The following is a 55,622-nucleotide window of genomic DNA, read 5'->3' on the forward strand; positions in this document are numbered from 1 at the left end:
CTTAAGTCTAAGCATTAAAATAAGCAACTCAATGGATAAGCGACTTAAAGGATAAACGACTTGGGGTCGTTTGTTCGCTCTTCTTAATTCAAGGGCTCCCACATCCAATTCTTCTTAAGTTTAAGCATTAAAATAAACAGCTTTATGGATAAGAGATCTAAGGTCGTTGTTTTGCTACTCGTAATTTATCTAAGTTGACGTGTTCTTTACTTTTAGATCAATGTTTATTTAAGTAACATACGTTGCAAAAACCACCGAAGCAAAATAACAGGACAAAATAATGATAAAACCAGGTCGATATCAACACTTTAAAGGTAACTATTATCAAGTTTTACATGTCGCAAAACATAGTGAAACTGAAGAGTATCATGTCGTATATCAACCATTATATGGTGAAAAAGATATATGGATTAGACCTTTATCATTGTTTGATGAAACGATTACGCGAGATGGTAAAACAATAAAACGCTTCTGCTACATTGATCAAGGCGAATAGTATTAATTTAGCGTTAAAACGACCTTTCCTACCGATTGATTTTCAGCAAGCAGCTCGTGTGCTTGTTCAACACAGTTCCAGTCAAACGCTTTATATATAGTCGGCTTTAGAGAATTAGATGACGATAATAAATGTCCAAACTGGTCGTTTAAGCGCGCGATCAGTGATGCTTTATAATCATCGGTTCGGTTTCGTAGAGTCGATGCGTGAATTGATACTCTCTTTTGTAGCATCTTTGCTATATCAAGTTTCTGAACAAACCTACCACCGAGTATTGAAAGGATTACAATGTGGCCATCAGGGCTCATGACACTTAGGTTACGATTCACGTAATCGCCTGCAACAACATCGACTACAACATGAAAGAAGGTATTTAATTCCTTGCAAACAGAAACGAAATCTTGATTTTTATAATTAATCGCTACATCAGCACCCAATTCTATACAAGTTTTACATTTTTCTTCGGTTGAAGCTGTCACAACAACGTGGCAACCAATGGCTTTAGCTAATGAAATAGCGGCTGTCCCCACTCCACTTGCTCCGGCGTGAATAAGCACCTTTTGTCCAGTTTGAAGTCTTCCATAATCAAACAATGCCTGAAAAGCGGTAACGAAGGTTTCCATAAACCCACCGCCATCGATTATAGAGTAATCATCAGGGAGCGGCAGTACATGGCGAGCATCAACATTAACGTATTCTGCATAACCACCACCAGATAGTAATGCCATCACCGAATCACCAACCTCTACTCCCTTTACATTTTCCCCTATGCTTACAACTTCACCACAAACCTCTAGCCCCAAAATAGATGAAGAACCTTTCGGAGGTGGGTATTTGCCAGCCTTTTGTAATAAGTCGGCGCGATTAACGCCTGCAGCTTTTACTTTGATAAGGCACTCATTACTGGAAACTGATGGTGGATTTGTAGTGTCAAACACTAACGTTTGATCATCCTGAACATTAATATAACGCACGCTAAACTATAGAAAAGTGATTAAAGTCTTGCCATTCTACCTCTTTAACTTCAACATTTTCTACTTGTGAGTATTCAGATCCTGTTTCAAGCCAAGCAGTTAGCTTATCAACATTATCTCTATCACCACACGCAAGTACTTCAACAGAGCCATCAGACAGGTTTTTTACATAACCGCTAATGGCAAGATCAATCGCCTGCTCTTGGGTTGATGCTCTAAAGTATACTCCTTGCACCTTCCCGGTGACCTTCGCTAAACAGCATACTCTCATACAAATATCTCCTATTTGTTTTCAATCATTGCGCCACAGCTACGCAATACATTAAAATTGGTTTTATTGTAATTTTTATTAAGTATAGGCTGATGTCAGCAAAAATTTATTTAAATATTGGCAGAGAAAAATCATTAAAAAGAAAGCACCCATGGGTATTTTCCAAAGCAATCAGTAAAATAAAGGGAAAACCTTTATCGGGTGAAACGGTTGATATCCTTGACGCAAAAGGTAATTGGTTGGCGTGTGGAGCTTACTCAGAGCAATCACAAATACGTGTTCGTGTCTGGAGTTTTGATCAAAATCAGACCATAGATCGTAATTTTTTCTTACAAAAACTTAGCAATGCGCAATCAAGACGAGATTACTTTATTGCTGAAGGTGAATTAACAGGCTACCGACTAATCGCTGGTGAATCTGATGGCATGCCAGGTGTAACAATCGATGTGTATGACAATATTATCGTTTGTCAGTTATTAAGTGCAGGTGCTGATTATCAGCGCCATATTATTGTTGACTGTTTAAAAGAGCTATATCCAGACTACTATATTTATGAAAGAAGCGATGTAGACGTCAGAAAAAAAGAGGGATTAGAACTCGTTACCGGTTGGTTAACAGAGCCTGCCCCCTCACCAGAAGTCATTATTAATGAACATGGTATAAAAATACTCGTTAACGTAGAAACAGGACATAAGACTGGCTTTTACCTAGATCAACGAATCGCTCGTTTAACGGCAGGAAGCTATGCTAAAGATAAAGCCGTGCTTAATTGTTTCTCTTACACGGGTACATTTGCACTGCATTGTGCCGCAAATGGCGCTAAATCAGTAACTAACGTAGACGTATCAGAGACCGCACTTAACCTTGCTCAGCGTAACTTAGAGATTAATGATTTAGGAAATGCCCCAGTCGAGCATGTAAAACAAGATGTGTTCAAATTATTAAGGTAGTACAAAGAAGAAGGCAAACGATTTGACATGATCATCCTAGATCCACCAAAGTTTGTTGATTCAAAGGCTGCACTTACTCGGGCCTGTCGTGGGTATAAAGATATCAATATGATCGCAATGCAGTTACTTAACCCAGGTGGGATGTTGCTAACCTTTTCTTGCTCAGGGTTACTCGATGCCGGCTTATTTCAAAAAGTCGTGGCAGATGCAGCATTAGATGCAAATAAAGAAGTGCATATTGTTGAACGAACACAACAAGCTCATGATCACCCTATTTCTTCAAATTACCCTGAAGGATTCTACTTAAAAGGTCTTGTTTGCCAAGTTTCTTAGTCGCATAAGAATCTACTTGGGTCTTAGTACAAGCCGTTTTCTCATTGAACATAGAAAACGGCTTGTATGTTTTGGTAACGAAAGTATTAATATCAAACAAAACACTGTTTTGATGAGTAACAGAGAAGCGGGCAAAGTCAAACGCTTCAATTGCCTTCGAGTCGGTGTTTCTCCAAAAATCAGTTAAGTTATGTAGAGTACTCGATTGAAAAATATCGACTTCACGATACATCTCACATGCAGACAACGCTTTATTGTCATAATCGAATAGCATGACAAGCGCTTTCGCCCCAAGAGATACATGGCCGCCATAAGAAACATCGATGCTATTTAGCGCTAATGCCCGATCCCAATTGATTCCGCCAATGGTTACTTCATGCTCAAGATTTCCTTCATCGATAGCTTTTTTTGCGCCTAATGCCATTGGGTCATTGGACGCCCAAACTAAATCAATCCTGTGGCGCTTTATTAGCCCTTTAACCTTCAAGTACGCCTCTTCCTCCGACCAATTTCCAACAGGGTTATCAACTAATAAAACGCCTTCGTTTTCATGTAAAAAGGTGCTTAGTCCATTAAACCTATCTGTTGCCGCGCTTGATTGATAGTCCCCCCGCAACGCTAATAAGGTATAGCTACCTTTTTTGACTTTTGCTTTGTGGATAGTGACTATCTCTTGGGCTAGCTTTTTGCCAACGGTAAAGTTATTTGGGATGGCATGTCCTATGATCAGGCTTTTCATTAGAGGTGTAAATGAATTGAGTTCTTGTTGACTAAAGCCATTTAACAGAGTGAATATGGGCAAATTATAAGGCGCAATAGCTTTAACAAGCTCTTTGCCTACGCCTTTTTCATTAACAATAATGACGTAATTAGGAGAATGAGAGTTCACCGTGTGTGCAAGTTGCTTCATTAAGATATGATCTCTTTCAGCATATAAAGAAACCAATTCAATATCCAAATCATTAGCCGCAGCTTGCATAAATCGGTTAACACTTGACCAAAAAGTGCCGGTAGAGTCTTCTACAGGGTGGCCAGGGTTGATAAACACAACTTTGAAATTGCCCGCAAACACATGTTCGTTCGCAAGCACTGAATACACGAATAAAAGACAAGCTAGAAACTTCTTCATACCTTTAGCCTAGTTCATATCAACGAAAAGCAGAAGTTAGAAGATGAGTATTTCTCGTCTGAAACTGACTAAGATTGGTATCTGGCAAGGAATAATTCGACGGTCTGTTCGACGAGATATGCAGTTTGCGCTGTGTCTGGAACGTCAAAACCATATAATCGAGGGTAAAAAATATGTGATTTCAGCTGAAAAACAAATTGAGACACCGCTAATTCCATATCATCTATTTTAAGTTTATTCGCACGACATGCCGTTTGCAGAAAGTTCTCTAAATATATTTGGCACCCGACTTTACTGGCACTTAATTGCTTGGCCAAATCAGGTTGTTGAAGCATTTGTAAAAACGCTATTTTTGCGCCGCGAATAAAAGGAGCCGATGACATCAGCTCACATTCTTTTTCTGCAATATGAATCAATTGAGCTTTTATTGGTAGGCTATCGTCATAATCAATGACGTCTGTGGTTTCTAGGGAGGTTTTCATTCGCGTAATGATCGCAAAAAACAATAACTCTTTGGTTTCAAAATGATTATAGACGGTACGCTTTGACACTGACGCAGCTTTGGCGACATTGTCCATACTCGTGTGCTCAACACCGTGCGTATAAAATAACTGCTCTGCGGCATCTAGGATGTCTAGCCGTTTTTGTTCCGATAACTTCATGAAAACCTCACTATATTCCCGTCCATTATATGACATAAAAATTTAAAAGTGCACTACCTAGTTTACTTTTTAAATAATAAATGAGAAACTACACCGTGTAGTTTACTTTTAAAGAACGAACAATGAACAAATTCCATTGGCTTAGTATTTTAGTTATCACTTTATTTATAGGAGCTTGCACAGTGAACAATCAACTAGCGAGTAAAAGCAATGTACAACAACCATCTAACAGTATTTTTCACGAAGGTAAGTTTTACAACAATGATCCAATGGAGCCAAATACGTTAGGTAAACTTGGCAATATCATCATTCGATACTTCACAGATAAAAGTGCTGATGCTACCCCTAAACAAACTATTCCAGTTGAGCAAATTACTGAAAAAACTTTAGATGCACTTAGTGATGACCAAATCCATGTCGTTAAATTAGGTCATTCATCAATATTATTAAAAGTGTATGGTGAATACTGGTTATTGGATCCGGTATTTAGTAAACGGGCTTCCCCCTTCTCTTTCATGGGCCCTAAACGATTCCATCAGGCGCCAATTTCAATAAACGAGTTGCCTGCTATAGATAAAGTATTGATTTCGCATAATCATTACGATCACTTAGATAAAGCCAGCGTCAAAACACTCGCAGCAAAAACTAAAGCCTTCTTAGTTCCTTTGGGCGTGGGCGAAGATTTAAAGTCTTGGGGAATAAAATCTGAGCAAATTAAAGAGTTTGATTGGTGGCAAGAAGAAGAAATAAACCAAGGTTTTGTAGCATTTACGCCTACTCAGCATTTCTCTGGACGTTCACTGACAGATGGCAACAAAACGCTTTGGGGTTCATGGGTTATAAAATCTCATGGTGACAGTGTTTATTTCAGCGGTGATTCAGGCTATTTCCCTGGTTTCAAAGATATCGGGAAGAAATATGGTCCATTTGACTTAACCATGATTGAAACCGGTGCTTACGACAAAGATTGGTCTGATATCCATATGACACCAGAACAAAGTGTTCAAGCCCATATTGATGTTAAAGGAAAAGTGATGATGCCAATTCATAATGGCACTTTCGACCTTGCATTCCATGCTTGGTATGAACCACTTGAGCGAGTTAATAATGCCGCTATCGATCACAATGTGACATTATTTACACCGATCGTCGGTAAGGTGCATCAAATAGATGGGGACATGTCGTCAACACTTTGGTGGCGGGAGTTATTAAAATTAAACGAATCAACACTAGCCTATGCGTTAAACAATTTAAAATAGAAACCGAAATCACCTAGAAATTAGAGCCAATATTGACATAATGCGCGATATTGGCTTTTAGCTTTTACAAGTAAATGACGTTGTTGTAACTGACTTTACGTTGCCTTCACCACACTGCTCTACCGCCAATTTTGCATTCGCTTCAACTTGGTGGGAATCAGAAAAGTTATCTAAAACTGCAAAGATAACAAATGCAAAAAAGATGATGCCAACAATTAGATGATAATTATCGGTGCCTAAAATAGATTTCTCTGACAAAATTAACGTCCCTATTAATTCATTAAATATGATCGCTCGCAGGCTTTAACCGTTACCAAAACACATGGACTCGTGTTCTCGTCAAGACCTAGTGTCTATAGTATGTGTAAAAGGAAAAAATATAGTGACTGTCGCTAGTCCATTTCGGTTATTTCAATGCCGATAAGATAGCAATCAGGTCCTTCTTCCGTAATTCTAACGACTTTACCTTTCGCATCAAACGCATGAACGCCATTTGAAGAAGAATCCACACCAACTTTAACCCGTGTACCAATTTCCATTGGACTAGATAATTCTATTGCCATTCCTGTTGCGCTCAGATCACGACAGGCAGCCAATACTACTTGGTTTACTTCGTCATCAACTACCGTGACATTAACCATGCTATTTACCATCATGCGATAAAAACCACGCTTATCATCAAAATTGATCATTGCTACTCCATAAAAGATGATTCAAATTTGTCCATTCTTTTATAGCGATTTGCTTATTAACTGTCAATTAAACAAATTTTACTCAAAGAATAAGCAGCCTAATTAAATTCTTTTAAATGATTCAAAATTCGCTTAACCGAAATTGGATATGCTGTTCTTAAATTCTGTGCAAACAAAGACACACGCAGCTCCTCAATCATCCATCGAGTTTCTAATAAGTCTTTTGGTTTAGGTAAATCGCTACGCTGTTTAGATAGTAATTGCTGATAAGCATTCTCTGTTTTTTCAACTTCAAGCATTTTTAATCTATCTTGGTTAGGATCAATCGGTAATTTTTCCAACCGGCGTAAAATCGCATTTAAATAGCGAATCATGTCGTCCAATCGTTGAATTCCAGAAGCCGTAACGAAACCTTTAAACACCATCTTTGAAACTTGTTCTTTAATATCACCATGGGCTTGAATCATACTTAAACCCATATTGCCTTTTAGCTTTTTACGAATATCATGACTCAACGCAAGGACTTGCTCGACTTTAATCGCTGCGCTTAATACATTATCGGCTATCTCGGTCCTGACAAAGTCCTTGGCACGATTAAAACTAGCCTCGTCTTGAGGAAGCTCAGGAAGTGATAATAACAATGACTGACAAGCCGCTAAAATACAGTCATCGAGTAACTGACCGATAGAACCAAAAGGATTAAAATACATCCCTAACTTGGTTTTATTTGGCAACTTTTCTTGCAAATACTTAACTGGAGACGGTGTATTTAACAAGATCAATCGGCTCATACCTTTAATCATTTCTTGTTGAGCCAATGATTCTTGTTCCATCAGTTCAATTGCAACAGATGTTTTATGGTCAACCAAAACAGGGAATGCCTTAATCGACATGTTTGCAATCTTTTTCTCATAAGAAGTAGGTAACGTCGAAAAGTCCCAAGTTGTAATGTCTTTTCTTTCAATACCTTTGTCGGCGACCTTCTTTATAGACGCTTTTACTTTGCCTTGTAATTTTGCTTGTAAATGAACTAAATCCCGCCCCTGATCAAGGAGCTTACCTTTTTCGTTGAGCACCTTAAAATTCATCTTAAAATGGATAGGCAGTTCAACATGTTCAAAGCAATCTTCTGGTAACCGTATGCCACTCATGCGTAACAAATGTTTTGCTACCGCTGCGTTGATTGATAGTTCACCAGGTGAAATGGCATCAAAACATGCTTGTGCATAATTTGGCGCGGGCACAAAGTTTTTCCTCAAAGTCTTAGGTAGCCCTTTTATCATAGCTGTTATCAGCTCTAGGCGTAATGCAGGAATTAACCAATCAAACCCGTCTGCTTGAACCTGATTTAGTATCCCCACTGGAATATTGACACTAATACCGTCATCTGGATCACCAGGACTAAAGTGATAGGTTAACGGTAACGTGAGTCGGTCTTGCTTCCACGTATTAGGGTATTTATCTTTTGTGACTGCACTTTCGTCTTCATTCAATAGAAAAGATTTCGTAAAATGCAGTAGCTTCGAATTATTGTTGGATTCTTTTTTCCACCATGATAAAAAGCTCCGCTGACAGATAACGTGCTCAGGGATGCGTTCTGCAAAAAATTGGGCGAGCTGATACTCTTCGATTAAAAAGTTCTTTCGACGCGCTTTTTGCTCGAGCGTTTCGATTTCTGCAACGAGTGTTTTGTTATGTTTGACAAAATCGGCTTGAATCGTTGAATCACCATTAACTAATGCTTCATTAATAAAGATTTCTCGACAAGTTTCAGGCTCTATTTGATTAAATACAACCTTGCGCTTTGGCACGATTACTAAGCCGTATAAGCTTACTTGCTCGTATGCCATAACACAGCCACGCTTCTTTTCCCAATGCGGTTCGCTGTAGCTTTTTTTCAATAAATGTTTTGCAAGTGGTTCAATCCAAAGCGGATCAATTTTACTCACCATTCTGGCGAATAACCTACTCGTTTCGACAAGTTCCGCTGCCATGATCCATTTAGGTGGTTTCTTCGCAAGCGCTGAGCCAGGAAAAACAAAGAACTTCGAGCCTCGAGCTCCTTTAAATTCTTTGTGCTCATCTAGCTGACCAATATGACTCAGCAAGCCAGATAATAACGACTGATGGATTAACGCCAATTTGCTGTCATCTTCATAATCTACAAAGGTATATGATTGATGGATTTCTTTTAAGCTGATCTTTAACTGAGCAACAATATCCTGCCATTCGCGTATACGTATATATGAAAGGTACTCTTTTTGACAAAGCTTTCGGAACTGATTATTAGATAACGCTTTTTGTTGCTCACCGATGTAGCGCCACAAGTTTAATAAACTCACAAAATCCGATTGCTTATCTTTAAATCGACTGTGTTTCTCATCTGCTGCTTGTTGTTTTTCATGCGGACGTTCACGTGGATCTTGAATACTTAACGCACTAACAACAGTTACTACATCACCACTACAACCTAGCTCAGTTGATGTTAGTATCATTTTTGCCAATCGAGGATCAATTGGGAATTTCGATAATAAACGCCCTACTTGCGTTAATTTTATTTGACCTTTTTGGCTTGAGACTGCAGCCAACTCTTCTAACAGTCGCATACCATCGTTTATGTTGCGATTATCAGGTGCTTGGACAAACGGAAAGTCACTAATATTACCGAGATCTAACGCTAACATTTGCAGGATTACGGTTGCTAAATTAGTTCTTAATATTTCGGGATCAGTAAACTCAGGACGGCCTAAAAAGTCCTCTTCACTGTATAATCGAATACAGACACCTTCTGATACACGACCACAACGACCTGCACGTTGATTAGCACTAGCTTGTGAAATAGCCTCTATCGGTAAACGCTGCACTTTCGTTCGATAGCTATATCGAGAAATACGCGCCGTACCGGGATCAATTACATACTTTATGCCGGGTACCGTTAAGCTGGTCTCGGCGACATTAGTTGCGAGTACAATATTTCTGCCAGTATGAGGCGCAAAAATTCTATTTTGCTCTTGAACAGTCAATCGAGAATATAAAGGTAAAATGTAGGTATCACGGAGGTTTTCTTTTTCCAACGCTGCTGCCGTATCACGGATTTCACGTTCACCATTTAAAAAGACAAGAATGTCCCCTTGCCCAAGATCAGACAACTCATCAACCGCATTGATGATCCCAGAAATCACATCACTTTCATCATTATCAGATAACGGGCGATAATGAATATCTACAGGGAACGTACGTCCAGAAACCTCAATGATTGGCGCGTTGTTAAAATGTTTTGAGAACCGTTCGGGATCAATCGTTGCTGATGTAATAATTACTTTCAAATCAGGACGCTTTGGCAATATTTGACGCAAATATCCCAAGATGAAATCAATATTCAAACTACGTTCATGCGCTTCATCAATAATGATGGTATCGTACTGACGCAATAGTCGATCTTTTTGCATTTCTGCAAGCAAAATACCGTCGGTCATCAGCTTGATAAAAGAGTTATCACTGACTTGATCGTTAAAGCGAACTTTGTAACCAACTTTATCACCAAGTGTGGTGCCAATTTCTTCAGCAATTCGGTTAGCGACAGTCCGGGCTGCGATTCGACGTGGCTGGGTATGACCAATTAAACCGTCAACACCTCGGCCTAGTTCTAAACAAATCTTTGGGATTTGAGTCGTCTTACCCGAGCCCGTTTCACCGGCTATGATAACGACTTGATTCTGCTCTATCGCCTGGCTAATTTTATCAACAGATTGAGATACGGGTAGGCCTTCTGGATAGCTAACATCAGGCTTGTTGGCAAGTTTTGATGCTTTATTTTTGGTAGACCGTGTGATGTCGTCAGCTATTTTCGCTAACGTCTTAATCTGTTTGTCTTCATTCTTTATTTTCTTTACACCATTAAGCCTACTTTTAAGTAAGCCATAGTCTGATTTTTTAGCGTCTTTTAAAGTTTGAAGAAGTTCTTTAATAATTTCTGAAGGCGATGACATGAAAATGCATAGGAGTTCTAACTAAGTGATTGAATATTAGCACTTCACTTAATCGAATGCAGTAAAAAAGGGGCTCAATTGGCCCCTTTCGTCTGTCTAATCATGTTCAAATGCAATTATGCACCTACTTTAAAGCTTTCTCGCATGTGTAAGTCAATCGCTCTTAACACGTCATTTCGCGAGATAGTGCCTTGTAAATTGCCATCATCATCTACGACTGGGTAAACTTTTGGTTTATTACCTAACATATTCTGACCGAGCTCAACAATTGAATCGTACGTTTTAACCGCTAACACATCAGTGCGCATAATATCACTCACGTTTGCAATGTGAGAATTGTGATAAATCGACTTAAGCATTTTCTCAAGCACATCACTCTCAGACAAAAAGCCAATCAGTCGGTATTTATCATCGATTACTGGTCCACCTATTTGCTTAGTTTTCAAAAATCTAAGCGATGCTTCTTCTACACTCATGTCTGCAGTAAAGGTTACGGGGTATTGATTGACGTAGTCACGAACTTGAACAGATTCCATATTCTATCTCTTCTTATGCTTAAAAATTACTCATCACACTTTTACTGTAGACACAAACCATTCATATTTCACGACATTTTTTACAAATTCGTAAAAAAAATTTAAACCGAAAAATACGAGTGTAAAGATTTGACTACCCTAACGCTCAATTTAGTCTTTTTTATCTTTGAAAATAGCCACATAGGGCTTTTCACCAGCAACACGACTTGCGCGGTACATACCCGTTGAGTTAAATGGCATACTAATATTGCCTTTAGCATCAACAGCAATCACACCACCATTACCGCCAGCTTCAACCAAAACATCATTGATCACCGTATTAGCTGCCATATCTAATGGTATACCTTGATATTGCATTCGCGCACAGATATCTGCCGCTACATGATACCGAATAAAATATTCACCATGACCCGTCGCTGAAACTGCACAGCTTGCGTTATTAGCATAAGTGCCTGCGCCAATAATCGGTGCATCGCCTACGCGGCCCCAACGTTTTGCGGTCATTCCTCCCGTCGAAGTCCCACTGGTAAGGTTGCCGTATTTGTCTAATGCTACAGCTCCCACCGTGCCGTATTTAAAGTGATTTGGTAGTGTCTCATGCGCTGCTTGAAAGTCTTTAAGCTCACGCTCTTTTTCGGCTAATTTTTTCTTTGCACGTTGCAACGCTTTGTATCGATGCTTGGTATCAAAATAGCTGTTATCAACAAGCGTTAAACCTTGCTCCTTTGCAAAGCGTTCTGCACCATCACCACTGAGCATGACATGGACAGATTCTTCCATCACTTTTTCAGCTAAAGCAATAGGACTTTTAACGATTTTCACACCTGATACTGCACCTGCATTTAACGTTTTACCATCCATAATTGATGCATCAAGTTCATGATGCCCTTCATAGGTATAAACCGCCCCTTTACCTGCATTAAATAGCGGAGAGTCTTCTAGAATCTGGATTGCAGCAATAACCGCTTCTTGGCTCGTTTTACCACTTTCTAGTAACGCGTAACCTTTATTAACCGCTTTTAGTAGTGTTTTCTCATATTTTCTTTGTTTTTCAGGCGTCATGTTCTTTTTCAAAATCGTGCCTGCACCACCATGAATTGCAATAGCAAAATCATGCTTTGCTATTGATGGAAAACTAACCGTAATAGCACTAACAAAAGCTGACATAAAAAGTAATTTTTTACTCATAATATTTACCCTGCAACAAAACAAAATGCGTTGAATTTATGGCCTTCTGGTGTTCGAAAATAGCCGGCATAGAAGTTATCTGGTCGGATTCCTGGCTCACCTTCATCCGTCGCACCAAGTGCAATTGCTTTACGATAAAAAGCATCAACCTGTTCAGGATTTTCAACAGCGATAGCGACCATCGTTCCATTACCAACTGACATAGGCTGCCCGTCAAATGGTTTTATCAAGCAAACACCCGGCGCTTCTGGTGACGTAGCCCAAGCAATAAAGCTGTCCTCTTCCATAAATCGATTTGCACCTATGGTAGAAAATAACTCATCGTAAAATGGTGCGCTGACTGATAAATCATCAGTTCCTAGCGTAATATAACCAATCATAACCGTCTCCTTCCTACTATTTAAAAATTAGAGAGCACTTTTTTATCAAAACTTGTCTGTGCTAACGTCATTTGAAATTCTTGTGCTTTATCTTTAATAATCTGGTGATTTTTAACAAGTTCATTCATCGTTAACGTATTGTTATCCAACGTATAAACCTGCGCTAAGCTGCGATAATAAAAATCCATAGTTTGTAGTGCATCAATATTACCTTCCATTGCTTGAGGTTTAATCTTAGCGACTTTCCGATAAATTGCATTTTGTAATTGCTTTAACTGCCATACGTAATATATTTCTTTAAAGTACGCGTGATTTCTAAATCGACTAAGCGTAAAGCTTGATATGGCAAGACCAATTACAACGCCCATTAAATTAAACCGAAAATGACTCTCCCCCTCAAAACCTGATGAGAATGCACTGATAAGTACTTGGCCAAAAAGTAGAGATAAGATGGCAAAGCCAAATACGAAGGAAATGATTACCACATTAAGGTGTTTGCGGTAAGTATCTTTATCTATGTCGATAAGTGTCATGGTAAACCTATAAATTTAATTGAGAATGTCGAATTACTTGAGCTTCAACACCTTGTTTCCAGACGGCGTATTCACCAATGACGGAAAGTTGCTGTTTTGCTCGTGTAATGCCCGTGTATAACAATTCACGGGTTAATAATTTGTTCTGACTATTGTCCGGCAATGCCATAAGTACATGATTAAACTCACTGCCTTGTGTCTTATGAATCGTCATCGCGTATACCAATTCAAAACTTGGTAATCTTGATGGGATTAATGACTTGTAACCGTCGACTTGTTCAAAAACGGCAACAAGTTGATCATTTTCTTGCCAGATTAATCCAATATCACCATTATACAGACCCAACTTATGATGATTTTCTGTAATCATGATTGGCATTCCATGATACAAAGGCATTTTTTTATAGCCTTGATTAGTATCAATAAGTTGTTGTTCTATAAAACGCTGAACAACAATGTGATTTAGGTTTTCAACACCTAACTCCCCTTTTCGCATTGCTACCAGTACTCTGAATTTAGCTAGCTGTACAAACGCTTGAGATAAGTCGGTCATCGCAAGTAATGGCTTATAATAGGTATCGATATACTTTGATAATACAGTCATATTCTCGCCACTTTCTAAGCTTACTTGCTGCGAAGCATCAGCTTCTAGTCTTTGCCAACTCGCATTAGCATTCCCTGCTATCACGTGCTTAGCAACAACGCCTATGCCACCTTGACCATCAAATCGCCTTGAATGCTGCAAAATGGTTAGGTGATCGGTCACATTATTTTGGTCAACCGCTAATAACTGGCCTGTATCATGGCGAAGCACTTTAGATAAGAACACTGAATTTTTTTCGCTGTATCCTCGATGGGGTCTTGGCGCGATATCCGATAGCACACTACCACTGGCGACTGACGGTAATTGATCAGGATCACCAAGAAGAATAACTTTGGCATGTTCTGGCAATGCGCGAAATATCCTCGTCATTAACGCCAAGTCAATCATTGATGCTTCATCTATTAATAACACATCAACCGGTAAGAGATTGTTTTGATCGTGCTTAAAGTTAACTTGGTTCGCTCTAACCCCCAAAAGTCGATGAATTGTTTGTGCTTTCGATGGAAGTTTTTCAAGGACATCATCATCAATCATCCCTTTAAAACCGGCTATGGCCGCAAGAATAGATTCAGATAAACGCTGAGCGGCCTTACCCGTAGGCGCTGTCAACGCGATATTTAGCCTAGTATCATCCTGATGTTGATTTAACATCACAAGCGCTGCGAGTAGTTTAGTTACGGTATACGTTTTACCCGTACCTGGTCCACCAGCAATCACGGTAAAATTTTTGTTTAACGCGTTAGCAACAGCGATTTTTTGCCAATCGATTTCCTGATGCCCATCATCAGGGAATAACTCAGTAACAACCGCTGCTGAGGCTTCAACATTTGTCTGGCTTGTTTCAGACAATTTGACTTTAATCGCTTTTTCGAGCTGACGTTCGAATAAATAATATCGACGTAAGTACAAGTGCTCATTTTCTAGCACGATCATCGCGTTGTGGTTATTTAACGCTTCATATTTATTAAGCTCAGCCAACAAGGTTGGTTTATCAGAAAAGCTAAATCCTGGCTTTTCCTCATCACTGTAATCTTCGTCACTTTGCCACAAGCGTTTACCCGCAACCAGATCGAGTGGCAAACAACTATGGCCATTTTGTAAGGCTTGGTGACAAGCTATTGCTAAATGAAAGATGTCACTGTTTGACGTATTTAGCGTTTGGCATACATTCAACGCAAAGTAGAAATCTATAGCCTGTATTTCAGCTAGCGCAGAAAATGCTGCCCGATAATTTACATAGGGAATGCTAGTTTGCTCTTGTAAGTCATGTTGAGTTGTATCTATCACCATCATGTTTGCTCCGATATAACAGACGACGCCATAAGCTTCCCAGAGAAAACATCATCTAAAGCTTGCAACTCACTCGATAAAATTTCACGAAAGTAAACCCCTGTCGACTCCTGCGTGGTAGGTGTCATGCCACGTAGGTAGAGATAATAGATTCCACCAAAATGTTTTTCTGGCTGATAGTCAGGTAACTGATGTTGTAAATATCGATGAAGCGCAAGACTATAGATTAGATACTGTAAATCATAGTGATGATCTTCCATGTGTTCTGCGAGATTAACGTGCTTGTAATCATTTAGTTGATGGCCCAAATGGCTCGATTTGTAATCACAAACATAGTACTTTCCTTCATGTTCAAATACTAAATCAATAAAACCATGCATCATCCCTTTCAACTGCTTTACAAAGGGCAAATACACTCTCTTGTTGTATGTTGTTCTACGATTTGGATTAGATTTTCGGTGGTTTGTTAACAGTTCAATCAATTGTGGTAATTTTGTCTCTTCCATAGGAAAGTAGAACTCACATTCTCTGAGTGTTCTTTCATGTTGAATGTCAGACAAGGTAAACAGATTTGGATTATCCGTCGCATTTACTAGCGGTGTATCAACGATTTCTCCTAACCAAGAGACAAGGTCTGATATTTGATCTTTAGACAAAATATCCTGATACCTGTGCTGATTTTTTTCTATCGTTTCTTGCCAATTTGGTGAGTCAAAACTATTGTATTCCAACATCTCGTGCAGCAAGTTACCTGCTTGAGCGCCTTTAGTTAAGGTGAAGCGTAAACTAAGATCGGTTGTGCTCGAATCTTCAGCATCGTCTGTTTCATCACGATCTGGTGCTGATATCCCTTGGTGACGCATGTTACGGCTTAACGCGGTAAAAGAGCTGAGCCACCAGTCTCTCTCTATTTTACCGTTAAACACAGCAACACTCGCTTGTGATTCACTAACGTCAATAGGATCTTCCGCGAATTCTTCTACCCGTATCTGGTCAAATTCAACCCCATGATAGCCAATGTCATCAGTTGTACTTGATAAATCCAGTAGTTGCTGTGATAGATTCTCATCAGCTGATAGAGCCATGGTCAAACCAAGTGGCGATAATTGAGACTTTTCAAAATTTGCAGTGAGTAAATAACATCGTTGCTCTGCACGCGTGATTGCAACATACAGGAGTCTAACAGCCTCTGCATGTGCTTCATTTACCATGGCGAATTTTTGCTCATCATCACCGCCTAAGCTCGTTGCTTTATTTCCATCAGCCAAGTGATATTCAATTAAACTCACATTTCGTGAGCCAACACGAAGTGGATTTTTATATCGTGTAGCAAAAGGAACAAATACGACCGGGTATTCAAGGCCTTTCGAACCATGCTGCGTCACAATCTTAATCAAATTAGCATCAGATTCTAAACGCAATTCTGCTTCTGTATTCACCGCATCATTCGTTAACTGTTGCTCAAACCAAAACAGGAGCTCTTGTGGTAATCGATGCGTGTTACTTGCCTCTTGTAGTAGTTCAAATAAATGGAGAATATTCGTTAGAACACGATCTTTCTGGCTACTGTCGATTTGAAAATGATCATGTAAGAAGCTTAATGCCATTGGCATAAAACCTTGACCTTGCCAAACGTCACGTAAGTATTCAAACACCTGTTTTTGCTCTTGCCATCCAATTTCATTTTGTTGTAATGCTAGGAAAGCTTCATGTGTATATCCCAAAAACATGGTCGTTAGTGCACAGCTATATAATTGTTCATTCTCTAATTCGATAACACCACGTAATAAATTAAAGAGTTGTTTAGCTTCCATCGAACTAAACAAATTATCTCGATTACTTAGAAACACTGAAGCTAGGCCACGCTCGTCTAGCGCTTTTTTAATCTGCTGTGCTTCACCCGAGTCACGGATAAGTACGGCAAAATCTTTTGCCGATAAGTGCTGTTCTTCTGACAATAAACGATGTATCTCACTGGCACACCAATGGGCCATATCAACACGTGCGCTTTGCTTAACCGTATCTTCACTAACAAAGTCGATAATTTGCAGTGGTTTAAAGTTTTGCTGGCATATTAATTCAGTTTTTGCTTTCACCGATGGCTTAACTGGCAGATATTCTATGTTGTACTTGAATACATCAACGGGCGCTTCGTCGAGCGAGTTTCCGTAAAACAGTCGATTATACGCATTGATCATTCCTTTACTCGACCGCCAGTTTGTATCCATTACCCATTGATAATGACATTGACTTCGCGCAGATAAATAAGCGAAAACATCGCCTCCCCTGAAGCCATAAATGGCTTGTTTAGGATCACCTATCATAAATACACAGGCGTCATCTTTCGCGCCATAGATTTGATTGATTATCGTATATTGAGCACTGTCTGTATCTTGAAACTCATCAACGAGTGCAACGGGATAATCACTAAACAGTTGTAATGCTAGCGCTGAATCATTGGCAACGCATTGCGCGAGCTTTTCTACTAAATCGTCAAAGCCTAGAATATTTTGCTGATCTTTTTCATCTACAATTAATGCTTTGACTTGTGCAATCCCGTCTTTGGCGATGATATAGGCGTCTGCTTTCGCAAATGTCTTAGCTAAATTGCCCTGTTCCTTTTTCACTTCATTTAGCTGAGTAAATGCCTCAACAATTGCTGTTTTATGTTTCGAGCGGGCATAACGTCGCCCATCAGCAAAAGCGAATGTTGGTGTTGTAAAACTGTGTTCAAAGTTTTCAATACTTGCGGACAACCACCCTTTTAGCTCCTTTAACTCACTGATTCTGGTTTCTCGATCTTTACCCTTCTTTGTCTCTATCAGTGCTTCAGTCAGCATAGCTTCAGCGTTTTCGATGTCTTCAAGCGCACGTCTCAACTTTGCATGGAACTTTAACTTTAATTCGTCTTTTTCGATTACCTTGATTGGAATGTCTTGTAATATCGCTTTAGCAAAACTATCAATAAAGGTTTCTGGGGTATTCCAAAATTCTGCCAATTGAAGAAATCGAAGTTCGTCGGTTTTTGCTAATTTACGATACCAATCCTGAACGGCCTGCAACATGGGTGTGTGCATATCAGGACTTAGGCTTGCGTCCAATGAAATCTGTGCATTGAATGCATATTGGTTTAACACCCGCTGACAAAACCCATGGATCGTAAAAATTGCAGCCTCATCAATAAACAGCAATGCTCGCTTTAAAATGAGTTTGGCTTCTTGCGCATCAATATTTTGTGCAAGTGATTGATAAAATGGATCTTGCGATACTAGCTCGCTCCAATTTTGAAGCGCGTCGCGTAACGTATCATCAATTCGCCCTTTTAACTCCTGTGTTGCATCTTTGGTAAAAGTCATCACCAGAATTTGTTCTACCGTTAATTTCTTTTCGAGTAATAAACGCAAGTATAAGCGAGTGATATTGTATGTTTTCCCCGTTCCGGCACTTGCTTCAATCAAGTGCATTCCTGTTAGCGGGATTGAATGTGCTTCAAGTAATTCAGGGCGAGGATTAAGTTGATTTGCCATTATGCCTTACCTCGGGGCTTACGTTGCTTGTTAACTAACCCTAAACATTGAACAAGATAATTTATTTCTTCAGGGATTTCTTCAACCATAGGAGGTTGAGGCCAAAAATACTGCATGTACTCATCAACACTGAATGGCTTAAACATATTGGTGTCTGACCAAAACTCCTCGAATACTTGCTGATTAAACTCCTTCGATTTTTTTATCTTTTCTGCAAGTAGCAAATTAATCAAAAGTGCACGCTGTTGACCTTCAACATACAATGATATTAACGTGTCTAGGAGTGCTTTTGCCGATTCAATAGGGGGGCAATCAAAGCGCTCAACGCCTTGAGATTTAGTGTCAAAATAAACACCATGGGTTTGCACGCCCCCCATTTCCCTGTGTTGTCCATTAATCGATGCATCTGCGAGCTGAATAAGTAACTGAGATAATACAATAAGCATCATATCTTTTGGCTTTGGTTCACTCTGTCGATAAACCAGCAACATTTGTTCTACAACCTCAACAGTGGCGTGCAGCGATACGGTAACTTTTAATCCACTCTTTAATTCAATATCGGTGGTATACGACAAATCTACTTCATCAACTGCATTCAAACCCAGCGATTGTAGTACCTGATAAAAGGTATCAACATCTTGTTGCCATTGAGTAACTTCAATAGCTGTCGTTGGCAAATCTGGCAAACGACCACTCAGCTTTTGGCTTTGGTATAATTCCTGCGCGATTATCTCAGGATCCTTTTCTGGATTGTTACGCTGAAAATCAAACAAGGCTTCGCGGTATTGATAAGCATCTAAACGGCTCACTGCAAAAGGCTCAATATCCTCTGGCGCATCTGAGCGCTTCGACAAAAATAGATTCAAATGTTCTCGAGCAAATTGTTTCGATGGGTGATCAAAAAACGCTACAAGCTCCTTAATATCCAGAGACAATGAATCAACAGCTAATGCTAACGCTTGATCACTCGTTTCCTTCTCACGGCTCGATGATAAGCCTAGACTGAGCCAGTTTTTATCAAAACTTTTGAACTCTCCATGATAATTATCAACAGAAAATGGTTGCATCGGCAGGCTGCGTAACGCTTGTTCGGTTTTAAATAGATCCCAGCCATAGCCTTTATCTAGATAATCCATCAACTCTTTCAATACCAGTGAAGGCTGCTGAACAGCGTTATTCTTCAGGCTATTTCCTTGATAACTGAGGTATAGCGCTTTCCGCGCGGAGACGATTGCTTCCAAAAACATATATCGATCATCTCCACGACGAGAGCGATCGCCAACATTAAATGGTGTTTTTGACATCAAATCATAACTTAGTGGCTGTTTTTGGCGAGGAAACTCACCATCGTTAAGCCCAAGTACAGCAATAATTTTAAAAGGAATGCTACGCATCGGTACCATTGAGCAGAATGTGACTTGGCCTATCATAAATTGCCTGCCCGGATCCGGCACACTGAAATGATTCAATAAAAAGCTTTGAACTACACCTAAGCTAATTGAGTCGCTAAATTCAGCTAGTTGTGTGTATTCACCAAAAAGGTTTATTGCATCCTTTATAATTGCAAGTTTATGTTCCTTTTGTTCTTGAAAGAAATCATCAACAAATTGATGCAGGTAATTAAGCCATCGTTCTGATGATTTTACTTTCGATAACGAGATTGCATGCTCATGTAGTAAAGAAACAATATGCATTAAGGTTCCGAGTAACTGGGCGTCATTTCCTTCGACAGTACTCAACAATAACTGATCATTCCAAACAACGTCATCGTCTTGATAGGCAAATCCACGTATTAATCGCTCTAAGGCTTGTTGCCAAGTAAAGTTATCGGTTACGTTTTCTATCTGCAATACTTTTGCTTTATGTGATTTATCTAGCCCCCAGTGGACACATGCTAATGACAACCATTGCGAAACTTTTTCGATATCATCGTCATCAATACCAAATTTGTTTTTAACCTGTTCTACTCGCATGAAACCTAAGATCTGACTAACATGGAATCTGCTATCAGGTAAGCGAAGCAAATCGATGAATGCCGCTACAACAGGTTCAGCATTTTTCGATACCCTATCGGCAATAGAACATGGCAATGGCGGCACATCGTCAGCAATCTCCTGCCAACCGCGGGTAAAGACTGCATTAACATAAGGTGCATAATGTTCCACCTCTGGGCACATCACTAACACATCTTTAGGCGTTAAGCTCGGATCTTGATTAAACTGATGCAACAACCAGTCATGGAGTCCTTGAATTTCACGCATGGCACTGTGTGCCTTGGTAATGGTTATCGAGTCATCCTGGGCAATTTTCGGATTATGTCTTGCATCAGTTAGTGTTAATATGTCTTTTTGGACTTGTTCTAACACTGACAACTCTTGGGCTTCATGCAATACATTAATATCGTCAAACGCATCAATATTAATCGTAGAATAATGTTGTAGTAACGCTAAGAACTCTTTTCCTTGTTGACCCAAATTTGCCAACAATGGATTTGCCACTAATTCATCAATCTCACTTTGCGATACCCACTGTTCAATTTGTTTAAACGCTTGTTTTTCAGTTTGAATATCTCCCCAGTAATCAGCACATGGGTTTAAGTGAAAAAAGTGTACCTGGGTGTGTTCACTAATCGCATTAATAAAGTCTAACCAAAGTGGTGCCATCGAATCAATACCAAAAAATGCAATCCGTTTAGGTAGCTTATCCTTATTTGCTTCGAGGTTATCTATCGCATGTTTAATAATAATTTGCGGGTCGTAGTTTTCTTCGGCCGTTAACATGCGCCACAGTTTTGCTTGCCACAACATTAACGGTTCTACATGAGATGCTATGCCATCATTAAGCTCTGTCTTACTACAGGTTAAATCGCCTTGGTTCCAGCTTGCGATCCATGTGGGTCGATAGATTAAATATTGTTCATATAAATCGGCTAACTGGCACGCAAGTTGATAGCATCTTTGCTGCTGAATTTTCGGTGAGTTTTCACCACGCCAAAACTGAGTTACTTGGCCAAAATCAGCATCATCTACGACCTTTTCACTCATTAACAGCGCAAGTATTCGCCAGCTTAGCACCTCACGAGAGAACAAGGTCTCATCAGGCACATTTTCCTCTCCAGCTACCGTTCTAGCAAGCTTCCATAGAAACTGAGCAGGTAACGCGTAACCGAAATTAAAGCTAATTTTTCGTGATTGAGCCAATTGCATGCTCAACCAATGTTGCATGCCTGCATTCTGTACTACGATGGCTTCTTTTTCAAAAATGGGTAATGGATTGATGTGTTGAATTTTGAGATAAAGCTGCAACAAATGCTCCATTTTGTTTGCAGGATACAGATAAATCACACAGTCACCTTCGGTTTATTTTTATTTAATATTTGGTGGCTACAAATTATTGCGAAGTGAAATAATTTAATAGGTTTTAAAGGGATTTAACCATACAGGTATATTATTGACTAGCGCTTTTTCACGAAATATGCGCTAGTCAATTTAGTTTGAAGATTTATTAGTCGATGAAGTCAAAATAACGTTGGAATCGATCACCGACATAGGGCAAAGGCGCTTTACTTTGGTTGTAAGCTTGCCATACAGCGATGCACCATAAACCCAAAACGGCAATGGTAGCTAACCAACCAATTAATGGAACAAAACTAAAAACCGCGAACAAGAGTATTAACCCTAAGGACTGGCGCAAATGAAAGCGCAATAATGGGCAACGGTTTTTACCATAACAAAATAAGCTGATGAGCCAGCCTATCACGGTAAAGTAGCTTAAAACCGCTAGTAATTTTGCCGTATCTTCGGCAATATCATCTGTTGAAGACTCGTAATGCGCCATATTACACTCCTTGATAATAACCACGCTTTAAGTATAGCAAAGGGCCCGATACTCACTAAATTCAGTTTAGTGATAATGAATGAAGTATTTATGACAAGAGCAATCAAAATTTACGCGAACTCAACACGGCACAGTTTGTTTATTACCATTGTAGGTGTGACTATGTTGTTGATTTGTTTAATGTTAATAAATAGTTATTGGCATGAGGCAAAATTGGTTTTGATCTTCTTAACATTGGCTTCCGGTGTGGTCTTGATCACAGGGATTACCAAACAAATTGAGCCTAAATGTAGTTTCGACATTAGTCCTCAACAACTTGTTTATTTACATCGCTGTGGGCACTGGCAACTTCCGTGGTCAGAGATTAAGTATATTGCACCACTGCATTCAACTCGTGGTGTTGAACAACAAGCATTACCCTACGTTGGCATTGTCATTAATGATTTAGTAAGACTTGCTGATTTAATAACGCCGAGGCTTGCAAATAAGTTATTGCACGAACAAAGACCACTATTAATTTTGGCTGTGCAGCATGAACTGCTCAAGGTTGAAGATATTACGCTTCGCTTTTCCCCATACAAAACAAAAGCGGGAATCATTACCGGCCCAAAAGGTGAGTTTTTACATCAATGTGAGAACTTAAAAGCGGCCTTCGGATTTCACTTGTATATCCCGTCATCAGCACTAGATAGGAGCGTTGAAGAGTTTAGTGTATTATTAAACGAATGCCGCGTTGCATCTGCTAGTTATGAAGATGAGTAATATTTAAACAGATGACCTGTTATTGAGCTAAATCAGCTAAGGTTGCCCCTGTTAACTTAACCAAGTCTTTAGGTGAAAGCTCAATCTCTAATCCTCGACGACCTGCACTGATATATATTGTTTGAAAATGCTCCGCTGAAGTATCTATAAAGGTTTTCAGCCGCTTTTTTTGCCCTAAAGGGCTAACACCGCCCAAGATGTAACCACTAGAACGTTCAACAGCCGCTTTGTCCGCCATCTTTGCTTTCTTAGCACCCGCGGCTTTCGCTATTTGTTTCATACTTAACATGGTCGATACAGGTATCACACCCACAACTAACGTGTGTTCATCTACACAAGCAACTAACGTTTTAAATACTCGGGTCTCACTAACATCTAATTTTTTTGCAGCCTCTAACCCATATGAATCACTCGAGGCATCATGATTATATTCATGGATTGTGTAGGAAATTTTAGCCTGCTTTGCAATGTTTATTGCTGGAGTCATGATTTAGCCTCATTTTTTAAAATCTTAACAATTCTTTTGATAAAGATTTCAGACAAGTTCCAATGATAACCGGTGAAGTCTGTTGTGTTGAAAAACTGAACCACAACAGTATCTATATCTCTATGATACTCAGCCAAGCTTTGATAACCCGGCACTAAACCACCATGCTCATATACATATAAAACATCGTATATCTCCTGCTCGCCCTCGCTAAACACCGAACCATCGTTCAATGCTCTTAAGAATGTCCCCACATCTTGAGCAGAGGCCAGCATACCGTTATCATTTTCTTTAAAGTCCTCCAAAATACCAACGTAATACCCACTCATTACATCATCTAAATTGACTTCATGAATTGAGCTATATGTATTAGTTAGATTCAATGGGAGTAAAATCTGCTCTTTGATGTATTGGTGATGGCTGTATCCCGTGACCTTTTTAATGATTTGACGCAGCAACAAATAATTTGTGTTTGAATATTCATAGCCTTTATCTGGTTTAAAACTCACAGGTAACTCAAGCGCAAAATCTAATGCTCTAGCACCATTTTCCTGCTCGTTTTCCCAGTACGCTGGGTTATTGGTAAAGTTAGGAATACCGCTGCGATGTTGCACCAGCATCCGAATAGAAATTTCATCAGCATATTCTAAACGACCAACTAGCTCAGGAAAGTAATCTGCCACCTTATCGTCTATCGACAATTGTTTGTTGTTAGCCAGCTTTGCAATAGAAACAGCAACATACAACTTGCTAATACTGGCTATTTTAAAAAGTGAATGGGGGTTAACAGGTGTATTCGTATCACGATTATCGACTCCTGCAGTATAAAAAGCGGGCGCCTGACCTGCTTGGTCTACGTAAACGATTACTCCCTCAAAACCGTAGTCAATAGTGTCATCAACTTGAGCTTGAACACTATCAGGTAATGGTAGGATCCATGCCTTCACGAGGACCCAAGGGACAAAGAACAAAGAGATCGCTGTCGCTGAAAACAGAAATACCCTAAAGACTAATTTTACGTTGTTATTGCTCATATTTGATGCTTATGGCTACTAATTTGTTATATTCGAGTCGACGCTAGCCATCATCACCCTCATTAGCTAACAACGTAAATATTCGAGTTACAAATTTACGTTGTTTAAGCTTGTTTGATGTACCAGCGCTTTATTTAGTTGAGCTAGCCGCGAGTACATCAACAGCAAGTTTCTGCGTGTGTAAAAGTAGACTTGTATCACCTACTCTACCATGACCTGGCACGACAACCTTGATGTCAGGAAATCGCTCCATTACATTTTGCACAGATTGCGGCCAGTCTTCGATAACAGCGTCACCAGTATAGCCAAGGCTTCTATTACTTAAGCTCTTAACAAAACAACCACCAAACAGTATACCCGCCTCAGGTAACCACACGACGATATTGTCTTTAGAGTGCCCTGGGCCTGGATAAAATACTTGAATTTTATCATCGACTAAATTGACGTTATCGCCGATGATTTCTTGGGTTGCACTTTGCTTTTTATTCGCACCTAATAGTTGGTTTGTCAGCGTTGTAGCATAAGTCATAATCTGTAATTCATTGAACAAGGCAATATCATTGCTGGCATCATCATGAAAATGCGTAAATACTGCGCTTTTAGCAGTAAAGCCATTGGTTTCAATCCACTTAATTAACGATTTTGAGCTCTCCGTAGTCCAAGCTGAATCAATAATGTGCGCATCAGTCCCATCAATAACAATTAAACCAGAAGCTCCAATATACCCCCAGGGTTTCACATGCTTGTATGAGACATGTTGATAAACATTATCGGCCAATTTTGTTACAGTGAACTGTTTTTTATTGTCGTTACCCGCCAATCCAATCACAGGAAATAAAACAAAAAGCAACCAAACATATTTCACCGTTGAAACCTCAAATATTCTTCTGAAAACCAATAACGCTTATCGTAAATTTCTGACTGGAATGCCAGTTTCTGTGCGTGCAACAGGACTGCCACGATACGACTTTTCCCACTCTGGCTTGATAATCAGAAAGTAATAAACAAAGAAGCCAAGCCAAGAAAGGCAAAACGCCATCAAAAACCAAATAAGTTTCTGTGCACCAGATGCTTTGTTGGACACTAAGACAAGCCCCCATGGGAGCACATTGAATAAAAAGCCAAAAAGTACAATAAGCATAAAGCTAAAAATATCCATATTATTTACCTATTAACTGCTTCAAAATTAAGTGTAAGAATGTGAGGAAGAGTTAACAGTAAAGTGCTGGATATCCTTTCCTAAAGCCACATGTCATGTTTCAATTTTAAACGTTTTAAAACTGAAACATTACTTTAAACCAATCAAATTTAAGCTACAAGAATAATCACTTGTTTTCATTGTGATCTATTTCAGTAACCACAAACGATACTGACGTAATCTTCCAATTATCATCAACTTTGACCATACTCCACGACTCCGTTCCGAATCTTTTCTTCTTGCTCTCCAGTGTCAGGAATCACCTTGTCAGGTGGACCAAATTTCCCAAAATCTACAACTGACGGCTAATCCGCTTTTACTGAACGTGTACCAGCAAGGAAAGAAATACCTTGTTGGCGCTATACCTCAGACAATGTCTGATAAAACCAGTAAGTTATTGTGCTTTGGTGTAAACGATAAAAGCTAATGTCACCACAGCAAGTACATAAAACAATCGAGTTTTTATCCGTGTATCTTTTCTTGGTGATAGTAATTTGTGTACTTGAATGTCATCTGGCACATGTTGATGAGCTTTAACTTGAGCTCCTTTTTGACCATGTTCAGTTTTGACAATACTGATAATAATAGTCGCTCCCGGTTTATGGAGCTTTTTGTCGTAGTGCTCAAAATCAGTCAGCGGTAGAAAACCATAACGATCGGCCCCAAAGTTAACAAATATTGCCTGAAGCGACGGCTCAACTCGCACAATTTCTGAATTAAAATAATTACCCTGTATAAACAGGTGACTATCTTTCATTTGCTTACTATCCCTACAAAGTATGTTAATTCCCTTCACCTGCGGCAAACGCAATTGTCTGAAAATGCGGATTATCAATATTTACTCGTAACTCTGCGACGCTTGCAAGATCGATAAGTTGACTATTTCCTTGATCTTCAATTTTTATACATTCAGCGCGTTCATGGTTTAAGCACGTATCAAGTGCAACACCAACGATTTCCTTACCATCGTGTAAAATTAATGTGATCGGGTATTTAAATGTACAAACTATCTCTATGTAATCATATTGCGAGCACGTTAACATAAAGATCTCCTCGATTTAGTGCAATTTGAGCAAAGCCAGACCGTAAGGCAATGGCCACATTTATCAAGCTATTTGTTGAATGGAAAACTTCCTCACAACACTTTGGTGGTTTATGGTACCGTTATAAAGCTTATTTGTTTTTTCGACTAAACTTTACTTAATTGATAAACGTTCATTGTCATCATGGAATGATTAAAAGGGGTTTCCATGTTTCGCTTTCTAGGGCCAGCGCTAATTTTTGTCAGCGGCAACGCTCTGTCTGAGACAAATAATACCATTCACTGGTTACAATCTGAAATGCCGCCTGCACACATTCTGGAAGGCAAACATAAGGGCACAGGCTATGCTGATCTAACGATGCAACTGCTGATTGATTCATTGCCTGAATATCAACATATCAAAGTACTTGCGAATTACAAAAGAAGTGAAAAAGAATTGGCGACCTTTGACAATCGCTGTCATGCCGCACTATTAAAGTCCCCCGATCGAGAAAACTTTATCGAATACAGCAACGCCACATACTTAATCTCGTCGAATAAACTGTTTGTTTTGCCTAATAAAAGTGCAATGGTAGAGAAGTACTTAACGACAGATAAAAAAGTTAAATTAGCAGATCTTTTGGACAATGAGCCATTTATCCTTGGTGTCAGCAGCGGTGCTAAATATGGAGCAGCGATTGATAAAGCACTACAATTACCTTCAAGCAAAGACAACCTAGCGTTTCGCTCCGCGATAGATCACTATTCAGGATTATCTGGCATGTTGCAAAAGTACCAAAGACTTGATGGTTTTTTAGGGTTAGCAATTGAGAATCGTTACTTCCAACCGCCTGGTGAAACACTTAGCGAGGATCTTGTTAGTTATTCAATTGATGGTGTTGACGATTATTTATTGGGTTATATCGGCTGTTCTAAGTCAGTATTTGGTAAAACGTTAATCAACAAAATAAATAAAGTCATTGATGCGGAACGTAATAGCAAGATCAAAAATTATTATCAGTCGTGGCTGCTTAATAAGGGCAAAGAAGCGCACAATATCCTGATTGAAAAGCTTAACTAAATATTTTGTTATCGTTCACAGGGCTTTGTATTACTTATCTTTGCCGAAAATGCTTTGATCTCTTCAACGCTATATTTGGTTGTCACCCTACTTGTTGATGCTGGTTGATGAGCGAGGCTCACGCCCTCTCGTCTAGCTACTTTTGGCCGAATAGGCCTTTGACATAACCCACCGCCACAATTGGGGCAAACATTGTTGAGTACAGTTTCTACACAGGGTCTACAAAACGTGCACTCATACGTGCAAATCATCGCTTCCGTTGAATCTGGAGGTAAGTCCTTATCACAGCATTCACAATTTGGTTTTAATTCAAGCATATTCGCTAAATCCTCTTCATACTAGCCTAAGAAAAAGACGCTAATCGTTATTGCTCATCTTCTTTTTGATACCTTGCTATCGTACGTTTAATTTGTTTTTGTTCCCATTTTTCTCCAAAAGGTTGGAAAACGACGACTGCGTGTGCAGCAATAATAAACAAATAACAAACTGCCAAGTAAATAAGTACCTCAAGGTTTTCACCTTGGTTGTAATTGGGTAATAAAAACAGTACGTAGGTGAGTATCAAAAATGAAGAGAGGAAATAGAATTGCTTTTTTCCACGGACCTCAGCTTCAGCAGCTTCTTTATGCTCGTTAAGTGCTTGCTGGTTATCAAGCTCAGCTTCCTTGCGCTTAACTCGAAGCTCATCCACATCCACTTCAAAAACTGCGGCTAAAGACTTCATCGTCTCAAGTCCGACACTCTCGCCTTTTTCAACACGTTGAATCGTTCTAATATTCAAACCACTCATCTGGGCGAGTTGTTGCTGCGACCAATTGTGTTTTTGCCTTAACGATCTTATCGGCATAATCTAAATCCTTAACTACCTTATATGTTTGCTCGTCACTATAACTAAAACAACGATAATGCTGTAGCGACAGTCGCATGACAAATGTACGACAATTCGTTAATTCAAGCAAAATTTGCGAGTTTCTCTACGCTTACTGTCCGAAGTGTTTACAAATTAATCAGGCACATAAAAATTTAAATTAAACACCAGCAAACCGTAGCAAGCGCCGGTGAATACCGCTACAATACCCGACCTAATTACTAGGGTATTTGATAGGCTTTAAATTGAAATTTACCAATAAAGATGTACTGCTTTTTGATTTAGACGGAACCTTAATTGATAGCGTCCCAGATTTAGCGTTAAGTGTTAACCAAATGCTGACAAGCCTTGGTATGAATACCTACCCGATCAATGAAATTCGTAGTTGGGTTGGAAACGGCGCTGCTGTACTCACAAGAAGAGCGTTATCAGGTAGTATCAATATCAAAGCTGACCTAAAAGCTGACCTCGTAGAAAAAGCACTAGCTACGTTCCTCGACTATTACCAACAAAATGTTTGCGTTGATACCACTGTATACCCGAACGTCGCTAGTACGTTGGCAGCACTTCACAACAGTGGCTACCAAATGGTTATTGTGACCAACAAGCCAGAACAATTTGTTCGCCCTATCCTCGAAAAACTTAGTCTTAACACCTACTTCAGCATGATTGTAGGCGGTGATAGCTTATCGAAAAGGAAGCCAGATCCAATGCAATTACATTATGTTTGTGAGCAACTGAAAGTAAGTGAGTCTCAATGCATAATGATTGGTGATTCTAAAAATGATATTCATGCAGCAGTGGCAGCCAACATGGATAGCATTGCGTTAACTTATGGCTACAACCATGGCGAAGATATTCACAGCCATGGTGCTAACGTGGTCTTAGATGACTTTGCAGAGTTGCTCGATGTACTGGACACTATCGATGAACCAGTAAGTTAACTGACCAATATTTCTTTTTTCTAGCAGTAATTTTTCAATCAACACAATGCAGAATCATAATTCTCAACAATTGCGCATCGGTATTATCGGTGGTGGCATAGGTGGTGCCACTATTGCGTTACGCCTCATTGAGCAAAGTGCACAAGTTGTGCTTTTCGAAAAGGAACCCCATTTAGTCAATGGGCCTCCTATGTGCCACCTACATGCAGGGGGCAATTTATATCGAGAAATTTCTGACGAACAGTGTATAGATTTGCTTAAACAGTCAATTGATACGGCAAAGTTCTATCGAGAAGCAATCGACTGTCGACCTACTATTGTTGCAGTTCCAACGCTTGATGACGGTCATCCTGAAGACGTTATTTCAAGGCTGAACATACTTCAGCAAGAGTATGCAAAATTAATCGATGTTGATCCGACTAACGAAGTACTGGGCCCTGCATCACAATATTACACGCTATTTAATCGTAGTGACCTTGAGCAAATAGCTAATTTGCCCATCCCTAATGAGCCTGCTAACCCCGAACAATGGATGATCAACTTTGCTCAACATGTAGATCTTGATCAGCTTAAATATCCAATCATTTTAGTGCAAGAATATGGCATAAGCGCTTTTCGATTAGCAGCAATCACTAATTTAGCGTTAGAACGAAGTGAACATTGCCAATTATTAACAAATACGCGCGTTAAGTCGGTTTCCCAGGATAACGCCAATGGTACATGGCAAATTGAAACTGAATCAGCAGATAGCAACCAAGCAGTCGAAGTAGATTACCTAATAAATGCATGTGGTTTTAGAACAGGTACTATTGACGACATGATCGGCCTACTACCTAAACGTATGGTTGAATTTAAAGCCGCTTATGTTAGTCAATGGACACACTGCCAAAACACGTGGCCAGAAATCATATTTTACGGTACCCGTGGCACCAAAAATGGCATGACACAGCTTACACCGTATCCTAATGGTTATTTTCAAATACACGCCATGACACCGGATGTTACGCTGTTTGAAGATGGACTTGTAGCCAGTAAGGAAGAAAGTGCGCAGCCTCAACTACCTCAAAAGTTTATCACTAAGGTAGACCGTCATTGGGATCCTGCCATAGTGAATAGCAGAACAGAAAAAGCCATCGATAAAGTGGCAAAATTCATCCCTCATTTTGAAAGTGCGATTGTTGGTGGGCCACCAATGTATGGCGCGCAACAAATACCGGGGGTTGACTCAACTTTACGTGTTGCAGATGTTGCTTTCCAACATGATCGCTATGCGAGATGTGAAATTGTCAAAGCGTCTTCAGCGTTGCCAGCTGCCAATACGATTATCAACAAGCTCGTTGAATCAGGTTTGTTAAATGCCGTTACGGCCGAATCACATCCTGCAACATCGAAACTTTCAGAGATCGATATCAAGGATCATGCAGAATTGCTTGCGACGAAGCGTAAATATCCAAAAGACTTAGCTGGACGCGTCCGAGCAGACGGTTAACGAGAGTAAAATAAGATTAACAATTGCCCTGCCATATTTATTCGGTTTCAGAGCGCTTGCTACTCAACGCTGAAAATATGGCACCAGCGAGCAAACCAATTACTGGCATAAACACCACGGCTAAACCTGGTTCACCAAACACGTTGATTTGATACATATCTAATATCAAGCCAATCACTAGCCCTATAACTAAACCATAAGCAATAAGGTTTGAGTATCTTGTTTCATTCATCGTGTCATCCTGTTGACATCTGTCTGTACAATGTTTCGTAAATTATAGTGTAGCCCACAACTCTCGCTTTATTTAATTCATCGAAAAAGCTAAAGCAACAACTGTATTAAGCACATTAGTCCCTATTGTTTAAGCCCTTTGTGCATTATGTAGCTATCCACTAAACCTAATGTACCATGGTAATAAGCGTTTGGAATTGTACCAATGATACTAAAACCTAACTTTTGCCATAGTTTCACTGCAACTTCATTAGTAGATACCACACTATTAAATTGCATGGCCTCGAATCCTAGTTGTAATGCAACGTCCTGCGAATGTTCACACATCAACCGTGCAAGCCCTTTTCCTCTTGCAGCGCTGGACACCATATACCCACAATTGCAAATATGGCCACTTGGTCCCATGGCATTGGCTTTAAGATAGTATGTTGCCAGTACGATGCTATTTTCTTCGTAGATAAACGACTTTAACGTCGATTCACACCACAGACCATAGGCTTGTTCAATCGTCATATCTGGCTCAAAAGCATAAGTTTCTTGTGCCTGAATAACAGAGGAAAAAGTTGGCCAAAATGCTTCGAAGTCGGCTTTAGTCATTTCTCTAATCATAATGTTCTTTTATGTTATAGTGTCTTGCTATGTTTTTGCGGTTTATCACAACTGTCCTGTTCTAAAAACTTATCAACCAAACCTTTGTGTTAATCCTTTAACGAAAACTAAGTGATAACGGTACTGACAAACTTAGCCGCTACGATAAACATAACACCACACAAAGCCCCTTTAAGTGCTGCTTTGGCGAAAGATTTCCGCTTGTTGTCCTGACTTTCCACGGGTAATTCGTCTTGTGTTTCAGTTTTTTTATTCTTCATTATTTTGTCCACAATTAGCGCAAGATTTAATTAAAGCAAAGCATAAAGTACCGCTATAACCATAGACAATGCAAATACAATTCGAATCGCTCTCGCTTGTACTGGTTTTGAAAAGACAGGACGCAAGATACCGCCAAATAAAAGCCAGATTAAATCAACAATAGCGGCAACAACCAAGCATGTTATTCCGGTGCTGACGTAACCCACAACCGTATTAGAAAATGGTAATAAAAATTGTGAAAAAATCGCTAAGAATGCCGCATAAGCCTTAGGATTCAACAAATTTAAGATAAAACCATCCTTAAAGCTTGGTGCTGTATCCGACGCTTGTGAATTAGCAACAGGCGCAGTAGCAATTTTATAAGCAATAAATAAGATATAACCACCACCAACAAGCTGGCAAACCATACGTACATCAGGAAACTGAGCAAATAACGTAGCTAGCCCTGCTGTAGCACCAATGATAGCAACACTAAGGCCAAGTAGGATTCCAGCTAAAAAAGGAAGCCCCCTTTTAAAGCCAAATGTTGCGCCAGTTGCTGCTAATGCTAACGGTGCTGGGCCTGGAGAGCCAAGCAGTAATGCGGTGGTGGTAATTAATACGATAAACGATTCAAACAAATTTGAGGTTCCTGTGATGTTCAGCCAATTAACATGACGGATGTGTATGTTATTTAATGACTTTAAGGCTTATTGCGGTTATGCAATTGAACAATAAATACTTAATCAACGGCGATGCTCATGTAGTAAAAGCGATCATCTTCTTTATCGGTTTGAAAGCCCATATTTCTATAGAGTTTATATGCAGGGCTGCGCTTAAACACCTTAAGTTCGGTGTGTTGAAGCTTCCGCTCTTTAGTAATTGCAATAACCATTAAAATCACTTGTCTGCCATAGCCTTTACTTTGGTGTTCCGAGGCAATTTGAATATCTCGAAGCTGGCACCGCTGATTATCAAAAGACAGTCGAAGAACGCCTATACGCTCCCCTTGACGAAGAATGTCAAAATTAGAGAGCTCTGCGGTAGCCCTATAAACATCTGATAGCCCCCAATCAACTTCGTACATCTCATAATATGGTTTCATATTATCGAGTGTAAACTCAGCAGACGACATTAAGTCTTTAGTACTTATTATTTCTAACATGACGACTTATCAACGTAGTTAGTTTCATTAAATTTCATTGGTTTTGCTTAAGTTAAACTGAATGATCAACAGATCGATATTTGCATCTGAATCATTTGTTAGGCCATGCGCACCATACGGTTTGTTTTTAATCATGTCGCCCTTTGTAACTTTTACTTCTTGGCCATCAATAACCATGGTGCCATTACCTTCAAGGATGATATACATTTCTTCATTGTTGCCATGTTTATGGTAACCAACCGTTGAATTGGGTGGAATAACTTGTCTATCAATAAAGTCACAATCACTTAAAAAGTCTGACTTGCTCCATATTTCATACAGTTCAACCGCACCGATACCATCATGTGCATTTTCTTGGATTTGTTTATCTGTTTCTAAAAAATTTCGAATCATTGCAATATCTAAAAATAAGCTCAAGTAAGTTTCTAGGTTTCTATAGGATAGTTACTGCTGCCCCATTCAGACCAAGACCCGTCATACAAAACCAAATCAGTAAAACCTGTGATATGCGCAGCCGCCAACACAATACATGCGGTAATGCCCGAACCACAGGTAAAGACTAACTGGTTTGTTGTGTCTGGAAGGCGATCGTTAAAAAGTGTGGTTAATGCTTCAGGGGTTTTAAAGGTAAAACCATCTAATACTTGGCCAAATGGAATATTAATAGCATTGGGGATATGGCCAGACCTGACGCCTACCCTTGGCTCTTTCTCAATGCCTGAAAATCGTGAGGGTGAACGCACATCAACAACGGTTACATGTTCATCAGCAATGGTGCCTAAAACATAATCAGCATGACAAACATTGTTAGCTTGATACGTAGCGGTAAAAACATTGCTGTTATCGTTAGCATAAACTTTATGCTTGGTATCAACCTCTCTATGCTCTTTTAGCCACTGTGGCAGCCCGCCATCAAGAATACATACATTGTCAAATCCCATGGATTTAAAAATCCACCATGCACGAGGTGATGAGTAAACGCCTTGGTTGTCGTACACAACAACCGTGTTGTGTTTTGTGATACCAAACTTTGCCAGCGCAGTTTCAAACTGCTGCTTTGTCGGGAAAGCATTAACGCTTTCGGACTGTAAATCACATAAGTCTTTTTCGAGATCGCATCGTAAACTCGTTGGTATCACTTGTAACGTCGGGTATTCCAATGGTGTCTTACCAACAACCTTCGCCATACTTGCGTCTAAAATCACAATGTTGTCATCATGTAAATGCTCTTCAAGCCATTGACAACTAACAGTTACATTTTCCATCTATACATCTCTAACATGGCAATACACACTACAAAAAAATTTATTGCTTATGCAAACTCAAGATACTTGTTTGGTTATTCGCTAACTGTTTTTTAGACAGCACTTTGTAATACCCCTAATAAACATCATCTACCGAAATGGAGAACCTAGGCGTATCGGGTTTGTATGGAAACGCCTGATTAACATCATGATTATTAAGCTCGAGTTTGATTAACTCTTGATATGAACGTGCAGAAACGGGGGTTATTAATTGACCATCTATTCGGATACTTTCCATGTTAACTCCAATCTGTCCTTACAGGACTGCAATCAGGCAAATAAACATAGCTAACTTACTATTTATTGGTCACTTTTTCTAGTTTTGAAGGTAATTATTCTAATAATACTAATTGCCTTATAGATTGAGCTTGTAACGCTCTTTTTTAAAAACATTTTAAGGATTCTTTTCTATTTCGACCTGCAACTTGTCAATTTCATCTAATACTTTCAAGAACTTTTCGCCAAAATCAGTCACCTGATACTCAACCCTAGGTGGTATTTCGTTATATGAAATCTTGTCTAAAATACCAAATTGAGTATTTTTACGTAAACATTGATTGAGTACTTTTGTCGTTAACCCGTCGACACTGCGGACCATTTCGCCAGGTCTGTTGATGCCATCTGCCAACAATTGATAAACCGTCAATGACCATTTGCAGCCATAAATCGTCTCAACCATGGTCGCACTTTCGTTAGGCGCTGTTTTTCTTAAATATTTTTTTTCGTTATCTTTCATAAATATGTACCAATAAGTACCTACCTTACCAATTTGTACTTACTTTTTTTCACGTTCTTAACGCTATAAATTTACTTCGAACTTTAACATAATTCGGAGAAAATCAATGACAACTTCATACACTGCATTAATCATTGGTGGCTCAAGTGGGATGGGATTAGCGACCGCAAAACAACTTATTGCCCAAAATATTAACGTTATCATCGTTGGAAGCAACACGGATAAGTTAGCCAGCGCCAAACACGCACTTGAAGCTATGATTGAAAACAGCGCGCTTGTAGAAACGATCCAAGCGGATCTTTATCAACAACAAGACGTAGACCGCCTTATTGAACAAGTAAAAGCTAATGATGCGCATATTAAGTTTCTTGTTAATGCGGCAGGATATTTCAATCCAAAACCATATTTAGAACACCATGCTGACGATTATGATATCTACGCTAAACTTAATCGTGCCATCTTTTTCATCAGTCAGGCGGTCTCTCAAAATATGAAGGAGCATGGTAGTGGCTCAATTGTAAATATCGGATCAATGTGGGCAAAACAAGCGATTAAGGCAACGCCATCATCGGCTTATTCAATGGCCAAAGCAGGATTGCATGCACTGACACAACACATGGCAATGGAGCTTGCTGAATATAACATTAGGGTAAACGCCGTCTCGCCTGCAGTCGTCAAAACCCCAATATATGAGACATTTATCGATCCAGCTGAGGTAGATGAAGCCCTATCAGGTTTTGATAGCTTTCATCCTATCGGGCGAATCGGCACACCTGATGATATTGCTAATAGCATCGTGTTCTTATTACAAGATAACGCAAGTTGGGTAACAGGTGCTATTTGGGACGTTGATGGTGGCGTTATCTCAGGCAGAAATTAGTCAGCATCTATAAATAAAATAAAGGCACGAACAAATGAGTTCCTGCCTTTATTTGCTACTTACTCTTACATAGCAATCAAACGGGTTACACAAATATCGCTAATAATATTGCCGTTACGCCTGCAAAAACAGATGTAACCAGACCGATATTCTTACTTCTCAACCAACCAGATAAACCAATACATGCAATCAGTGAAAACAGGCCTAACGCCATAGACAAAGAACTTGTGCGTGTTCCAAAGGTTAATGTATCTATTGCAACATTCAGCTGAAGAGCATTAGCGACGGCTATTGATGAAGCCGCACAAATGATAAAACAACAAGCGGCAAACGATGAACAGATAATCATCCAGTTAACAATTTTACTTGATGGCGCAGTCGTTAAAATAGCAGCCAGAAATGTAGCAGAAAAACCACCAAGAAACGCTGAAAGCAACGTAAGTTGTTCGGTAATGCCTATTAACTGTTCTACATTCATCATCGTTATCCTTATTATTGTTGTTATATTGTTCTTACTGATTACCTTCTATTTAACCATATAAATACAGTTATCCAAGCCAATAGGCTCGGGATATATCGCTTCGCAAAAGCCAAATTTTTTATAGGCTTTCATCGCACTTGCGTTGTGCGCTAAAACAAACAATGAACATTGATTTAGCTTCAGTTCACGCATACCCAAATTACATAAGCTTGTAATTAGGTTGGATGCATAGCCTTGGCCACGGCAGGATGGATTGACCACTAAGCGACCTAAATGACATTTCCCTATTCGTTGATAGAACTGTCCAAAACCTAGCAACTCATCGTTTGGTGAAACTAAGGCATAAGAATTCAGGTCCTTCAGTTTTAAGTCTTCACAAAACGTCATTTGATCAAAAGGAAACCTAAAATTAGGCCCTGCCCAATCCGTTAACAACTGTTCTGTAGTGAACCACGTCATCATTTCTAATAAATGATTTTCCGTAGGTGGTACCAATCTCATATTTACCAAACACCTAAACCTGTTTAACTAAATTGCTTAACTAACTAATCCGTTTTTCAACGCGCCATGGTGGATTAAGCCTATTTTCGCCTGCCCAGTATAATTTGATTTTATTGCCCGAAGGATCTTTAAGAATTGCTTCCTTCCACAGATAGCTTTCTTCTTTAGGCTGCTGAATAAAACGAATCCCTTTGGCTTCTATTGCTTGCACCCACTCTTCCAAGTTTTCGTGCTCAAAATAAATGACAGCACCATTACTAAAATCCTCGGTTTCCAGCGATAGTGAAAATGTCGAGCCTTCATCAGGGCATTCAAATCTCGCGTAATGCGGTGCATCAACGATTTGAGTAAAGCCCAACGTCAGATAAAACGCGGTAGCCTCACTCATATTTTTTACTGGCAAAGTAACTTGATTAAGTTTCATTACGCTCTCCATGGCAAATGTTAAGTGCTCCGATTAAACCCTGTCTATCATAGACATTGTATTAAGTAGGCAATGTGCAAAAATTAACGGCCATAAATTCCTGCCAAAAGCGACATAACCAATGCCCATTGCAAGGCCAATTAATGCAACGGTAATTGAACGTTCGGAAATATCATAAGAATGCCTAAAGCCAAAAATTAACGCCTGTAATAAAACAGCGATGATCGTTGCAAACCAAGTGCTAGCGAGCACCTTTTCAATCCAGTTAATTAGAAAACCTCTATCTAATATTTCCTCTAACGCAGACTGCAACCAAACAAATGGAATTATCGTCAAAAATAGTAGCCAATTGCCCGTAAGGTCACCAAATTTTGACGCTGCATTATCTTCTGACATATCAGGCGCAACGTCCAAACCTAGCTGGCTTTTCAACAGTTGAAAACTAACGATAGAGAGTACGGAAAATACGAGAATGAAAATAGTGGCGAATATGGCCTTTTTATAACTTGTTGGTTTGAATAAACCAATTTCTCGCCAGGAGGATTGTCTCAACCTAACTAAAATAGCAGCCGTAAAAAGAGTGGTAAAGGACCAAAACAGACCATTAGTAATGAAGTTAAATTGCGAGAAGTATACTTCACGAATAAGGAACATGACCGATATATAGATAACCAGATCAATGAAAAAAACAAAAGCACTTGGCTTTTTTGTGTTTAGTATTGATGCAACTCCATTTGACTTAATATCCACCTGTATTTTCCTTAAACAGTTAATGCTAGATACTGACTGGGCAATATTGAGCATAAATTTTTTAGCACAATCGACGTGCTACTTAATTCGACTAGTAAACTATTGGTGTCGCAGCCAATAAGTAACAACTAGTATGCCTGCATAAAACACATTAATCTACATGCTATCATCGCGCATAACCGATTGCTTTAACCCACTTAATAACTAAAATTCAAGCAATGGCAATACCATTTAATTGGTTATTAAAATCATACAAGCATGATGACGAGTACACGTTATCCATTTGTATCGCTCAGCCTTACAAATGGTCAAAAATCAATCGAAAAGTGATCTCATAGCAATTTGTGCCGTATTAATACACATACTCACTATGAGGATATTATGATGATTCGTTACTACTTTTTATCAAAAAATATAGACGTAACCGAGGCATTTGATCACAAATTACGTGATATGGGGCTAAACAAAAGCCATGTTCACGTGTACGGTGTTAATGATGAAGACGCTCGAACACATGATCTAACGCCAGTGTTCTCGCTAATGAGGCTGGACATACTTCACTATCTATTCAGAGGGCTGTTATTAGGCCTTTTAGTATCGGGCTTAATTATTAGCGCGCTCTACTTTCTCAATATTAATCATTTCGCAACAATATCAATTGCTGTCGCTACGTTTGTAACAGGCTTTATTACTTGGGAGTCAGGTCTAATTGGTATGCATAAAACCAACTACAAGCTTCAGCCCTTTCAGCGCTACATCAACTCGAATCAACACATTCTTTTTGTTGATGCGCAGGAAAGTGAATTGCCGATAGTGGATCAGGTTGCAAATAAATTTTCGAACGTCAAACGCCTAGCCGTAGGTAGTTCAACAATTAACCCATTCGAATAGTGTTGGACAGTTCACAACTAAGATTTTAACAACAGCATTGAGTGTGCAAGCACACAGGAGATACGCATGGCTAAGACAGACGTAAGCAAAAACCTAAATAAACCGTTTGCCAGAGTAATAGAAAGTAACGTGGTTGACTCGTCTTCACCGCTTCATTGGCTCGCGTTAGCATTAAAAGACTTTGCAAGAGCACCTGCAATTGCACTCGCTTACGGGGCACTGTTTAGTATCATCCCGATAGCCATTTGTTTATTCGTGATCAGTTCAAGTAATCACTTAGTGATACTTCCTGCCACTATCGCGTTTGCGCTAATTGGCCCCGCATTTGCCACAGGGTTGTACGATGTCGCCTGGGAATTAGAAAAAGGACATACCCCAACCTTTCGCCATAGCTTAAAATCCATGTTCAGAAACCCCGTTGGTGAATGGGGATTTGCGATCGTACTCTTTATACTGATGGTGGCTTGGACTCGCGTCGCGGCGCTTATTCACGTGTTGTACCCTAGCGCAACAAACCCAACATTCGAAGAGCTACTGGCCTTTTTGACACTGGGTAGTATCGCAGGTGCGTGTTTTCTTGTTGTTGTGTTCGGTATTTCTGCATTTACGCCGCAAATTGTTGTTGAACGCCGTGTTGATATTATGACCGCAGTAGTGAGCTCATTAAAAGCGGTACATAAAAACCCTAAAGCAATGTTTAGCTGGGGTTTGATGATCATATGCTTAGTTGGGTTTAGCATCCTAACCCTCGGGTTTGGTTTCATTGTTACGATGCCCATTTTGGCTTTTGCTAGTTGGCACGCATATATTGCCGTTATCAAAACCAAACGACCTCGTTCATACGAATAAACTGTTTTGAAAATTAAACGCTCAGCGCATACCCGTTATTTTAAAGTAAACTCTGCAACGGTATCTGAGCGTTTTGGTATCTTTGTTATAGATCGCTTTATTGACTATTCAACCACGTCAAGAGCCAACTTTCTCCTGAGACGGCTCAGAAACCGATGGAGCGACGTTGTCAGACTTATTCGATGATGAATTTTTGAGACTAACGATATTGCCAATTAGCATGAAAAAGCCTCCAATTATTAAAGAAAGTTCGAATTTCTCTGAATAAAGTAAAACACCGACAAGCGCGATGAGTGGCAACCTAAGAAAATCTAACGTGACTACGGTTGTTACTTCGGCGTATTGCATAGCTCTTACCATACAATAATGAGCTGACAACGCCGTCAAACCGATTACAAGTAACCAGAGCCACTGCAATCCAACTGGCCAAACCCAATTAGATAAAGAAAGAAAAAAACCAATTGGGAGTTGAACCAAGCACATGTAAAGCAGAATAGACGTTGCGGAATCCGATGTACTCAGCGACTTAGTTGCTACATGCGACACAGCAAAGCATATAGCGGCGGCTAAAACGATTAGAGAAGCCGTATCAATAATCTCAATACCAGGCTGAAGGATAAAACCAACGCCCACACTTCCTAAAATAATTGCAATGACTTTTCTAGCTGTAACAGTTTCACCTAGCACCAATGATGCAACAATAAGCGTCCATATAGGCACGGTAAACTCCAACGCAAAGACTTCTGCCAAAGGCAGCAACCCTATACCTACAAACCAGCCGTATTGCCCGACAAAGTGGAATACATTTCTGATAGTATGAAGGCCTAGCCTATTGGTGCTAAGTTTAATCCGTTCACTTGAAGCTCGGAAGATAAGAAAGATAACAACCAGACCGAGAGCACTTCTAAAAAACAATGTTTGATGAATGGCAATTTCACCACTTAACTCTCGAGCACAGATAGCCATTAGGCTAAATGACATTAGTGCGCCAATCATCCAAATTACAGTTTGCATTAGTGAATTTTACTCATAGAAAATAGCGTCGATTGAAAAGCTGATTAATACTTGTTGTACATTAGTGACGTAAGCAAACAAGCCAACTGGTTTGGTCCTTGTACGTATTTGATTTCGTCTTATAGTTTGATAGTCACAATGCCAGACATGTAGTCGACAGCACTGCCCGACAGGATAACCCTATCCTCTATTACTTCACATTGCACTAATCCAGTCCTTTGCGATAACTGCTTACCAACAAGCTTATTACGGTTTAACTTCTTGGCCCAATATGGTGCAAGTTCGCAATGCGCAGAGCCTGTTACAGGGTCTTCATTAACTCTTAGTTTAGGAAAGAAGCAACGGCTTACAAAATCTGTATCTTTACCCGCAGCAGTAACGACTACGCCCCTTAAATCCAAGGCTTGAAGCTTAACAAAATCAGGAGATAGCGATTGAACCTGAAGTTCACTTTCTAGCTCAACAATATAGTCAAAGGCCGCCGACGTCTTAACCGGCACAATACCTAGGGCTTCTGCTAGTATTGCAGGTGGTTCAATGGCATTAAGTTCACTCGCAGGAAAGCTCATACTGTAGCCCGCGCTCGACCTAGTCACTTCCAGCTCGCCACTTTTGGTATAAAATGAAATCGACGCTTTGTTATAGCCTAAATGCTTAAACAAAACATGTGCAGTTGCTAAGGTCGCATGACCACAAAGATCAACTTCATCTTCGGGCGTGAACCAGCGCAACGCATAACCTTCCCCCTCTTCGACGAAAAATGCAGTTTCTGACAGGTTATTTTCTTCGGCTATTTTTTGAAGTAAATCATCACTAAGCCATTCTTTCAGCGGGCAAACGGCTGCAGGATTTCCTTCGAAGGTTTTACTAGCAAAGGCATCAACTTGAAAAATATTAATTTCCATTAAACAAAACTACTCCATCGTTATTTTAAACACCTTAGCTACATAGAATGGCTATTTACAGGTGACTTTATTAATTAGATTTGCCAAAAGCCACTTTGAATTGAGCCATACATAACGACCGCACAGGTGCCGTGACCGGGAATTTCCATCGGTGGTACGGCAACCTGCGCACCTGACTCTTCAGCTTTTCGCACGGCATCGTGAATATCATCAACTAAGTAATATGGTCGAGTTGTTGGCTCTTCAGCAGCGTGCATTGGCGCACGAATTCCTAACATTTCACCATGAGATAATATCGCCGTTCTCGCGTTACCGAGTGCTGGGATCGCGTCACTAAATGTTACCCCTAATGCATTCGCATATGAATCGCAGATCTCGTCTACCTCTTTTGCAACCACTTCTAAATAATGAACACTGGTATTTTCTGCCATAACTATCTCCCGTATCTATCTCCAGACCCAATTTACGCTGACACAACGCATTAACATGGTATGAACTATTATCGTATCGTTATTCGTTAGATTTCGAAGCCACCGACTGATAAAGATATATTGCCAATAAGCCAAACACAATCTCCGCCACGAAATACAAATACATGAGCGTATTAGGTTGACCGTCAATCAAAATACCAACAAGACGGCCTAACGCCATAGATAACAGCGTAATCGCAACAATAATTAACGCTAAATCTACGTTTTTCTTATAGTGCAGTACGAATATTAATATAAAACCTATAGCAAACTGAGCACCACCATAGGTTGCCCTAAAATCAATTGTAGCTGAGTTAGGATCTGGGTTAGCACCTGTCACCCAGTTTGCCATTTCAATAGGGAATACAAGAAATAGTGCTCCATACACCAAAAAGAATAACGCAGTTAAATAAACGAACAATTTCGACACACCTTCTCCCCTTGCTTGCTAGAGTAACCTAACACCTACATATGGCACATTTCAGTTTACTAATGAGATGCAAAGGCTCATATACCAAGTGCTATGTGCCTTACTAAACCATTTATTACCTGCCAGCAAACTCTGTGATTTGCCAAAACTCACCTGAAGGTCCCCAAAGAAAAATAACTTTACCCCAACGTTCTTGTTGAATCGGATTATATTTAAAATCAAAACCTTCCAAGCTTGCTATACGTTCATATGCTTCATTAATATCCAGCACTGACAATTGCAGCACCAAGTTATTTGCCAAGTCATGGTTATAAAATCGTTGTAAAAAGAAGAAACAATCGCCATTTTCAAATAACGAGAGGTCTTCAGAGACATAATCCATTTTAAAACCCAGTGCTTGGTAAAACGATTGACTCGTTTCGTAGTCTTTACTTGGAATAAAAACCCTAATATCGTCTACTTGCACATAATTCTCCTTGGTAACCAATATCTTGAACAGCGACTAAAACAGGTTTGTTCATATTTAAAGCGAAGAGAAGCTGAGCCAAGCTACAGTGGCCCCTCGCTTAATTAACTCGTTATGTGCCTATTTTTACAGAACACGCTTTAATTAAGTTTCCCATGAATACCTTAGACTGTTGAAAAGACTTAGGTGTAAATATGTCATCAGTTTCATCTGTCTCGGTGCCATCAATCGTTAACTTATAGTAAGTAATTTTTCCCGCTTCTTTTTCAACGTCTACAGAAAGTAGGTAATTGGTTGAAGCTTGATACTTTTCAAACTCTTTATTGAAACAACTTTCATCAACGGCGTCATCAAGCTTTTTGCCATAGCCTACAATGTTAACTGGTTGCACACCGCAAGCAGTAATTAAGCTCAAGAGTGAAATTGCAATTAGAGTCTTCATATCATCCTAGCATCCTCATGACACACCATTTCTATATTATGACCATCAGGATCGATTACATAGGCTGCGTAGTATTGACCACTGTAGTTTGGTCGTATCCCTGGAGCACCATTATCCAGAGCACCTATTTCTAACGCGATCCGGTGAAAATTTTTAACTTGCTCTCGATTTGAAGCTACAAAAGCAAGGTGAAGATGCGCTGGATTTTCTTCAGGTACACGGCGAATACACAGAGATGATTTACCATCTGAGCTCATCTCAATACCAAGTTCATTCTCTGAAACTACTGCAATGTCGATCGGCTGCAAGACCCTGAGATAAAACTCCTTGGACTTTTCATAATCACGAACGCCAAAAACTACGTGATCAAACATGCTCTCTCCCCTTCTAAAAGCTTCATAAGCGCTCTAACGCCCCAAAAAGAATCAGGAATAAGTTTGGTTAAACTTGTGTCGCATAGCGAAACATTGCCAAGTATTAAAAGCTATGCGCTTATTTAGTTTGTTATTGTTCGTTTCGGTTAACAGTTTTGGATAATTCTTCGATCTTTTTATCTGTAATCGCTAACCTAGTATGAATGTAGTAAAAGATACTAAGCCCCAAGATTATGTTCAACGTAGAACTTTCTATAGTTTGTGAAGATATAAAAATGATAACAATAAAAGCTTCAAGAAAAGTATTTCTCGGTTTTGTACCATGTAAAGCTTCTTCATGACGGTTACTAGTGTCTTCTAACAGACTCATATTACTTCCTTATAAATAGCCTAATCCCTAAAAAGCGGCTAATAATAGCTTGGCAAAATTTGTGAATAAGAGCGGAACCGAGCCAAGCCAAGCTTTAGCAGTTCCGCGCGTAAATGGCTTGTTAGCCATATTTTTACAGACTTTCAATTTTAACGATATGATTTTGAGAGTTTTCAGAGATATAGTACACATTAACGCATTGATTATTTTTAATAAAGTTATCCCCGTACTTTCTATTGGCAAAAAAGTGCTTTGCCGTAGCGAAGTTGTTGTAATTGAATCTCACACCTTTAATTTCAAAAGACTCCCCTCTGCTATTACCAAGCGTAGATTGGTAGTTTTCAATGCAGCCTTCAATGAAAAGCAGTTCATTTCGCTTAATCATATTCTCGTAATGAGAAAGCTTAACAAAATTTACAATCCCGACGAGTAGTTCAAAAATAAAAAGTAACAAAAGCGCTACAAGTAGCTTTTGCTTTTTAACGTTTAAGGTGTCGCTAATAGCGTTAAACAAAGGAGAAAACTTATAAAATGCGATAATAAAAATAAGGAAGCCGACATGAGGGATAAACATATCAACATTCGCTTCAATTAGACTTTCAAAATATACGTTCAATTTAAAATACACGCTAAATATAAACTGTGGCTAACGGCTAGCTCACGGGAATGTTCACGATAAGATTTTAGCTATTTTTGTTTGAAGTAACGGAACAAGCTCTTTCCCGAACCAAGGGTTCTTACTAAGCCAAATGTTATTTCGCGGACTGGGATGCGGCAAAGGTACCATAGTCGGCCAATATTGCTCCCATGCACCGACCAACTCTGTTAATGAACCGTTAAAGTGTCCAAAATGATAGTCTTGGGCATATTTTCCAACCACCAGCGTTATCTCTACGTTGGAGAGTTGCGCCAACAACTGCTCTCTCCACTTTTGTTTACACTCTGGCCTCGGTGGTAGCTCCCCTGATTTGCCTGTTCCGGGGTAACAAAAACCCATCGGTAATATCGCTACTTGTTTTTCATCGTAGAAAGTATCTTTCGAAATGCCCATCCATTCGCGCAACCGGTCCCCGCTAGCATCATCAAATGGAATGCCAGTACGGTGCACTTTCTTTCCTGGTGCTTGTCCTGCAATCAAAATCCTTGCACTTGGGTGCAGTTGTAAAACTGGACGTGGCCCAAGTGGTAAATGTGCACTGCAACTAGTGCACGACTCTACTTCTGTTAATAATTCGGTATATGCTTTCATCATGCGGCTAATGCCATACTAAGAGGCTAATAATGCTTGGCTAAATGTGAACCAAACCGGAACTGAGCACACTACAAATAATCCAATGCTTAGCCCCCTGTTAGGTAAAACTTACACCAAAAGTAACAAAGCCGTACTTAAAAATATACTTGTTTCAGCTAACCTTTGCGCAAGACCAATAAAGCCTTTAGGGAATCCAATGAGAAACATGAGTAGGAACGCACAAAGCAATGTAAAAGTTAATTCAATAAACCATATTGCTTCGCTGTCCATCAACTCATTTAATTGATAGGCCATCGCAACATAACAAGTACCCCCAATAATATTATGTATGGAGTTTTTCCAAGTTCCTAATAAAGGTGTGCCTGGATCGCACGGGAAAAACGCACTGAGGAGATAACTAAAACCAATAGCACCAGATAAAAAGGCCGCAGGATAATTACTGGTATAGGTAAGAAAAGAAACAATTAAACAACCCAGTCCTACAGGTAAAAACACGAAATATGAAACCTGCTTTTCATATTCAGAGCCTAATTCGCCCAATTCACTTATTGAATACCTGCAATGGCTATATGCTTTACGTTTTTTCTCGTAAAACACTACACCACAAACCAAAAGGATATAAATGAAAAGTAGAAGAAACGCCATACTTTCGTTTTACCTCACACCTTTAATACGCGAAGAATTGAGTTTGGCTAAAATTAGCGAAGAATGAACGCCAGCCAAACTTTGGGCGTCCCACCCATAATTGACTTGGTATACTTTGCTTTGCTCTGAGTTTGAATTTAAAGCTAGGTAAAGCAGCGGCCCTATAGATACAAACACCAATGTCAATAACACAAAAGGTAAGACATAAAGCGATGATTTACCTTTGTTTTTAGCGTCTTGGCACATCCAAACTATGGCTAAGAACGCCATGATATACAAATCAAACACAACTTGAGCGGTATCAGGACTGGAAACCAATTGATAACCAAAACTTCACAGTGATTGTTGGGCAATAGACATCGTATATGCCGTATAGCCGGAAAAGATAATTAGTAGAATTACCGATGTTATTCGAAGACTCATACCAAATTCCTTGTAGTAACCTTTATGAAAAATATAACGCCTCAATATGGGGCGTATTATGCTTGGCTAAAACTAGCAAGGAATGAGCGACAGCAAACCGTTAAGACGTCCATTCCATAAAAAGCTTATTTACTACTGTTTAATTAAACTTAGGTCGAAGAAGCTCGATAAATTTTGCATCAACCCAATAAATATCATGGTGCCTATTAAACAAAAGATACTTACCATCGGGAGTTATGTACCCACCTGCCTCCCATGATTCTGTATTAACTTTGTCTCCTAAGTTGATAGCTGTTCCCCATGACCCATCTTTTTGTTTAAAACTTATATAGAGGTCGGATTCGCCATATCCTCCTTCTTTTTCAGCGTCCCAGATTAGATAAGTTTCATCCGGCGATATAAATGGATGTGCACTATATTTACCAACATTGATCACAGGCGGCATCTTTCGAGGTGGTTGGCGTTTACCATTTTCAAAAGTAGATATACGTATTACATCACCATTTTTATAATCATCTAAAACATAAGTTCCATTTTTAGAAGCAGAAAGCCGCATTATTCCCCAATCATCTCTATCAAACATTGGCCCAAGGCTTTTTATATCAGACCAACCTTTTTCAGTACGCTCCATGTAGTGCTTCCCCAAAAGCATCGTATTACCATCAGGAGAGAGGATTGGCCTGCCAACTCGTGGTCCGACAGTAGATTCGCGCCATTGATTATTTTCGTTTTTATAAACAATCAATGTCCACTCTTCAGTCTCATTATCCATCCTTGTGAAATAGAACTCTTGCATATCTGGCGAAAAAAAACCGTTAAAGTCTCGATGTTCTGTCGCAACAATACCTGGAGCAAAAATTTCAGCGTTTTCACCTGGAGGCTTCTGTCCTAAATAAGCTCCTTTAATAACTAAGCTATCATTTTGACTAAAGCTTTTGTTACTCAAAATAGATAACGAAAGTAAAGTAATTAAAGTCCATATTTTATTCACAACTATTCCTTAAAGAAAACGATTAACAAAGTCTATTTGACCAGAGCTAGCTACTAAAAAAGAAGCTTTATCCCTACTACACTTGCACATTCCATTGTGCTAGACACAAATACTGATTGAACAAAGTTATTAGATTTGGGCAACTATAAATTTTACTTTTGAGCGACAAGTTATATAAACATCTTAACGAGTCCATAAACAGGGCCGATACAAGTTACCGTGAATAGTACAAGACAAATCCAACTCACCCACTTGAAAAGTTGCTGGTCTATAACCCGTCTTGTATGCCCAATACCCTTCCCTATTAAAGTATCAATGTCATTTTCGGTAAGGTCGCCACTAGATTGAAGAAATAATTGCTCAAGATGAAGGAAATTATGCCTTCTAGCTTGTTGATGTACTTTAAACTTTGTAAAAAATCGCTCATCTGGTGGACTATTGTGCTCAACCTTCAACAATTCTTTATGCCACCAGTTTATGTCGTTTCCTCGTGCTGTAACGACACCAGAAAACTTAGATGTGCTGTACCTTTGGAGTACCAAAATTGTTAAGTGAATAACAACGCATATTCCAGACACTAAAGTAAAAGATGGAAACTCATTTAGACTAAGAGCAGTTACCGCTAGGGCTACACTAATCGCCAGTAAGATCGATTGTATGGTTATATGCAATGAACGATAAGATTGCAGCAGTGTATCCTGCCAAGCGACGGCGTTCATAATGTAGCTTTTATTTTCTTGATGACTCATCCAAAATCTCTTATTTAAAATCGCTCCAACAATGGGCTGAATATAGCTTGGCTAAATTGTCTAGTGAAGCGAAACTGAACCAAGCTTTATCAGGTCCGCTTAAATCGATTGTTGCCTTAGTTCTTGCCTGACCATGCAGCTTTTCTTGCTTGCTTCTGTATTTCTGATAAATCATCGTCAAATGAAAAAGAATATATTCTCCATCCACTTTTAACTTTGAAAAATTGAAATTCATAACGCACAGGTTGTCTGTCGTATGTCGCTAGATATGTAACATGAACAAAAGAATCTCCAACAACGTATGTATCTAACTTGCCGAGATGGTTAAGCTCCCCTACTAAACCTTTTAGAGCTTTCAGTTGTGTTTTTACATTTTTAATTTGATCCGGAATTGAGGTTACGTATTCATTTGAGCCATAAATTGAATCGACAGCTTCTTCAATTTTATCTTTTTTATACAAATCGAAAAAATTATTAATCTCTTGCTGGTAATCAGCAGAAAAAGAATTAAACGAAATTAGAACTGATAAAAGTACAGCAAATTTTTTCATATTAAATAAAACTCCATGTAATGCTATGGCCCGCATAAGGGGACGATAATGTTTGGCTAAAATTGTGTAGCGAAGCGAAACCGAGCCAAACCATAGTAGTCCCTTCACTTTATGCGCTTGTTAGCTTTACTTTGCTCTACTCTAAAAATAAGCGCAAATATAATTAAAAAGCTACTACACGCCCAAGCGAATAAATATACTATTTCAGACATTTGCCGCTCTGTATTTTTTATGATTTCTTTTGCTTTAGTCGCCGTTAAAAACCTTTGGCTATAATCTTCTTTATCTTCTATTGAAGGGCTATAAACAACCAACTTGCCAGCGCTATCTTTAAACATAATTGGCTGTCCAAATTCTTTATATATCGCCTGAGCTATAACACTTCTAACTTCTGGATCTTCATTGTTTATTGCTTCCAAGGAAATGTTTTCAGGGATTACTTCAGATTGCACGGACAATAATTGGTTTGTGGTACTCAGTAAATTCAAACCAACACCAGTTAAAAAAATATTTATTAAGAAAATAAACAAAAATGTCGGTGCAAATTTACGTTCAGATTCACGCAAAATACTTTTAACAAAACCGAAAGGCAATAAAATACTTAAGAGTGCAAATGACGTCCATTGGATATACCAAACGGAAAAAATATCAGGAAAATGTTGCTTTCCAAAATATGGGACTAACCAAAGCAGAAAACAAAAACTAGATAATGACTTCATACTATCCTTGTATAGCTAACGCCCGCATAAGGGGCTAAAAAGAAGTTGGCTATAATTTAGCGAGGAACGAGCGACAAGCCAACTGTTTTGTGTCCCGTTGCTTTATGCGCTTGTTATAAGCGCGTTTACTCTTGTTTCATATAATCGTCAAAATTTTCAATATACTCATTAAGATTTTCTTCGAGCATTTTTCTGTATTCATTCATAAAGTATTCGATGGTTTCTTCTTTCGCCGTTCGTAATTCATCAGCACTATCCCAGCCTGATGCACTCAACCAAGCATTAAAACGAGCCGTCGAATACATCATAGACGCACTGACTTTCCCAGTACCTATGTTTTCGGATATTTGCTCGTTCGATAAGTTTATATGTGCATCTGCACGGTCGAAGAATTGATCGTCTAGTTGAGACATGCGCAAAGTTCCCTAGTGCTTATAACGCCCCAATAAGAGGCTGGTAATGCTTGGCTAAACTTGTGAAGCGAAGCGGAACTGAGCCAAGCTTTAGCAGTCCCACACTTAATTGGCACGTTATATGCTGCGGAGTTCATACTTCAAAGAATCTCTTTCTTCACTATCCACAACTACTTCAGCAAACCTCTGAGCGCATGCACCATATTTTAAAAAATTCTCTCGAGCTTCCCGCAATGTTAAATCATTATTTACATCTGATTTTTGATCTAAATTTGGAAGAGAATAATCTTCACAGTCATCCTCCCAAAAACAAACGGGACAGACTAAACTGTATCCTCTTTCTGCCAGAGCGAAATAGTCGCAACATGGACATTGTTTCATTTCATCGCTTTTGGGAAATTCGTTTAATCTCATTGTTCTCAAAATTTTCGAGGCATATAACGCCTCAATATGGGGCGTATTATGCTTGGCTAAAGTAGCAAGTAACGAGCGCAAGTCTACTGTTTCGCATCCGCCCTAGACGGGTCTGTTAGCTGCCTATGCCTATGCCCCTGTTAACCATGTACTGATAAAGTAATTGGCTTTCTAGGCTTTCCGTTTTTGATAAAGCTAAGGTAACTCCAAGTTGATCTTCTGTTGAACGATGTTGCCCTAGCTTTTCTTTGCCTTGAAGCGATTCTATGTTGATTTTAAAACCAACAATACCTTTACTAAGTTTTGATTTAAAGTCCTCTGAAATAGTTAAATTAGGTTCATATTTTTTCACTGTTTCATCAAGTATTGTCAGAGTTGTTTCCTGATCGGTTAGCTGAATTATTCCTTTAGCATGGACTGTACTGTAGTTCCAAGTTGGCACCGCTTGAGAAGCCTGATACCAAGTTGGTGAAATATATGAATGTGGACCAGAAAAAATTACTAAAACCTTGGCTCCGACAGCAGCTTTCCAGTGGTGGTTTGTTCTGGCAAAGTGACCATAAAGTGTACCATTTTCACCTTCATTTTCCTTAAGCAATAAAGGGAGGTGCGACGCCTCTAAATCATTAGATATAACAGCAGCAAAACCATACTCTTTAATAAAGTTGTGTATTTCTGCGTTGGAATTTATTTTCCATTTGTCGGGAATGTGCATTGTAGTCCTTTGGCATATAACGCCCGCATAAGGGGCTGATAACAGCTTGCTAAAATGTGCAGCGAAGCGGAACCGAGCAAGCTGTTAGCAGTCCCTTCACTTAATGCGCTTGTTATGTGTATTTACTATATACGCGATCAATTTGCTCAAACAATTGCTGGTATAAAGGTTTATTAATTGTATCTAAAGTAAATCCCTCAGCCTCGACTACGGCCTTTGTGAATTTTTCAGGCGTTTTAGGGGGGAATTTAATTAGCCGAGACTTTACAGAATGTGTGAGACAAAAGCCTAAATCAACGCATACCTTATCCAGTAATTCTTCAATTTCTTTTTCAGTCTTACTCATATGTCCCTATACCCATAACGCCCCAATAGGGGGCTGATAAATGCTTGGCTAAACTGTGTAGCGGAGCGAAACTGAGCCAAGCTTTAGCAGTCCCTTCACTTTATGCGCTTGTTAGGGTTAGTCTGAACCACCACTATCACTATACGAGCCTCCGGCCGAATCATCCGAAAAGCTACCAGATTCGATAGAAGAAATATTACCCCCAAAGAAGTTATCAGATATTTCTTCTCTCATTTCGTCAAAGTCGCAATTTTCACCACGCTCACTATGCCACTTATCGAATTGTTCTTTACTAGTATGGAGAGCATGAGCATAGCAGATATGTCTCCAATTATAGCCTTCGTCGTGAATGGTTGTTTCTACTTGTCCAGAAGTGTACTTTTTACTTTTCCCATATCGTCTAGCCAAATCTCTACCTAATGTAGAAATATAACTCTTAATAGCTTTTTTCTTGCGATAGTTAGATAGAAACACGGGATCCTCCATTAACCCTAACGCCACATTAAGCGGTAGATAATAGTTGGTTAAAATTATGAGCGAAGCGAACAAAGCCAACTGTTATTTGTCCACTTAAATGCCTTGTTAGAGAGCGCCAAACCACTGCTTCATAATATCGATATCATAATCTAAGAGCCAACTGTTAAATTGTTTGTATATTCTAGAAAGCATAAATTTATTGTCACCAACTAGATCCATACCTCTATCGTCGTATGGATGTGCTAATACACCAAGCTCAATATCAAAAATATAAATATCAAACCAATAAGATGGACTGATACCCAATTCGTTTGCCATTTTTCCAAAGATAAATTTATGTAATTCAGATTTTTTGATATTGAAGAATAAGTAGTTTCGATGCCATTCATCATCTTCATCCCATTCACGATAAATTTGGCGCGTTTTGGGGTATTTAACCTCTAAATTTCTAAGTTCACGAAATTGAGACAAACTAGACAAAAACGAGTCACCAGCGAACGCGATACAAATAGATATTTCATCATTTTTCTCGAATACTGTTTCAATTAATTTTGTAGAACGTTCAATAGAAGCCTGAAACATCGAAACATAAGTTTTGTATTCTGAACCAGCAGATAACTCGAATCTTAGACAATTTTCGTTGCTATAGAAAATTGCATGCTTAAAAGAATTTTTGCCGAATTTTTCGAATGCTTGCTGAATCATCCTGAGCTCTCTAACGCCTCAATATGGGGCGCATTAAGCTTGGCTAAAATTAGCGAAGTATGAGCGCCAGCCAAGCTTTAGGCGTCCCATCCATAATTGATTTGTTATATTTCGTTTACTTCACAATAAGCAGCAATTTCTTGTAGAAGGTCTTCTGCTTGCTTATTTTTAGCAACGAAAATCAGTCCTGACCAAACATCCCATTCAATACCAATTCGTTTAGTACCTTTAAGAAATGTTTGAAAAGCCTCGTCAGCTCCATTAATAGTTAACCCAAATGGAATTAACCCAAACTCTTTTGATATCTTCTTCTTCGCAGGTTTGTATTGCTCATACCTGCGTTCATTAATTTCATAGGTTAATTGACCAGAAAAGTTTCTTAAGAGAACTCCTTTTTCCAATTTTTCAATCAACTCTGATTTATCTTCTCTATCCATGACTAAGAAATATAACGCCTCAATATGGGGCGTAAAAAGCTTGGCTATAATTAGCGAAGAATGAGCGTCAGCCAAGCATTAGACGTCCATTCATTAATGCGCTTTGTTAGCTAGCTTCCATACTTAACAAACAACTGATTAAATGATACTTCATAAGTTTTTATGTTAATCCTATATATGGAATAGGAATTATCTTTGAAACTAAAGCATGAAAGTTGCATTGCATTATCGCCTTCAATAGGATCAATGTTCCCTCCAACATTAACAATTTTTTCTGAGCTTTCAATAATTTCCGTAAGTCCACTGCTCCAAACTCCTGGGAAACTACCTGTCCTTTTTATATATGCTTTAGTCGCGTCGGCGAGAACTATCAAAGCAGAGTTGATTTCATCTTTGCTTTGAACACATTCCCGAGGTACTGATGCTGACGCACCCAAAGAATAAAAAAGTAATATCAAGGCTAAATATTTCATATGCTTGCTAACGCCGCTAGCAACGGCGGACTTGGAGGCGCGAAGCGCCGGAAAGGCCGTCCAGCCGCGAAGCGGCGATGTTGGCTAGCCTTGTTATGAGTTTTAGCTCGCATCCCATGTGGTGTATTTTTTACCCATTAACGTAAAAAGGTAAACTGATACATTAAAGTTACCTTCTCGGTGATTTTTGATTTTTTTATCCGGCATTGCTTCCCATAGCCAATCTAAATCCGAACCCTCACGATCTAATGGCATGACAGAATCCATGAATTCCTGCTTACTTTGAAAATCTGCCTTAGATGCCATTCGTTCAAATATACAGTACTGACCGCTTACAGTAGGCCATAATCTACTTTGCCAAACGGGTAATGCAGGAGTTTTATATATAACTTCTTCTTTATCTTCTTCACTTCCATCAATTGCTTCATTCGTTTCTATTTCAAGTTCCTTGAGCTTTCCTTCCAACAGGCACTCATCGCAAATGCATTCGATCTCATTAAGCCCATAAAATCCGCCTGCGTCATACCACAGACCAACATTGCCACAAACGGAACACTCTGCTGGATCATCTATTTTAAATGAAAAATTTTCGGGATCTCGAAAATATTTGAATTTCATATTACTCATAACGCCCCAATAAGGGGCTGATAATGCTTGGCTAAACTTGTGTAGCGAAGCGGAACTGAGCCAAGCTTTAGCAGTCCCGCGCTTAATTGGCTTGTTATGTGCCAATTACTTTTAAACCTTTAATATGTGCGACGATTTTGGAAACTAGCCAGTAAACTACAAATATTGATGTTTGTGAAACCAAACACATTATAGGGATTGAGAAAAACATACCTACAATTACAAAGCCACTTTCTCCTTGGGGGATATCCATAACGTAACTAGCAATTAAACCAACCCAAGAGCAAGATACCAATATTTGAAAACACATTAATAATTTGTTTTTTGCTACCACAACTGCATGATAAGGCATAAGGGCAAAACAAATTAGATAAAAGATAAGAATTAATAAAACGGAAAGTATATTCGAAATCAAAACTCATCCTTGGCACATAACGCCCCAATAAGAGGCTGATAATGCTTGGCTAAACTTGTGAAGCGGAGCGGAACTGAGCCAAGCTTTAGCAGTCCCGCGCTTAATTGGCTTGTTATATACCGACTACTCGTCCAGTATTTTATCCTGCAACTCTTTTGGAAGCTTATCCCAGAGCACTTTGTAATAATACTTGCGAATTACTGG

General features: G+C 39.3%; 70 protein-coding genes and 1 pseudogene (1 of these 71 running past the window's edge). 10 read left to right on the forward strand and 61 right to left on the reverse strand.

The window, feature by feature from the left end:
* Positions 1-280 precede the first annotated feature (280 nt).
* Positions 281-496, forward strand: a complete 216-nt coding sequence (locus tag QQK05_RS07550) for a DUF1653 domain-containing protein (protein WP_284297216.1) — start codon at positions 281-283, stop codon at positions 494-496.
* Between the two features lie 2 nt (positions 497-498).
* Here the strand turns inward: QQK05_RS07550 and QQK05_RS07555 are convergent, their stop codons facing one another.
* A complete protein-coding gene (locus QQK05_RS07555) occupies positions 499-1,470 on the reverse strand; it encodes an NAD(P)H-quinone oxidoreductase (RefSeq protein WP_284297218.1) in 972 nt (323 codons plus the stop codon).
* 1 nt (position 1,471) lies between these two features.
* Positions 1,472-1,741, reverse strand: coding sequence for an acylphosphatase (locus tag QQK05_RS07560; protein ID WP_284297219.1), 270 nt, complete (start codon positions 1,739-1,741; stop codon positions 1,472-1,474).
* A 92-nt stretch (positions 1,742-1,833) separates the two neighbouring features.
* On the opposite strand from QQK05_RS07560, the pseudogene QQK05_RS07565 reads away from it, so the two are divergent.
* Positions 1,834-3,024 (forward strand): annotated as a pseudogene (locus QQK05_RS07565) (class I SAM-dependent methyltransferase).
* On the opposite strand, the gene QQK05_RS07570 reads toward QQK05_RS07565, so the two are convergent.
* Both QQK05_RS07570 and QQK05_RS07575 read right to left on the reverse strand, forming a co-directional pair.
* Positions 2,963-4,153: an ABC transporter substrate-binding protein gene (locus QQK05_RS07570; RefSeq protein ID WP_284297221.1), complete on the reverse strand. Its 1,191-nt coding sequence runs from the start codon at positions 4,151-4,153 to the stop codon at positions 2,963-2,965. The pseudogene QQK05_RS07565 and the gene QQK05_RS07570 sit on opposite strands and share 62 nt — an antisense overlap.
* Positions 4,154-4,221: 68 nt before the next feature.
* Positions 4,222-4,815: a TetR/AcrR family transcriptional regulator gene (locus QQK05_RS07575; protein ID WP_284297223.1), complete on the reverse strand. Its 594-nt coding sequence runs from the start codon at positions 4,813-4,815 to the stop codon at positions 4,222-4,224.
* 122 nt (positions 4,816-4,937) lie between these two features.
* On the opposite strand from QQK05_RS07575, the gene QQK05_RS07580 reads away from it, so the two are divergent.
* Positions 4,938-6,074: an MBL fold metallo-hydrolase gene (locus QQK05_RS07580; RefSeq protein WP_284297225.1), complete on the forward strand. Its 1,137-nt coding sequence runs from the start codon at positions 4,938-4,940 to the stop codon at positions 6,072-6,074.
* Positions 6,075-6,131: 57 nt separating this feature from the next.
* On the opposite strand, the gene QQK05_RS07585 is transcribed toward QQK05_RS07580, so the two are convergent.
* The 11 genes from QQK05_RS07585 to QQK05_RS07635 form a co-directional block, all read right to left on the reverse strand.
* Positions 6,132-6,332, reverse strand: coding sequence for a hypothetical protein (locus tag QQK05_RS07585; RefSeq protein ID WP_284297227.1), 201 nt, complete (start codon positions 6,330-6,332; stop codon positions 6,132-6,134).
* A gap of 134 nt (positions 6,333-6,466) precedes the next feature.
* Positions 6,467-6,766, reverse strand: a complete 300-nt coding sequence (locus tag QQK05_RS07590) for a PilZ domain-containing protein (protein WP_284297229.1) — start codon at positions 6,764-6,766, stop codon at positions 6,467-6,469.
* A 98-nt stretch (positions 6,767-6,864) separates the two neighbouring features.
* The gene (hrpA, locus tag QQK05_RS07595) at positions 6,865-10,755 is read right to left on the reverse strand and encodes an ATP-dependent RNA helicase HrpA (protein WP_284297231.1); all 3,891 of its coding nucleotides are present in this window, start codon (positions 10,753-10,755) and stop codon (positions 6,865-6,867) included.
* 116 nt (positions 10,756-10,871) lie between these two features.
* Positions 10,872-11,291: a CBS domain-containing protein gene (locus QQK05_RS07600; protein WP_284297232.1), complete on the reverse strand. Its 420-nt coding sequence runs from the start codon at positions 11,289-11,291 to the stop codon at positions 10,872-10,874.
* 150 nt (positions 11,292-11,441) lie between these two features.
* Positions 11,442-12,479, reverse strand: coding sequence for an isoaspartyl peptidase/L-asparaginase family protein (locus QQK05_RS07605; RefSeq protein WP_284297234.1), 1,038 nt, complete (start codon positions 12,477-12,479; stop codon positions 11,442-11,444).
* A gap of 5 nt (positions 12,480-12,484) precedes the next feature.
* Positions 12,485-12,859 (reverse strand): VOC family protein, encoded by a 375-nt coding sequence (locus tag QQK05_RS07610; RefSeq protein WP_284297236.1) that lies wholly within the window; start codon positions 12,857-12,859, stop codon positions 12,485-12,487.
* Positions 12,860-12,879: 20 nt separating this feature from the next.
* Positions 12,880-13,392, reverse strand: coding sequence for a DUF3087 family protein (locus tag QQK05_RS07615; protein ID WP_284297238.1), 513 nt, complete (start codon positions 13,390-13,392; stop codon positions 12,880-12,882).
* Between the two features lie 7 nt (positions 13,393-13,399).
* Positions 13,400-15,289 (reverse strand): exodeoxyribonuclease V subunit alpha, encoded by a 1,890-nt coding sequence (recD, locus tag QQK05_RS07620; RefSeq protein ID WP_284297241.1) that lies wholly within the window; start codon positions 15,287-15,289, stop codon positions 13,400-13,402.
* On the reverse strand, positions 15,286-18,813 hold the full coding sequence (gene recB, locus QQK05_RS07625; protein WP_284297242.1) for an exodeoxyribonuclease V subunit beta: 3,528 nt from the start codon (positions 18,811-18,813) through the stop codon (positions 15,286-15,288). Before recB ends, recD begins: the two co-directional genes overlap by 4 nt.
* Positions 18,813-22,157: an exodeoxyribonuclease V subunit gamma gene (gene recC / locus QQK05_RS07630; protein ID WP_284297244.1), complete on the reverse strand. Its 3,345-nt coding sequence runs from the start codon at positions 22,155-22,157 to the stop codon at positions 18,813-18,815. Before recC ends, recB begins: the two co-directional genes overlap by 1 nt.
* 160 nt (positions 22,158-22,317) lie before the next feature.
* The gene (locus QQK05_RS07635; RefSeq protein ID WP_284297246.1) at positions 22,318-22,650 is read right to left on the reverse strand and encodes a DUF4870 domain-containing protein; all 333 of its coding nucleotides are present in this window, start codon (positions 22,648-22,650) and stop codon (positions 22,318-22,320) included.
* Positions 22,651-22,740: 90 nt separating this feature from the next.
* On the opposite strand from QQK05_RS07635, the gene QQK05_RS07640 reads away from it, so the two are divergent.
* Positions 22,741-23,412, forward strand: coding sequence for a DUF2982 domain-containing protein (locus tag QQK05_RS07640; protein ID WP_284297248.1), 672 nt, complete (start codon positions 22,741-22,743; stop codon positions 23,410-23,412).
* Between the two features lie 19 nt (positions 23,413-23,431).
* Here QQK05_RS07640 and ybaK read toward each other — a convergent pair whose 3' ends face one another.
* The 6 genes from ybaK to QQK05_RS07670 all read right to left on the reverse strand — a co-directional run bounded on the left by ybaK (position 23,432) and on the right by QQK05_RS07670 (position 27,174).
* Positions 23,432-23,899 (reverse strand): Cys-tRNA(Pro) deacylase, encoded by a 468-nt coding sequence (ybaK, locus tag QQK05_RS07645; RefSeq protein WP_284297250.1) that lies wholly within the window; start codon positions 23,897-23,899, stop codon positions 23,432-23,434.
* A complete protein-coding gene (locus QQK05_RS07650) occupies positions 23,896-24,933 on the reverse strand; it encodes a serine hydrolase domain-containing protein (protein ID WP_284297252.1) in 1,038 nt (345 codons plus the stop codon). Before QQK05_RS07650 ends, ybaK begins: the two co-directional genes overlap by 4 nt.
* 130 nt (positions 24,934-25,063) lie before the next feature.
* The gene (gene bla / locus QQK05_RS07655) at positions 25,064-25,798 is read right to left on the reverse strand and encodes a subclass B1 metallo-beta-lactamase (protein WP_284297254.1); all 735 of its coding nucleotides are present in this window, start codon (positions 25,796-25,798) and stop codon (positions 25,064-25,066) included.
* A 39-nt stretch (positions 25,799-25,837) separates the two neighbouring features.
* Positions 25,838-26,092 carry a hypothetical protein gene (locus QQK05_RS07660; RefSeq protein ID WP_284297256.1) on the reverse strand — a complete coding sequence of 85 codons (255 nt, stop codon included), beginning with the start codon at positions 26,090-26,092 and terminating at the stop codon, positions 25,838-25,840.
* 433 nt (positions 26,093-26,525) lie between these two features.
* A complete protein-coding gene (locus QQK05_RS07665) occupies positions 26,526-26,888 on the reverse strand; it encodes a hypothetical protein (RefSeq protein WP_284297258.1) in 363 nt (120 codons plus the stop codon).
* 25 nt (positions 26,889-26,913) lie between these two features.
* Entirely contained in the window at positions 26,914-27,174 is a 261-nt protein-coding gene (locus QQK05_RS07670) for a Rho-binding antiterminator (protein WP_284297259.1), read from the reverse strand.
* A gap of 207 nt (positions 27,175-27,381) precedes the next feature.
* On the opposite strand from QQK05_RS07670, the gene QQK05_RS07675 reads away from it, so the two are divergent.
* Positions 27,382-28,233 (forward strand): hypothetical protein, encoded by an 852-nt coding sequence (locus QQK05_RS07675; RefSeq protein WP_284297261.1) that lies wholly within the window; start codon positions 27,382-27,384, stop codon positions 28,231-28,233.
* Between the two features lie 8 nt (positions 28,234-28,241).
* On the opposite strand, the gene QQK05_RS07680 is transcribed toward QQK05_RS07675, so the two are convergent.
* Both QQK05_RS07680 and QQK05_RS07685 read right to left on the reverse strand, forming a co-directional pair.
* Positions 28,242-28,550: a DUF1272 domain-containing protein gene (locus QQK05_RS07680; protein ID WP_284297263.1), complete on the reverse strand. Its 309-nt coding sequence runs from the start codon at positions 28,548-28,550 to the stop codon at positions 28,242-28,244.
* 47 nt (positions 28,551-28,597) lie between these two features.
* Complete coding sequence (locus tag QQK05_RS07685) at positions 28,598-29,080, reverse strand: helix-turn-helix domain-containing protein (RefSeq protein ID WP_284297265.1); 483 nt, start codon at positions 29,078-29,080, stop codon at positions 28,598-28,600.
* Positions 29,081-29,346: 266 nt separating this feature from the next.
* Between QQK05_RS07685 and QQK05_RS07690 the strand changes: the two genes are divergently transcribed.
* Positions 29,347-30,045, forward strand: coding sequence for a phosphoglycolate phosphatase (locus tag QQK05_RS07690; RefSeq protein ID WP_284297267.1), 699 nt, complete (start codon positions 29,347-29,349; stop codon positions 30,043-30,045).
* A gap of 46 nt (positions 30,046-30,091) precedes the next feature.
* The gene (locus tag QQK05_RS07695) at positions 30,092-31,534 is read left to right on the forward strand and encodes an NAD(P)-binding protein (protein WP_284297269.1); all 1,443 of its coding nucleotides are present in this window, start codon (positions 30,092-30,094) and stop codon (positions 31,532-31,534) included.
* 37 nt (positions 31,535-31,571) lie between these two features.
* Here QQK05_RS07695 and QQK05_RS07700 read toward each other — a convergent pair whose 3' ends face one another.
* The 9 genes from QQK05_RS07700 to QQK05_RS07740 all read right to left on the reverse strand — a co-directional run bounded on the left by QQK05_RS07700 (position 31,572) and on the right by QQK05_RS07740 (position 35,819).
* Positions 31,572-31,766 (reverse strand): hypothetical protein, encoded by a 195-nt coding sequence (locus tag QQK05_RS07700; protein WP_284297271.1) that lies wholly within the window; start codon positions 31,764-31,766, stop codon positions 31,572-31,574.
* A 122-nt stretch (positions 31,767-31,888) separates the two neighbouring features.
* Positions 31,889-32,374: a GNAT family N-acetyltransferase gene (locus tag QQK05_RS07705; protein WP_284297273.1), complete on the reverse strand. Its 486-nt coding sequence runs from the start codon at positions 32,372-32,374 to the stop codon at positions 31,889-31,891.
* A gap of 107 nt (positions 32,375-32,481) precedes the next feature.
* Complete coding sequence (locus tag QQK05_RS07710; protein ID WP_284297275.1) at positions 32,482-32,634, reverse strand: hypothetical protein; 153 nt, start codon at positions 32,632-32,634, stop codon at positions 32,482-32,484.
* Positions 32,635-32,664: 30 nt separating this feature from the next.
* Entirely contained in the window at positions 32,665-33,255 is a 591-nt protein-coding gene (locus tag QQK05_RS07715) for a LysE family translocator (RefSeq protein ID WP_284297277.1), read from the reverse strand.
* A gap of 101 nt (positions 33,256-33,356) precedes the next feature.
* The gene (locus tag QQK05_RS07720; protein WP_284297279.1) at positions 33,357-33,779 is read right to left on the reverse strand and encodes a GNAT family N-acetyltransferase; all 423 of its coding nucleotides are present in this window, start codon (positions 33,777-33,779) and stop codon (positions 33,357-33,359) included.
* A gap of 27 nt (positions 33,780-33,806) precedes the next feature.
* Positions 33,807-34,172, reverse strand: coding sequence for a cupin domain-containing protein (locus tag QQK05_RS07725; RefSeq protein WP_284297280.1), 366 nt, complete (start codon positions 34,170-34,172; stop codon positions 33,807-33,809).
* Between the two features lie 32 nt (positions 34,173-34,204).
* Positions 34,205-35,044, reverse strand: coding sequence for a sulfurtransferase (locus tag QQK05_RS07730; protein ID WP_284297282.1), 840 nt, complete (start codon positions 35,042-35,044; stop codon positions 34,205-34,207).
* 115 nt (positions 35,045-35,159) lie between these two features.
* Positions 35,160-35,321 carry a hypothetical protein gene (locus QQK05_RS07735; RefSeq protein WP_284297284.1) on the reverse strand — a complete coding sequence of 54 codons (162 nt, stop codon included), beginning with the start codon at positions 35,319-35,321 and terminating at the stop codon, positions 35,160-35,162.
* A 156-nt stretch (positions 35,322-35,477) separates the two neighbouring features.
* Complete coding sequence (locus tag QQK05_RS07740) at positions 35,478-35,819, reverse strand: winged helix-turn-helix transcriptional regulator (protein WP_284297286.1); 342 nt, start codon at positions 35,817-35,819, stop codon at positions 35,478-35,480.
* Between the two features lie 106 nt (positions 35,820-35,925).
* Here QQK05_RS07740 and QQK05_RS07745 point away from each other — a divergent pair, with 106 nt between their 5' ends.
* Positions 35,926-36,699 carry an SDR family NAD(P)-dependent oxidoreductase gene (locus QQK05_RS07745; RefSeq protein WP_284297288.1) on the forward strand — a complete coding sequence of 258 codons (774 nt, stop codon included), beginning with the start codon at positions 35,926-35,928 and terminating at the stop codon, positions 36,697-36,699.
* 85 nt (positions 36,700-36,784) lie between these two features.
* Here QQK05_RS07745 and QQK05_RS07750 read toward each other — a convergent pair whose 3' ends face one another.
* The 4 genes from QQK05_RS07750 to QQK05_RS07765 are packed head-to-tail and all read right to left on the reverse strand — an operon-like array spanning position 36,785 to position 38,855.
* Complete coding sequence (locus QQK05_RS07750) at positions 36,785-37,180, reverse strand: hypothetical protein (RefSeq protein WP_284297290.1); 396 nt, start codon at positions 37,178-37,180, stop codon at positions 36,785-36,787.
* 45 nt (positions 37,181-37,225) lie between these two features.
* Positions 37,226-37,681 (reverse strand): GNAT family N-acetyltransferase, encoded by a 456-nt coding sequence (locus tag QQK05_RS07755; RefSeq protein WP_284297292.1) that lies wholly within the window; start codon positions 37,679-37,681, stop codon positions 37,226-37,228.
* 40 nt (positions 37,682-37,721) lie between these two features.
* A complete protein-coding gene (locus tag QQK05_RS07760; RefSeq protein WP_284297296.1) occupies positions 37,722-38,105 on the reverse strand; it encodes a VOC family protein in 384 nt (127 codons plus the stop codon).
* A gap of 33 nt (positions 38,106-38,138) precedes the next feature.
* Positions 38,139-38,855 carry a CPBP family intramembrane glutamic endopeptidase gene (locus QQK05_RS07765; RefSeq protein ID WP_284297298.1) on the reverse strand — a complete coding sequence of 239 codons (717 nt, stop codon included), beginning with the start codon at positions 38,853-38,855 and terminating at the stop codon, positions 38,139-38,141.
* A gap of 381 nt (positions 38,856-39,236) precedes the next feature.
* On the opposite strand from QQK05_RS07765, the gene QQK05_RS07770 reads away from it, so the two are divergent.
* On the forward strand, positions 39,237-39,746 hold the full coding sequence (locus QQK05_RS07770; RefSeq protein ID WP_284297300.1) for a hypothetical protein: 510 nt from the start codon (positions 39,237-39,239) through the stop codon (positions 39,744-39,746).
* 66 nt (positions 39,747-39,812) lie between these two features.
* The gene (locus tag QQK05_RS07775) at positions 39,813-40,595 is read left to right on the forward strand and encodes a DUF2189 domain-containing protein (protein WP_284297302.1); all 783 of its coding nucleotides are present in this window, start codon (positions 39,813-39,815) and stop codon (positions 40,593-40,595) included.
* 117 nt (positions 40,596-40,712) lie between these two features.
* Here QQK05_RS07775 and QQK05_RS07780 read toward each other — a convergent pair whose 3' ends face one another.
* The 25 genes from QQK05_RS07780 to QQK05_RS07900 all read right to left on the reverse strand — a co-directional run.
* Complete coding sequence (locus tag QQK05_RS07780) at positions 40,713-41,609, reverse strand: DMT family transporter (RefSeq protein ID WP_284297304.1); 897 nt, start codon at positions 41,607-41,609, stop codon at positions 40,713-40,715.
* A 119-nt stretch (positions 41,610-41,728) separates the two neighbouring features.
* Entirely contained in the window at positions 41,729-42,514 is a 786-nt protein-coding gene (locus QQK05_RS07785) for a PhzF family phenazine biosynthesis protein (RefSeq protein ID WP_284297306.1), read from the reverse strand.
* Between the two features lie 74 nt (positions 42,515-42,588).
* Positions 42,589-42,945: a VOC family protein gene (locus QQK05_RS07790; protein WP_284297308.1), complete on the reverse strand. Its 357-nt coding sequence runs from the start codon at positions 42,943-42,945 to the stop codon at positions 42,589-42,591.
* A gap of 79 nt (positions 42,946-43,024) precedes the next feature.
* Positions 43,025-43,414: a DUF4345 domain-containing protein gene (locus QQK05_RS07795; protein ID WP_284297310.1), complete on the reverse strand. Its 390-nt coding sequence runs from the start codon at positions 43,412-43,414 to the stop codon at positions 43,025-43,027.
* A gap of 115 nt (positions 43,415-43,529) precedes the next feature.
* Complete coding sequence (locus QQK05_RS07800; RefSeq protein ID WP_284297312.1) at positions 43,530-43,880, reverse strand: VOC family protein; 351 nt, start codon at positions 43,878-43,880, stop codon at positions 43,530-43,532.
* 112 nt (positions 43,881-43,992) lie between these two features.
* Positions 43,993-44,322 (reverse strand): hypothetical protein, encoded by a 330-nt coding sequence (locus QQK05_RS07805; protein WP_284297314.1) that lies wholly within the window; start codon positions 44,320-44,322, stop codon positions 43,993-43,995.
* On the reverse strand, positions 44,319-44,696 hold the full coding sequence (locus QQK05_RS07810) for a VOC family protein (protein ID WP_284297316.1): 378 nt from the start codon (positions 44,694-44,696) through the stop codon (positions 44,319-44,321). Before QQK05_RS07810 ends, QQK05_RS07805 begins: the two co-directional genes overlap by 4 nt.
* 130 nt (positions 44,697-44,826) lie before the next feature.
* Positions 44,827-45,066: a hypothetical protein gene (locus QQK05_RS07815; protein ID WP_284297318.1), complete on the reverse strand. Its 240-nt coding sequence runs from the start codon at positions 45,064-45,066 to the stop codon at positions 44,827-44,829.
* 133 nt (positions 45,067-45,199) lie between these two features.
* The gene (locus QQK05_RS07820; protein ID WP_284297319.1) at positions 45,200-45,682 is read right to left on the reverse strand and encodes a hypothetical protein; all 483 of its coding nucleotides are present in this window, start codon (positions 45,680-45,682) and stop codon (positions 45,200-45,202) included.
* A gap of 54 nt (positions 45,683-45,736) precedes the next feature.
* Positions 45,737-46,315 (reverse strand): uracil-DNA glycosylase family protein, encoded by a 579-nt coding sequence (locus tag QQK05_RS07825; protein ID WP_284298064.1) that lies wholly within the window; start codon positions 46,313-46,315, stop codon positions 45,737-45,739.
* A gap of 111 nt (positions 46,316-46,426) precedes the next feature.
* A complete protein-coding gene (locus tag QQK05_RS07830) occupies positions 46,427-46,963 on the reverse strand; it encodes a DUF998 domain-containing protein (RefSeq protein ID WP_284297321.1) in 537 nt (178 codons plus the stop codon).
* A gap of 562 nt (positions 46,964-47,525) precedes the next feature.
* The gene (locus tag QQK05_RS07835; RefSeq protein ID WP_284297323.1) at positions 47,526-48,377 is read right to left on the reverse strand and encodes a TolB-like translocation protein; all 852 of its coding nucleotides are present in this window, start codon (positions 48,375-48,377) and stop codon (positions 47,526-47,528) included.
* A 170-nt stretch (positions 48,378-48,547) separates the two neighbouring features.
* Complete coding sequence (locus QQK05_RS07840) at positions 48,548-49,126, reverse strand: hypothetical protein (RefSeq protein WP_284297325.1); 579 nt, start codon at positions 49,124-49,126, stop codon at positions 48,548-48,550.
* A gap of 116 nt (positions 49,127-49,242) precedes the next feature.
* Positions 49,243-49,677, reverse strand: a complete 435-nt coding sequence (locus QQK05_RS07845) for a hypothetical protein (protein WP_284297327.1) — start codon at positions 49,675-49,677, stop codon at positions 49,243-49,245.
* 104 nt (positions 49,678-49,781) lie between these two features.
* Positions 49,782-50,396: a hypothetical protein gene (locus QQK05_RS07850; RefSeq protein WP_284297329.1), complete on the reverse strand. Its 615-nt coding sequence runs from the start codon at positions 50,394-50,396 to the stop codon at positions 49,782-49,784.
* Between the two features lie 125 nt (positions 50,397-50,521).
* The gene (locus QQK05_RS07855) at positions 50,522-50,809 is read right to left on the reverse strand and encodes a DUF3144 domain-containing protein (protein WP_284297331.1); all 288 of its coding nucleotides are present in this window, start codon (positions 50,807-50,809) and stop codon (positions 50,522-50,524) included.
* A 117-nt stretch (positions 50,810-50,926) separates the two neighbouring features.
* On the reverse strand, positions 50,927-51,223 hold the full coding sequence (locus tag QQK05_RS07860; protein WP_284297333.1) for a CPCC family cysteine-rich protein: 297 nt from the start codon (positions 51,221-51,223) through the stop codon (positions 50,927-50,929).
* A gap of 115 nt (positions 51,224-51,338) precedes the next feature.
* The gene (locus QQK05_RS07865) at positions 51,339-51,938 is read right to left on the reverse strand and encodes an FMN-binding negative transcriptional regulator (RefSeq protein ID WP_284297335.1); all 600 of its coding nucleotides are present in this window, start codon (positions 51,936-51,938) and stop codon (positions 51,339-51,341) included.
* 112 nt (positions 51,939-52,050) lie between these two features.
* Entirely contained in the window at positions 52,051-52,284 is a 234-nt protein-coding gene (locus tag QQK05_RS07870; RefSeq protein WP_284297337.1) for a hypothetical protein, read from the reverse strand.
* Positions 52,285-52,401: 117 nt separating this feature from the next.
* Positions 52,402-52,770: a DUF6559 family protein gene (locus tag QQK05_RS07875; RefSeq protein WP_322790561.1), complete on the reverse strand. Its 369-nt coding sequence runs from the start codon at positions 52,768-52,770 to the stop codon at positions 52,402-52,404.
* Positions 52,771-52,866: 96 nt separating this feature from the next.
* On the reverse strand, positions 52,867-53,466 hold the full coding sequence (locus QQK05_RS07880; protein WP_284297341.1) for a DUF3885 domain-containing protein: 600 nt from the start codon (positions 53,464-53,466) through the stop codon (positions 52,867-52,869).
* 104 nt (positions 53,467-53,570) lie between these two features.
* Positions 53,571-53,978 (reverse strand): hypothetical protein, encoded by a 408-nt coding sequence (locus tag QQK05_RS07885; RefSeq protein WP_284297343.1) that lies wholly within the window; start codon positions 53,976-53,978, stop codon positions 53,571-53,573.
* 35 nt (positions 53,979-54,013) lie between these two features.
* The gene (locus QQK05_RS07890; RefSeq protein WP_284297346.1) at positions 54,014-54,376 is read right to left on the reverse strand and encodes a hypothetical protein; all 363 of its coding nucleotides are present in this window, start codon (positions 54,374-54,376) and stop codon (positions 54,014-54,016) included.
* A gap of 102 nt (positions 54,377-54,478) precedes the next feature.
* Entirely contained in the window at positions 54,479-55,108 is a 630-nt protein-coding gene (locus QQK05_RS07895; protein ID WP_284297348.1) for a CbrC family protein, read from the reverse strand.
* Between the two features lie 433 nt (positions 55,109-55,541).
* Positions 55,542-55,622 carry the final stretch of a hypothetical protein gene (locus tag QQK05_RS07900; RefSeq protein WP_284297350.1) on the reverse strand. The gene runs 138 nt beyond the window's last position, so only the last 81 of its 219 coding nucleotides appear in the window; its start codon lies off the right edge, out of view; it ends in the stop codon at positions 55,542-55,544.

It is taken from the genome of Thalassotalea loyana (assembly GCF_030161435.1).
In the GTDB taxonomy this organism is placed as follows: domain Bacteria; phylum Pseudomonadota; class Gammaproteobacteria; order Enterobacterales; family Alteromonadaceae; genus Thalassotalea_G; species Thalassotalea_G loyana.

What these genes read in the sequence shown, in the direction of transcription:
- hrpA (WP_284297231.1), bottom strand. Translation starts at nt 10,755, where the DNA reads ATGTCATCGCCTTCAGAAATTATTAAAGAACTTCTTCAAACTTTAAAA.
- QQK05_RS07880 (WP_284297341.1), bottom strand. Translation starts at nt 53,466, where the DNA reads ATGATTCAGCAAGCATTCGAAAAATTCGGCAAAAATTCTTTTAAGCAT.
- QQK05_RS07825 (WP_284298064.1), bottom strand. Translation starts at nt 46,315, where the DNA reads ATGAAAGCATATACCGAATTATTAACAGAAGTAGAGTCGTGCACTAGT.
- QQK05_RS07740 (WP_284297286.1), bottom strand. Translation starts at nt 35,819, where the DNA reads ATGAAAGATAACGAAAAAAAATATTTAAGAAAAACAGCGCCTAACGAA.
- QQK05_RS07695 (WP_284297269.1), top strand. Translation starts at nt 30,092, where the DNA reads ATGCAGAATCATAATTCTCAACAATTGCGCATCGGTATTATCGGTGGT.
- QQK05_RS07750 (WP_284297290.1), bottom strand. Translation starts at nt 37,180, where the DNA reads ATGATGAATGTAGAACAGTTAATAGGCATTACCGAACAACTTACGTTG.
- QQK05_RS07705 (WP_284297273.1), bottom strand. Translation starts at nt 32,374, where the DNA reads ATGATTAGAGAAATGACTAAAGCCGACTTCGAAGCATTTTGGCCAACT.
- QQK05_RS07850 (WP_284297329.1), bottom strand. Translation starts at nt 50,396, where the DNA reads ATGAAGTCATTATCTAGTTTTTGTTTTCTGCTTTGGTTAGTCCCATAT.
- QQK05_RS07680 (WP_284297263.1), bottom strand. Translation starts at nt 28,550, where the DNA reads ATGCTTGAATTAAAACCAAATTGTGAATGCTGTGATAAGGACTTACCT.
- QQK05_RS07875 (WP_322790561.1), bottom strand. Translation starts at nt 52,770, where the DNA reads ATGGAGGATCCCGTGTTTCTATCTAACTATCGCAAGAAAAAAGCTATT.
- QQK05_RS07780 (WP_284297304.1), bottom strand. Translation starts at nt 41,609, where the DNA reads ATGCAAACTGTAATTTGGATGATTGGCGCACTAATGTCATTTAGCCTA.
- QQK05_RS07600 (WP_284297232.1), bottom strand. Translation starts at nt 11,291, where the DNA reads ATGGAATCTGTTCAAGTTCGTGACTACGTCAATCAATACCCCGTAACC.
- QQK05_RS07830 (WP_284297321.1), bottom strand. Translation starts at nt 46,963, where the DNA reads ATGGCGTTTCTTCTACTTTTCATTTATATCCTTTTGGTTTGTGGTGTA.
- QQK05_RS07700 (WP_284297271.1), bottom strand. Translation starts at nt 31,766, where the DNA reads ATGAATGAAACAAGATACTCAAACCTTATTGCTTATGGTTTAGTTATA.
- QQK05_RS07580 (WP_284297225.1), top strand. Translation starts at nt 4,938, where the DNA reads ATGAACAAATTCCATTGGCTTAGTATTTTAGTTATCACTTTATTTATA.
- QQK05_RS07870 (WP_284297337.1), bottom strand. Translation starts at nt 52,284, where the DNA reads ATGAGTAAGACTGAAAAAGAAATTGAAGAATTACTGGATAAGGTATGC.
- QQK05_RS07560 (WP_284297219.1), bottom strand. Translation starts at nt 1,741, where the DNA reads ATGAGAGTATGCTGTTTAGCGAAGGTCACCGGGAAGGTGCAAGGAGTA.
- QQK05_RS07810 (WP_284297316.1), bottom strand. Translation starts at nt 44,696, where the DNA reads ATGTTTGATCACGTAGTTTTTGGCGTTCGTGATTATGAAAAGTCCAAG.
- QQK05_RS07760 (WP_284297296.1), bottom strand. Translation starts at nt 38,105, where the DNA reads ATGAAACTTAATCAAGTTACTTTGCCAGTAAAAAATATGAGTGAGGCT.
- QQK05_RS07570 (WP_284297221.1), bottom strand. Translation starts at nt 4,153, where the DNA reads ATGAAGAAGTTTCTAGCTTGTCTTTTATTCGTGTATTCAGTGCTTGCG.
- QQK05_RS07610 (WP_284297236.1), bottom strand. Translation starts at nt 12,859, where the DNA reads ATGATTGGTTATATTACGCTAGGAACTGATGATTTATCAGTCAGCGCA.
- QQK05_RS07775 (WP_284297302.1), top strand. Translation starts at nt 39,813, where the DNA reads ATGGCTAAGACAGACGTAAGCAAAAACCTAAATAAACCGTTTGCCAGA.
- QQK05_RS07735 (WP_284297284.1), bottom strand. Translation starts at nt 35,321, where the DNA reads ATGGAAAGTATCCGAATAGATGGTCAATTAATAACCCCCGTTTCTGCA.
- QQK05_RS07840 (WP_284297325.1), bottom strand. Translation starts at nt 49,126, where the DNA reads ATGAGTCATCAAGAAAATAAAAGCTACATTATGAACGCCGTCGCTTGG.
- QQK05_RS07615 (WP_284297238.1), bottom strand. Translation starts at nt 13,392, where the DNA reads ATGACACTTATCGACATAGATAAAGATACTTACCGCAAACACCTTAAT.
- QQK05_RS07770 (WP_284297300.1), top strand. Translation starts at nt 39,237, where the DNA reads ATGATGATTCGTTACTACTTTTTATCAAAAAATATAGACGTAACCGAG.
- QQK05_RS07575 (WP_284297223.1), bottom strand. Translation starts at nt 4,815, where the DNA reads ATGAAGTTATCGGAACAAAAACGGCTAGACATCCTAGATGCCGCAGAG.
- QQK05_RS07845 (WP_284297327.1), bottom strand. Translation starts at nt 49,677, where the DNA reads ATGAAAAAATTTGCTGTACTTTTATCAGTTCTAATTTCGTTTAATTCT.
- QQK05_RS07855 (WP_284297331.1), bottom strand. Translation starts at nt 50,809, where the DNA reads ATGTCTCAACTAGACGATCAATTCTTCGACCGTGCAGATGCACATATA.
- recD (WP_284297241.1), bottom strand. Translation starts at nt 15,289, where the DNA reads ATGATGGTGATAGATACAACTCAACATGACTTACAAGAGCAAACTAGC.
- QQK05_RS07720 (WP_284297279.1), bottom strand. Translation starts at nt 33,779, where the DNA reads ATGTTAGAAATAATAAGTACTAAAGACTTAATGTCGTCTGCTGAGTTT.
- QQK05_RS07725 (WP_284297280.1), bottom strand. Translation starts at nt 34,172, where the DNA reads ATGATTCGAAATTTTTTAGAAACAGATAAACAAATCCAAGAAAATGCA.
- QQK05_RS07890 (WP_284297346.1), bottom strand. Translation starts at nt 54,376, where the DNA reads ATGAAATATTTAGCCTTGATATTACTTTTTTATTCTTTGGGTGCGTCA.
- QQK05_RS07550 (WP_284297216.1), top strand. Translation starts at nt 281, where the DNA reads ATGATAAAACCAGGTCGATATCAACACTTTAAAGGTAACTATTATCAA.
- QQK05_RS07755 (WP_284297292.1), bottom strand. Translation starts at nt 37,681, where the DNA reads ATGAGATTGGTACCACCTACGGAAAATCATTTATTAGAAATGATGACG.
- QQK05_RS07785 (WP_284297306.1), bottom strand. Translation starts at nt 42,514, where the DNA reads ATGGAAATTAATATTTTTCAAGTTGATGCCTTTGCTAGTAAAACCTTC.
- ybaK (WP_284297250.1), bottom strand. Translation starts at nt 23,899, where the DNA reads ATGACTCCAGCAATAAACATTGCAAAGCAGGCTAAAATTTCCTACACA.
- QQK05_RS07860 (WP_284297333.1), bottom strand. Translation starts at nt 51,223, where the DNA reads ATGAGATTAAACGAATTTCCCAAAAGCGATGAAATGAAACAATGTCCA.
- recB (WP_284297242.1), bottom strand. Translation starts at nt 18,813, where the DNA reads ATGGCAAATCAACTTAATCCTCGCCCTGAATTACTTGAAGCACATTCA.
- QQK05_RS07685 (WP_284297265.1), bottom strand. Translation starts at nt 29,080, where the DNA reads ATGCCGATAAGATCGTTAAGGCAAAAACACAATTGGTCGCAGCAACAA.
- QQK05_RS07815 (WP_284297318.1), bottom strand. Translation starts at nt 45,066, where the DNA reads ATGAGTCTGTTAGAAGACACTAGTAACCGTCATGAAGAAGCTTTACAT.
- QQK05_RS07665 (WP_284297258.1), bottom strand. Translation starts at nt 26,888, where the DNA reads ATGAAAGATAGTCACCTGTTTATACAGGGTAATTATTTTAATTCAGAA.
- QQK05_RS07590 (WP_284297229.1), bottom strand. Translation starts at nt 6,766, where the DNA reads ATGATCAATTTTGATGATAAGCGTGGTTTTTATCGCATGATGGTAAAT.
- QQK05_RS07865 (WP_284297335.1), bottom strand. Translation starts at nt 51,938, where the DNA reads ATGCACATTCCCGACAAATGGAAAATAAATTCCAACGCAGAAATACAC.
- QQK05_RS07650 (WP_284297252.1), bottom strand. Translation starts at nt 24,933, where the DNA reads ATGAGCAATAACAACGTAAAATTAGTCTTTAGGGTATTTCTGTTTTCA.
- QQK05_RS07670 (WP_284297259.1), bottom strand. Translation starts at nt 27,174, where the DNA reads ATGTTAACGTGCTCGCAATATGATTACATAGAGATAGTTTGTACATTT.
- QQK05_RS07805 (WP_284297314.1), bottom strand. Translation starts at nt 44,322, where the DNA reads ATGAAGACTCTAATTGCAATTTCACTCTTGAGCTTAATTACTGCTTGC.
- QQK05_RS07640 (WP_284297248.1), top strand. Translation starts at nt 22,741, where the DNA reads ATGACAAGAGCAATCAAAATTTACGCGAACTCAACACGGCACAGTTTG.
- QQK05_RS07675 (WP_284297261.1), top strand. Translation starts at nt 27,382, where the DNA reads ATGTTTCGCTTTCTAGGGCCAGCGCTAATTTTTGTCAGCGGCAACGCT.
- QQK05_RS07660 (WP_284297256.1), bottom strand. Translation starts at nt 26,092, where the DNA reads ATGGATATTTTTAGCTTTATGCTTATTGTACTTTTTGGCTTTTTATTC.
- QQK05_RS07605 (WP_284297234.1), bottom strand. Translation starts at nt 12,479, where the DNA reads ATGAGTAAAAAATTACTTTTTATGTCAGCTTTTGTTAGTGCTATTACG.
- QQK05_RS07635 (WP_284297246.1), bottom strand. Translation starts at nt 22,650, where the DNA reads ATGGCGCATTACGAGTCTTCAACAGATGATATTGCCGAAGATACGGCA.
- QQK05_RS07710 (WP_284297275.1), bottom strand. Translation starts at nt 32,634, where the DNA reads ATGAAGAATAAAAAAACTGAAACACAAGACGAATTACCCGTGGAAAGT.
- QQK05_RS07790 (WP_284297308.1), bottom strand. Translation starts at nt 42,945, where the DNA reads ATGGCAGAAAATACCAGTGTTCATTATTTAGAAGTGGTTGCAAAAGAG.
- QQK05_RS07730 (WP_284297282.1), bottom strand. Translation starts at nt 35,044, where the DNA reads ATGGAAAATGTAACTGTTAGTTGTCAATGGCTTGAAGAGCATTTACAT.
- QQK05_RS07745 (WP_284297288.1), top strand. Translation starts at nt 35,926, where the DNA reads ATGACAACTTCATACACTGCATTAATCATTGGTGGCTCAAGTGGGATG.